Raw genomic sequence first — 55,597 nt, forward strand, 5'->3', positions numbered from 1 at the left:
ACCGCCGCCTGCGTTTCTCTTTCCAGATCAACGATTTCAAAGACCAAGACCGGAAAAACCGGCCCCACTGTTTAGCGCCGGTGAGCGGCGGAGGCGGCGATGTAGTCGCCCCGGTATTCCATGTCAAACACTTATTTATATTAGTGTTTGCAGACGCGGCTCTCGGCCGCCCCCTTCGGAAGAAGCGGGGATGTAGTGACCCGCTCCAAACGTGTCAACCGCCGGATACCGCCAAACGCGAAATGTCCACAGGGATCCTGTCGATCACGGGCGATTGTGTAGCACCCTCTGCAGATTACCCTCTCTTGATGCCGGGATCGGCTCGACCGCGCGTCTCGGCGCTTCGGACTGGCAGGACGAGCTTCGTGTATGGAAGAGCGGACAAGTCCATGTTCAGTGAGCCGGGTGCGTTGCAGTACAGAACCGCCCCGGCAACCGGCGCAAACGCAGCCTTGAAGTGCTGGGTCGATTTGACCACGACCAGTCGCTTGCGGGACAGGTCGATACCCAGAGCCGTAAAGCACTCCGGGGAAAAGACCTGCTGGCGGATGGAGTTGAGCACCACCTCGATCCCTCCGACTCGGACGGCGACGGCAAGGCCCAGCGGCTCGCTCAGCGTTCCGGTCAGCCCTTTCTGGCGCGCGTCGTGACGGACCGCCAGGACTTCCACTTCGGCGTCGATCGGGGCCCCGGACATGGGGCCGACCTTGCCGCCGATGCGAAGGGGCAGGCGTGCGCCGACGCCGGCGTCTGCGGCAATCAATGCAGCCTGAGGGTCCCAGATCATTCCGAGGGCTGCATCGCCGATGCCGCGTTCGATTAGGGCCCTGAGGACGAAGGTGCTGTCGCAGGCAGCACCCCCGCCTGGGTTGTCTGCGCCGTCCGCTATGACCACCGGACCGGTGGACGGATGCAACTGCTCCGCCTCGTCCAGCACCTGGTCGATACCGCGCGTACGGCCCGCCGACATCGCCGCGCTGATCTCGACGAACCTGCCCAGCACATCCTCTGCGGCAGCCACGGCCAGATCAGCACGGGAGCCGTCATGGACCACCAGTGACGCAGTGCCTGTGTCCGCACTGTCCGACCACGGGAAGCCATGCATCATGGAGACGGACAGGATGCCGTCACTACCCTCGCGCTGTGTCAGGCTCTGGACAAACGTACGCATCGGATCTTCCGTCGTGCCGATCGGACCGACGACCGGCCCCCGACGAAAGACGGAACGCGGCGCGATCTCGCCGCGCGCCGTCCGCTCCAGAAGATCATAGAGTTCATCCACCCGCGCCCTGTAATCCGTGTGCGGATACTCCTTGCATCCGATCACGACGGTCGCGCTGTCGATCATCTGTGCCGTCAGATTGCCATGCAGGTCGAGCACGGCCCCGATGGGAATGCCTGGACCGACCAGGGCGCGGGCCCGGGCAAGGATATCTCCCTCGCAGTCGTCATGGTCGTCGGACATCATGGCGCCGTGCAGAACCAGGATGACGAGGTCTACCGCGCCCGCCGCGGACAGGTCAGCCAGCAGTTCGTCGCGTAGCCGTTCATACACTGGGCCCGGCAGCGGGCCGGACGGCTGTGTCCAGGCACACAGACCGGCAATGATCTCGTGTCCACGCGCCCTTCCCGCCTCTATGGCGTCGCCATAGGCGGGAAAGGCCATGGCCTGGGCCAGGGTCGCTGGATCCCCTGCCCTGTGCAACAGATCGGCTTCGAAGGCCCTGAGGCTGGTCGGCAGCGGGGAAAAGCTGTTGGTCTCATGGGACAGGGACCCCACGAACACCCGGAGTGGATGACGGATCATGCGCCGCGCCGGAAGCAAAAGCTGACCCGCGACGACAGGTCAGCCCCCTCTGGCACACGACGACAAAACAATTCCGGCCTGTGTGTCATGCGTCGGCCGGTCTCTGCGCCAGCTTGCCAGCCGTCTGTGCCAGCGGCCCACGCTCGAAGCGAAGACGCCGGGTGCGGCCAGCACTGAAGGCGAAGCCCGCGCCGTCGGGATCAAACTCCAGAAACCCGCCCAGGCCGAAATGCGCCATATCGAGGGACACCACCCGCCAAAGCGGCCCGCCCACATGATCCAGCCGATAGCGGACGCTGTGCCAGCGGCCTTCGAAGGTGAGCAGCGCAGCGTCTTCCGCGACCTCCAGCAAGGCCGTCGTGCCGGTGGCGGCGGAAGAGTATACGCCGTCACGGTCGGTGATGTCGGGCTTGAGGCCCGGCTCCAGGCGCGTCAGCACCTCCCCCTGCCCCCACTGTCGATAGGTCAACTGGTCCGGCTGACTTTCGCCGGCCGGAGCCTCGACCACGGCATCGAAAATCCGGTAGCTGGAGTGCAGTCGGCCTTCAGCGTCGCGCCGGGCTGGGATGGTGGCACCGCCCATGCCGATGAGTTGGCGACCTTCGTGTTCCAGAAGATGCAGGGTCGAGCCTGTCGCCTCAGCATAGTAGAGGCCGCTGACATTGACCCCCGGCAGGTCATCCAGCGGCGGTCCGAGATCAGGAACGCAGGAGTCTATGATCCGGTCCGCCAGGCTCATTGCGTCCACGCCGGCCCGGTTGGCGATGACGATGATGTCCAGGCCGGCTTCCACGGCCTTGATCATCTGGCAGCCGCCCCCCATCACCGTGCCGCCGTGCTCGATGGTGGTCTGGCCGCGGTAGCCGCCAACGGACAGGCCCAGGGCATATCGCGTCGAATAGCCGTTCTCGAGGACATAAGGGGTCTTCATGGCCGCCCAGGTTTCGGGCGTTCCGACCACAGGATGGTCCATGTGGGCCATCCAGCGCAGCATGTCGTCGACGGTGGAAACCATGCCGCCCTCGCCGCTGACCTCCATCCCCAGATAGTCCCGGGTGAAGCTGCCATCCCTTCCCAGCATGTGCAGGGTCGCGCTGTTGGGTACGAAGTCGCTGTCGACCCGACGCAGCAGGGTGTCGTGCATGCCGACAGGCTGGAAGATCCGCTCGCGCAGCACATCCTCGAGCCGCTGTCCCGTCAGCCGCTCGATCGCGACGCTCAGCGCCGTGTATCCTCCGTTGTTATACGACCAGGATGTCCCCGGCGCGAAGTTCACGGTGTCCTGGGCTGCAAACAGATCCAGCGTGTCCGGATGCGACATGAAATGCCCCAGCCCGTTAAGCTGCATGGAGAGGTCCAGCGAACAGCGCAGGCCGCTGGTATGGCTCATCAGCTGGCGCATGGTCACACCGTCGGCGACGGCGGGCGACATCTCCGGAATGTGTCTACGCACGGGATCGTCGAGTGACGCCAGACCGTCCTCGACCAGCAGCATATAGGCCAGGGCTGCGAAATGTTTGGTCGTCGAACCGATCCGCATGCGAATGCCGGGCGACAGCGTCTGGCCCAACTCGATGTTCGCCAGCCCGAAAGCCCTGCGATAGATGGGCCGCCCACCGATCGCGATCCCGACCGCGACCCCAGGCGCATGGCAGGAATCATACGCGGCGAAGAGCGCGTCTATCCTGGCGGCATCGACCGATGGGGTGGCAGCAGTGTCAGGCATCAGGACATTCCAGGGGACTAGAAGCGCTTGGTGACGGTCAGGCCGACGGTCCGGGGCCGCAGGGGTGTAATCTGGATCGGCCCGCCTGCGACGGAGAAGCTGGTCTGGGCGGACAGCTCGCCAAAGGTGTCGAAGAGATTGCGCACATAGAGCTGCGCCCTGAAACCGCTGAAGTCGATACCGGCGCGCAGATCGACGGTCGTATAGTCCGGCAGGGTATGCTGAGGGGTACCGGCGCTCATGTCGAAGCTGGATACGCGGTCATCCACATAGCGCACGGTACCTCCCAGGTCGGCATCGTAGCCACCCAGGGTGAACCCATAATCCGCCGAGACAGCAAGCGTAAGGTCGGGGCTGTCCGGCAGGCTGTCCCCCTTGAGACCGCCAAGATCCGGCGAATCGGCGTCGAGCTGGGCGTCCAGCAGGCTGACAGCGGCGACCAGCGACAGGGCGGCGGTGGGTCTCGTGGTGATGGTGAGCTCCGCCCCCTTGATGGCTGCGGAACTGGCATTGGCCACGACGCCCACACCATTGCGCAGCGCCACGATCTGCAGATCCTGCCAGTCGATATAGTAGACGCCGGCGTCAATGCTGAAGCGGCCGTCGGCGGTGCTGGCCTTGTAGCCCGCCTCGTAGCTGTCCAGGCTGTCGGCTGCGAACGTCGGAGGGGCGAGCGGATCTCCCGTCACCGGGTCGTTGAGCACCATATTGGGCCCGCCGGGACGATAGCCGGTGGCATAGCGCAGATAAGCAATGGACCGGTCCGTCAGACGATAGCGCGCATTGGCCAGATAGGTCGTGACGGTCTCGTCGGAACTGCGCTTCGGGGCGGGCCCACCCAGCAAGCCCGAGGCGTTCTGTTCATAGGTCTGGTCATTGGTCGCGTACCGCAGCCCCCCGGACAGGTCGAGACGGTCGGTCACATGCCATGTCACCGTTCCGAACGCGGCCACTTCCTCATAGAGACTTGGAAGCTCCGCCGTGAGCAGGTTCAGCGGAAAGGGAGCCCCGGTGGGATCCGTCGCGGGCAGGGTCTGCAGCTGGAAACTGTCTTCGCGGGTGTAGAAGCCTCCGACGATCCAGTCGAACGCACCGACGCTGCCCGCCAGTCTGGCTTCCTGAGTGAATTTCTCGGTTTCAACGGCCTTGACCAGAAGCGTTGACCCGAGCGACAGGCCGAACCCGCCCAGCAAAGGCACATAGAGGGCCGAGACATCGGTGACGTAATCGGCATCGCTGGTTTGGTAGCTGGTGACCGAGGTGAGTTGCATGGGTCCGAAATCGTAATCGACCACGGCGCTGGCCAGCCGGAACGACTGGTCGAAAGGTTCGGCAAAGCGCCGCTGGTCGTACTCGCCATCGACAGGTTCGTTTGTCGCACCGACGAAGTCGACCGAGCCAGAGCCATCGCGCCTGATTTCCTGAGCAAAACCCGTCAGGCGGATCGACAGGGCATCCGTAGGATTGAACACGACATCGGCACGTCCGCCGTAGACATCCGACTGGTTGACGTCCTCCTCGCCGGTCTGTCGGTTGTCCACAAAGCCGCCGTCGCGGGTATAGAAGCCGTTCAGCCTTAGGGCTGCCATATCGCCAGCAAACGGCGTGTTCACGGCACCGGCGAGGTCATAGCCAATGCCGCCATGCGCCGTTGTCGAGACCCCTCCCCGCAGCCCGCCGCTGAAACGGCTCGGATCAGGCCGTTGGGTGACGTATTTCAGCAGTCCGCCCATCGTGCTGGCACCGTAGAGGGTACCTTGCGGACCGCGCAGGACCTCCACCCGGTCCAGGTCGAACAGTCCGACATCCAGCGCCAGTTGGGCGGCACCGGCGAAAGAGGTGCTGGAACCGTAGGGCACTTCGTCGACATAAATGCCCACCGTGGACCCGACGTTCAGGCCGGTCGTCACGCCCCGCAGGTTGATTTGGCCCTGCCCTACGCCATTGGTGGTGAAGGACAGGCCAGGCACGGTGGCTGCGAAATCCGCCAACTGGGTTGCGCCGGTCGCTTGCAGGGCCTCTCCCGTCAGGACCGACAGGGACAGGGGGGTTTCGCTGGCCCGCTCCTCCCGTTTCTGCGCCGTGACGATGATGTCTCCCAGAACCGAGACGTCGTCTGGCGGTGGCGCGCTCTGGGCAAGTGCCGGCGCGGCGCACAGCGCCGTCGAGGCCATGAGGGTCGCAAGCCCGATACGCGTGCGATGGATACGACAGGCATTCGTCATGGTGGATCCCCTCGAATATGTCAGACCACAATCAGTCACGTCATTTTTCTGTCAAGAGAAAAAGTCTCTTGCTATAGACGATATTGCTGGTTCAGGATTTGCGAACCTGGACGCGCTCTCCGGCTCTGCCGAAAGCCTGTCTTCTTCTGGGGTACCGGAGCGCAATGGAATACGACTTCATCGTTGTGGGCGCGGGTATGGCCGGTGCTTCGGTCGCCTACGAGCTAGCCGACACCGCGCGAGTCTGCCTGATCGAACGCGAGCCCTTGCCGGGCCATCATGCCACTGGCCGCTCGGCCGCCCTGTTCGCTCCCAGTTATGGAGGGCGTGCCGTCCGTGCCCTGACAAGGGCCAGCCGGAACTTCTTCTCGGCGCCCCCCGGAGGGTTTGCACAAGGCCGCCTGCTCACACCGCGCGGTGCCCTGTACATCGCGCGTACCGATCAACTGGATCTTCTTGAGGCGATGATAGGCGACATTCGCCGCTCTGGCGGCACGATCGGCATGGTCGATGTCACCAGCACCCTGCAGTCCATTCCTCTCCTCAAGCCGGACTATGTGGCCGCAGCGGCACTCGATCAGGATGCCCAGGACATAGACGTCGATGCCCTGCACCAGGGCTTTCTTCGTGGTGCCCGGGCGCGCGGTGCCAGCCTGCTGACCGATGTCGGCGACCCCACGATCCAGCGGACGGGCGGCATGTGGATGGTCGACCTGGGCGCACAGGCCATTACCGCCCCGGTACTGGTCAATGCCGCCGGAGCGTGGGGAGACCTGGTCGGGACCAGTGTGGGTGCGCAGGCCCTGGGCCTTCAGCCGCTGCGTCGCACCGCTGTCCTCGTCGATCCTCCGACCGGAACCGACATCGCCGCCTGGCCCGCCGTGATCGATGTCGAGGAACAGTTTTACTTCAAGCCGGATGCGGGCAAACTCCTGATATCACCGGCTGACGAGACGCTCGTCGAGGCCTGCGATGTCCAGCCCGAAGAGCTCGACATCGCCATAGGCGTGGACCGGGTGCAGTCGGCGCTCGCGCTCGAGGTTGAGCGCGTCAATCACAGCTGGGCAGGCCTGCGCACCTTTGCGCCGGATCGTGAACCCGTCATTGGCTTCGATCCCGAGATCAGCGGCCTGTTCTGGTCGGTTGGCCAAGGCGGCTACGGCATCCAGACCGCCCCGGCGTGGGCGCGCCTGGCCGCCGCCCTGGCGTGCGGGGGCGAGGTTCCAGCCGATATCGCCGCCGAAGGTGTCAGCGCCGCTGATCTGTCCCCCCGCCGCTTTCGCGACACGGCCAAAATGAGAAAGGTCGCTCTGTGAAAATCCACGGCAAACCCCTGATCGGCCCGGGCGGGGCGACGATCCCCCTTTCACCCGCACTCGAGACCGGCGGGCTCGTTTTCGTGTCGGGGCAACTGGCACTGGTCGGTGGCCGGGTCGAGGGAGACATCACGACCCAGACCGAAGTCACCTTCGACGCGATCCAGTCTATTCTGGAAGAGGCCGGCCTGGGGCTCGACCATGTGATCAAGACGACGATCTGGCTGACGGATCCTGCAGACTTCGCCGCCTTCAACGCTGTCTATGCGCAACGCCTTCCGGCCCCGTTCCCCGCCCGCTCGTGCGTGATTTCTCAGCTCGTGCTACCGGATGCTCGCGTGGAGATCGAGGTCGTGGCCAGTCGGGAGCCTCGGCGCGCATGACCCGGCCCGGGGCCGGAAGGGCAGGACATGATGGCGAACGACAGCGGTACCCTGGGCAGCCTCATCAGGATCGTCCGGCAACGCAACGGCTGGACCCTGCGCGAGATGAGTGCGGTCGTCGGCATACCCCTGTCGACCCTGGCCAAGGTCGAGACAGACAAGCTGTCGCTGACCTACGACAAGCTGCAACAGTTTACCGCCAGGCTGGGCCTGACCATGACCGAGTTCCTGGCCCAGGGCGAGCCTGCGGGCGAGACGGCGTCAGCTTCACAGGTCATGGGCCGGCGAAGCCTGACCACGACGGGCAACTCCGTCCACATCGCGACGCCGAACTACGACTACGAATATCTCTGCGCCGATCTTCGCCAGAAGCGGATGGTCCCCATCATGACCCGCGTCCGTACCGGGGACATCGGCACCTTCGGCGACGCGGTGCGGCACAAGGGCGAGGAGTTCGTCTTCGTTCTGGAGGGCGCGATCGAGGTCCATCTGGAGTTTTACACCCCCGTCGTCCTTCAGGCCGGACAGGGCATCTATCTCGATAGCTCCATGAGCCACGCCTACGTCTGCAAGGACTGCGACAGCGCCCTGATCCTGGGGGTTTGCTCCAGCGAGGATCCCGATCTCGCAGGCGAACTGATCAGCCTTGCAGAGGAGGAAGCCAGGCAGGCGACCGAGACCTCATAACCCGCAAAGGGGGCATCTTGACCAGCGCCATCCATCCTGACGTCCCCGTGCCAGACCCCATCGAAGCCACCGCCCCATTCTCGGCCGGGTTCGCCGCGGCCGTCACGGTGGGACTTGCCGCCCAGCTGATCTGGCGCAGTCAGAGCGGGTTCCGCCGCACGGGGACCGAGGTCCAGTCGGTCAGCCCCTCGTTCGTCGCTCACGTTGGCGAGGTCCAGACATGACCGATGCGGCTTCGCAGTCCGTATTTGGCGGGCTGTCACCCCATGAACCGGACGGACTGCTGGCTCTGATTGGAGCCTGCCGGGCCGACGCCCGGCCGCACAAGCTGGATCTCGGCGTCGGGGTCTATCGTGACCAGCACGGGCGAACCCCCGTCTTCGGTGCCGTCAAGGCGGCGGAGAGGCACCTTTTAGAGATGCAGGACACCAAGTCCTACCTCGGTCCCCAGGGAGATGTCGGGTTTCTGGACGCCCTGAAGCCGATCATCTTCGGCTCTCGGGGAACGGCGGGAGTGTTCGGTGCCCAGACCCCGGGAGGCACAGGTGCCCTGCGCCTTGCTGCGGATCTTCTGGCCTCGGGCCGGCCGGGTGCGCGGGTGTTCATCGGCGATCCGACCTGGCCGAACCATCCGCAGATCTTCCAGGCCGCCGGGCTCCGCCTGGAGCGATACGGCTGTTTCGACGCCACGACACAGACCGCAGATTTCGATGCGACGATGGCGGCGCTCGAGACCGCCCGCCCCGGCGATGCGGTTCTGCTGCAGGCTTGCTGCCACAATCCCACCGGGGCCGACCCTAGCCTTGATCAGTGGGCCACTTTGGCCAGGCTGATCGAGAGACGAGGACTAATCCCCCTTATCGACCTGGCCTACCAGGGTCTGGGCAGGGGGCTCGAACCGGATACCGCCGGCATGCGTCGCGTCCTCGAGGCGGCCCCGGAAGCCTTGGTGGCCTACTCCTGCGACAAGAATTTTGGACTTTACCGGGAGCGCACAGGTGCCCTGTTTGTCCTCGCGCGGGATCCCCTTCATCTGGCGAACGCGGCCTCCAACATCCTTGCCCTGGCAGGAGCGAGCTGGGCCATGCCCCCGGATCACGGGGCTGCTGTCGTCCGCGTCATTCTCCAGGATGCAGCCTTGAGCGCCCAATGGGAGGCCGAGCTTGAGACGATGCGCCAGCGTCTGGCTGGCATGCGGAAGGCCCTGGCGAGCCAAGCGACCAACCTCGCCGCGCTCGACGGTCATCACGGCATGTTCGTTTCGCTACCTCTGACTCCGGGTCAGGTGGCACGCCTGCGCGAGACCCATGCGATCTACTGCGCGCCCTCCGGACGCATCAACCTTGCAGGCCTCACACCAGAGACCCTGTCCAATTTCACCCATGCCTATGAGGCTGTTCGACAGGCGAGCTCTGTCGGCACAAACGTTCATGACCGGTGACCACAGCCCGCTCTTCTGAGCCTCAAAGCTACTTCAGGGTTCAGGGCGCTTCGAACTCAAATCGCTCAACCAGCGCCCAAGGTCCTCCCAGATAACGCCAGAGCATCAGGCCTTCAGCGAAGATCTGAAACGGCTCGAACTCGAGCTGCAGCGTCTCGAGCAGCAGGCGAGCCTCGTCGGGTTCTACCTTGTTCTGGACGGTGATGTGCGGTCGGTACGGTGAGCTGTCCTGGCGCGTCAGCCACGGTGAAAAGGATTCGGCCAGCTCTTTGCGCAACCCTTCCAGGTCGGACGATGCAAGCTTGTAGGCCACCCCGCGACCGAGGGACCATGGGCCTCGAACGTCCAGCGGAAAGGCAGATCGCCTTTGGCAGGCCGCCTTGAGAGTCCGGGCTACCTCACGCTCATGTTCGCCGGGTAGAGCGTGAAAGAGGGTCAGGTGGGCGGGCACCTTGTTGCGAAGACGCGGGAAGTGCGACTGGCGCAAGTCCTCAAACCAGGCGAACGCCCCGTCATCCAGGGCCGCAGTAACGATGAGTGGCGGCAGGTCAGACATTCAACATCGGTTCTGCGAGTTGGGGGAGCGGCGGGCGCAGCAAAGATCGGGTGACGACCTACCGGTGCCTCGGCAACTGGCAGGTCTCGCCCGAGCCTCAGTTGAGGGTTGGATCAATGAGAAACTTCTCTCCGGTCGCCTTGCGCTCGTAGGCCTTCACCACCGCCGGATCGAGCGCTTCGGCCAGTCCGATCGTGCGCGTGTAGTGCGTGGCAAACGTGGAGGTCAGCTCGTCGAACACCCGCTTTCTGAGTCGGGCGACGGTCTCTGGACCGGCTTTCTGCAGGAAGGGCGTCAGAAGCCAGCCCGCTACGCTCCATTGGAAGCCGAACTGCAGACGGTCCAGGGTCGTGGGAGAAAGATCGAGAGCTCCATAAATATAAAGCTGCTTGAAGGTGGCGGACCCGTAGGGGCTGTAATCAGTCATCCTCTGGGCGGCCGACTTTTCCATGGCCCGCATGATGTCACTTCCCAGCGATCCGCCTCCGATGGCGTCGAACGCCACCGTCGCGCCGGTCTCGGTGATCGCCTCGATCAATTTGTGGCGGAAGTCGTCATCGCGGCTGTTCAGCACGTGGGTCGCGCCAATATCCCGCATTAGCGCAACCTGTTCCTCAGACCGCACCACATTGACCAGCCCCATACCGTCGCTCGTGCAGATCCGCTGCAGCATCCGACCGAGGCTGGATGCCGCTGCGGTGTGAACGATTGCCGAATGACCCTCTGCGCGTGCGGTCTCTACGAACCCCAGCGCCGTCATCGGGTTGACGGTCAGTGCCGCGCCCTGTGCGGGTGTGACCCCGTCTGGCAGCGCCAGAGCGTCGCGTGTTCTGATCTTTCGCAGGTCAGCGTACATGCCGCCGCCGATCAATCCCACCCGGCGACCGATCCAGTCCTGACCGTCAGAGCCTGCTGCCACAACGGTCCCCGCGCCCTCATTGCCCACAGCCAACGATTTTCCGATGCGGACCGCGAGCCCCGCTCGACGCGGCTCTGGAATATCGAACACCAGTTCCGGGCCGTCGGACTTATCCGCGACGCGCATTGAGCTGACATCGGCCGGTCCGAGCAACAACCCCAGATCGCTGGGATTGATCGGAGCAGCCTCCACCCTGACTACAATTTCGTCCGGCCCGAGATCGCCAATGACCAGCGGCTCCAGCGAAAGCTTCAGAGTGCCGTCTTCCTGAACTGTCGATCGCAGGGCGCGTCCTGTCAGTGCCATCTGGTCTGTTCCTCTTTGTCGCCGGGATGATGATCGCGCTGATAATAGCGTGATGACGGCCGCGTGTCAGAGGCGTTCAACAACTGACGCGCCGGATCAGGCCTCTGCCGATCCTCACATCCTCGGCCTTCGCCTTGGTTCAGCGTGACGTCGTGCCACTTGATGGACCTACCTCGAGAAGGGGGCTGCGCCAGCGACTTTCAATCACCGTCACGGCTCTGCCGCGAATAAGAACTCTGGAGCCCGCAACTTCAGTTTCAATCCTGCCTCCCCGTTCCGGGTAGGCTTGGTAAAACGACAGCCGGGTCCGGCCCAATCGCTCGGCAAACAGAGGCGCCAGAATGCAGTGCGCGGAACCGGTAGCGGGATCCTCATCAATGCCGCATCCCGGCGCGAAGAAGCGGTCGATCACATCAACACCCGGCGTGTCAGACAAGGCACAGACGACCACCTGCCCCGCCTCTTCCGCATGGGCCGTCAGCCTGGAGACGGAATCAATATCCGGGGCCAGTCGCCTGACTGCAACTTCACTATCCAGGATCGCGACGAGATACCGCCCGGCCCAGATCTCGACCGGCTCGACCCCCAGCGCCTCGGCCAGACCTGGGTGAGTCTGCAGGCGTCGCGGCGGATTGGCCGGGAAATCCATCTCGTAGCCGCCCTCGTGACGCCGAACCGTCAGCGCGCCGGACCGGGTAGAAAACGTCACCTGTGCTGCATCCAAGGCCAGCTCGTGCAGCAGAACACTGGCTGCTGCCAGGGTCGCGTGCCCGCAAAGATCCACCTCCATCGAAGGTGTGAACCAGCGGAGATCATAGTGCGATGGCTTGCCGGTCAGGCGCAGAAAGGCGGTCTCGGACTGATTGTTCTCGCGCGCAACGGCCTGGAGCGCGGCATCAGCCGGCCACGCCGCGAGAGGCTCGACGACGCAAGCCGGGTTGCCCAGGAAAACCTGATCGGCGAAGGCGTCGATGGTCCATTGTCGGGTCATGCCGAAGCTCTAGAGAGCGCGGCCGATAGCGTCGAGCACCCGCAGCGTGCCGTCAGCGATTTTCGTCACAGCTATCTTCAAGGTCGGCATATACATCGGCAACCCATGCAGCTTTCTGGGCGCGATTGCGCTAGCTACGCCGCCCACCGACCGAAGAGAGCAGCATGACCCGTCAGACCCCGCAGACGGTAGGGATCGACTTTGGCACGACCAATACCGTGGTCGCCGTCACAGGCGCCGACGGCCACGCGCTCGTTCTCCGGTTTGATGCGCCGACCGGTGAACTGACCGCATTCCGCTCCACCTTGAGCTTTCAGGTCGAACCGGCCGTAGGCGCTGAACCGCCTCGGCGGCTGGTGGAAGCTGGTCCCTGGGCCATTGATGCCTATGTCGAAGAAGCGCTGGAAACCCGGTTTATCCAGTCATTCAAGACCTTCGCCGCGAGCGCTGCGTTTACCGAGACCGTCATCGACAATCGGCGCTACGCATTCGAGGACCTGCTTGCGGCCTTTCTGCTGAGGCTGCGCCTTCATGGCGGAGAGGCCATGGCGGACCTGCCCGCGCGCGTGATCGTCGGTCGACCGGTCACTTTCGCGGGTGGCGCACCCGATGAACAACTGGCGCTGAAACGCTACGAAGCCGCGTTCGCGCGTCTTGGCTTTACGGACATTCGGTATGCCTATGAACCGGTAGGGGCCGCCTTCTTCTTTGCCCGAACGCTCAAGACCGACGCCAATGTGCTGGTCGCAGACTTCGGCGGCGGAACCAGCGACTTCTCGATCATCCGCTTCGAACAGTCCGACCAGGGTCTGCGTTCGAAAGCGCTCGCCCAGTCGGGAGTCGGCGTTGCCGGCGACGCGTTCGACTATCGCATCATCGACCATCTGGTTTCCCCTGAACTCGGCAAGGGCGGGCAGTACCACACGTTCGGAAAGACGCTGCCGATCCCCCAACGCTACTATGCTGCATTCGCACGGTGGGATCAGCTGGCGCTGCTACGCGCCTCAAAGGACATGCGCGATATCCGCGCCCTGGCACGCACCGCGACCGAGCCTGAAAAGCTCGATCGCCTGATCGAGATCCTCGACGACAACCACGGCTACGCGCTTTACCAGTCGGTCTCTGCGCTCAAGATGGCGCTTTCACATGACGACGAGGCGACCTTCCGGTTCAAGGCAGGCTCGGTTCTGATTGAGACCCCCGTGAAGCGGTCGCAGTTCGAACACTGGATTGCGCCCGAACTGGCTGCGATCGAAGTCGCGGTGGATGAAGCGATCGAGAAATCTGGATTGGCTACTGAGCAGATCGACAGGGTCTTTCTGACAGGCGGCACTTCGTTCGTACCTGCGGTCAGAAACATCTTTTACAAACGGTTCGGCACGGATCGGATCGAGACCGGCGGTGAGTTTGAGTCTATTGCTAGCGGCTTGGCTTTGATAGGCCGCGAGAGCGATCTGGACGTCTGGAGCCAGTCAGGTTGACGAGATCGCCAGGGCTGCACGCGATACCGCAGACGATCAGCCGCCGCCGCTAGACCCTGCGCCGTGCCGTCCTGAAAGCCTACCGCCGCCGGCGGTCGATACGGCGACCCTAAGCCTTCAAGCCGGGCCGCCGTGTCGTCGTGGCCCGCTACTGGATCGGCTGGTCCTCGATGGGCAGCCCCAGAGCCTCCAGTTGCGGACGCACGACCGAGGCGTCACCCACGACCACCCAGACGAACTGATCCGGCTTGATGATCTGGCGGGCCTCAGCATCCAGCTGAGCGGCTGTCAGAGCACGAGTACGGCTGGCCAGCGTGGCCTGGTAGTCGTCTGGACGACCGAACAGGGCATTGGACCGCAAGGCCCCCATGATCTGGGCCGAGGTTTCGAAACCACCCGCCAGCGAGCGGGTATTGCCGTTGATCGTCCGCTCCAGCTCCTGTGGCGTGACGCCGTCGGTTTTCAGGAAGCGGTCGTACTGGGCAATCAGAGCGGCGATCGATTCGCCGGTGCGGTTGGCCTGCACCGGCGCATTGATGATGTAGGGTACGCGCTGCTGGAACGGGTTGACACCACCGCGCACCCCGTAGGACCAGCCTTTCGTTTCACGCAGGTCGGCGTTGATGCGCGAGAGGAAGTCTCCGCCCAGCGTCACATTGGCGGCATTGAGCGCCAGCAGATCATCTGTGCCGGATGCAGGCAGCACAGCACCGCCATAGATCAGCGATTGCGGCGACTGCGGACGGTCGATGAGGACGATGCGACTGGTTGTAGCGGGAACGGTGGTGGAAAAGTCTTTGGTGCCTTTGGCCACAGAAGGGGCGCGCCAGTCGCCGAAGGCCGCTTCCAGCTGCGGCGTGACATCCGACAGGGGCAGGTCCGAAACGACGAAGATGGTCGCATTGTCCGGCCGGACCCAGGCCTTGTGCTCGGCGACCAGATCGGCGCGGGTCAGAGCCGTCAGGGTCGCCTCATCACCCGATCCAGTGAACGATCGGCCATAGGGACTGTCCGCGCCATAGATCAGCGGCGGCAGGGCTCGGGCGGCGATGGCCCCGGGGTTGGTGCGTTCGCTGGCAAGGCCCGACAACCGCGAGGCACGAATACGCTCGACTTCTGACGGGGCGAAGGCCGGGTTACGCACGACATCCGACAGAAGGGTCAGCGACGGGGCCAGGTTGGCAGTCACGACCGACAGATCGGCAGAGGTCCGGTCCATGGACGCACCGACATTGATCGAGGCTCCCAGACGTTCTTCTTCCTGAGCCAGTTGGTTGGCATCGCGTGTTGTCGTGCCTTCATCCAGCAGGTCCAGCATCATGGCCTGGGCCCCCAGACGGTCGGCACGGTCGGCGGAATAGCCGGCGTCGAAATCGATGCCCACGCGCGTTACCGGCACAGTGTCTACCTGGGCGTAAACCACCTTCAGGCCATTCGACAGGGTTGTCCGTTCCACGGCCGGGAACTCCAGATCCGGCACCTGGCCGATCGACGGCATCGGATCGCGGGCCACACGCTGGATTTCAGCGGCCGGTACCGGATCGGCACCCGACGGCGCGGCAGCAGCCTCCACATAGGCCTCGCGCTCTCCGGGGGCGATGGTCATGTCGAAGACGGGGCGGGTCAGCCAGCGCTGCATTGCAGCCGTCACCTCGGCCGGCGTCACCGAGGCGTATTCGGCCAGCTCCTTCTTGTAGTCGTCCGGATCCCCGGCATACAGCTGACCTTCGGCCAGAACATTGGCCTTGCCGTTGACCTGCTCCAGGCTCTGGATCCGGCCCGAGACATAGCGAGTGGCGACGCGAGCGACCTCTTCGTCGGTCGGACCATTGGCGATAAAATCGGCGATTATGGCATCCAGGCGGCGTCCGACCTCGGCGGCGTCCTGGCCCGGCTTCACGTCAACCGAGATGTCGAAGATGCCGACACGCTGGAAATCCGACAGAGACGACGACGCCGACACGGCCATCTGCTCGCCGCGCACCAGTTGGTTGTCCAGGCGAGAGGAGGCCAGCCCGCCCAGCACCGAGGCCGCTACCGACAGCGGCACGGCATCATCACTCAGCATGCCAGGCACGGCCCAGCTGCGGGTCAGACGCGTGTTGGCCACCCGGTCCTGCATGGTCGCCACGATCGGTGCGGCCAGGGTTGGGACATCGGCCTGGGCCGGCGTGTTTACGGGGCCCCGCGCGATCGTGCCGAAATAACGCTCCATCAGAGGACGCGCGGTCGCCTCGTCGATATCGCCCGACAGAACGACGACGGCATTGTTCGGTCCGTACTTGTCGCGGAACCAGTTGCGCACAGTCTCCAGGCTGGCGGCGTCCAGATCGGCCATTGAGCCGATGGTGGAGTGGCGGTAGGGGTGCCCCTCGGGGAACAGGGCTTCCAGTTGGGCATATTCGAACAGGCCGTAGGGCTGGTTGTCGCCTTGACGCTTCTCGTTCTGGACGACGCCGCGTTGCAGATCGAGCACCTCCTGTCCCACCTCGCCTAGCAGGTAGCCCATGCGGTCGCTTTCCAGGAACAGGGCCTGCTCCAGCGCGGGCGTCGGGACCGTCTGGAAATAGTTGGTGCGGTCAAACCAGGTGGTGCCATTCAGATTTGATGGGCCCAGATTGCGCATACGGCCCAGATAGCTGCCAGGCGCATTCTCGGATCCGCCGAACATCAGGTGTTCGAACAGGTGAGCGAAGCCGGTCGAACCGGCGGGCTCATCCTTCGAGCCGACATTATACCAGACCGACACTGCGACGACCGGCGCCTTGCGATCCTCGTGCACGATCACGGTCAGGCCGTTGTCCAACTGAAACCGCGACCAGGGGATGTTGACCTCGGAGACCAGTTCGGCGACGGGCGCGGCGCGGAGCTCTGCTGCCTGCGCGGCTGCGACGTTCTCCGACGGCACGGCCGGGGCCTGGGCAAGAGCAACAGCCGGGGAAATGACGGCGAGAATGGCAGCAAGTGAGACGGCGCGAAGTCGCATAGAGACAGTCCTTCAGATCAGCGGTTGGCAGACCTTAGCGAGCCAAACGAAGGACGCAATCGCTTAGAATTTCCTGGCCGGACGATCACCAACAACCGTCCGTCAGACCGCTATCCTCCGCCCAGGGCCACAGCCACCCGGTAGGTCACGAAGGCCGCCAGATAGGCCAGGCCGAACATGTAGACGATCATGATCGCCATCCATTTCCAGGAGTTGGTCTCGCGCTTGACCACGGCCAGGGTCGGTGCGCACTGCGGTGCGAAGACGTACCAGGCCAGGAAGGCCAAGCCCGTCGCCAGCGACCATTGAGCGGCCAACAGGCCCGCCAGGCCACTGCCCACCGCTTCCGCATCGGCCACGGCATAGACAGTACCAAGGGCCGCCACCGCCACCTCGCGCGCGGCCATGCCGGGGACAAGGGCGATGACCATCTGCCAGTTGAAGCCGATAGGGGCGAAGATGGGCTCCAGCGTCTTTCCGATCATGCCGGCGAAACTGTATTCGATGGCTTGGCCGGTCGCGCCTTCGGGCGGATGGGGGAAGGTCGAGGCCACCCAGACCAGCACCATAAGCGGCAGGATGATCTTGCCCGCCCGCGTCAGGAAGATCCTGGCCCGGAGCCACAGGTTGATGAGCACCGACTTGGTGCCCGGCAGCTTGTAGGCCGGCAGCTCCATCATGAACGGCTCGACCTGCCCGCGCCACAAGATGCGACGGATGACGAAGGAGACGGTCAGGGCGCTGACGATGCCCGCCGCATACAGGCCAAACATCACCAGGCCCTGCAGATTGGCGAAACCCCAGACGGTCTCGTTCGGAATGAAGGCCGCGATGATCAGGGTGTAGACCGGTATCCGCGCCGAACAGGTCATCAGCGGCGCGACCATGATGGTCGTCAGGCGGTCGCGTTTGCTGTCGATCACTCGTGTCGCCATCACACCCGGAATGGCGCAGGCGAAGCTGGACAATAGAGGAATGAAGGCGCGACCGTGCAGACCCGCCCCGCCCATGATCCGATCCATCAGGAAGGCCGCGCGGGCCATGTAGCCGAAATCTTCCAGCAGGATGATGAAGGCAAACAGGATCACGATCTGGGGCAGGAAGATGATCACGCTGCCGACGCCGGCGATCAGGCCATCGACGATTAGGCTCTGCAACAGACCGTCCGGAACCACGGTCGCAACCAGTCCACCCAGGCCGATGAAGCCGGCATCGATCAGATCCATGAGAGGCGTGGCCCAGCTGAACACCGCCTGGAACATGACGAATAGCAGGGCCAGCAGGATGACCAATCCGCCGACGGGATGCAGAAGCACGCCGTCGATCCTGCCCGTCAGGGTGTCGGGGCGTTCGGGTGGGCGGACGCAGGCCCGCATGATGCGTTCGGCGTTACGGTGAGCAGCGCGCAGTTCGGCGGCGTCGGGGGCGTGCCATTCGCCCTCGGTCGCGGTTGCTACGTCCGAGGATGTCGCGAGCGTCTCGACCTGAGCGATAAGGTCGTCGATGCCACGCCGCCGCGTCGCCACCGTGGTCACGACCGGCACGCCCAGCTCCCTCGACAGGCCATCCAGGTCGATGCGCAAGCCCTGACGCTGAGCGATGTCGTACATGTTGACGGCCAGGACCATCGGGCGCCCCACCGCCTTCAGCTCCAGGATCAGGCGCAGGACCAACCGCAGATTGGTCGCATCGGCCACGGCCACGATCACATCAGGTGCCGCTTCACCCACCAGTCGGCCCAATACGGCGTCGCGCGTGACCTCCTCGTCAGGGCTACGAGCGCGCAGCGAATAGGTGCCGGGCAGGTCCAGTATGGACAGGGTCCGGCCACTGGTGGCTCGGATCAGGCCTTCCTTGCGCTCGACGGTCACGCCCGCATAGTTGGCCACCTTCTGGTGCGCGCCCGTCAGGGCGTTGAACAGGGCGGTCTTGCCGCTGTTGGGATTACCGACCAGCGCGATCCGCGCCGTACGCAGGGCCATGTCCATCAGGTCGTCGCCGCGTTGTCGAGTTGAATGGTGATGCTGGCGGCCTCGTGCCGGCGCAGGGCCACGCGCATGTCGTCTACCTTCAGGGCGATCGGATCACCCCCGAACAGTCCCTCGTGCAGCAGTTCGATAGCGGCCCCCTCGACGAAGCCCAGTTCCAGCAGGCGCCGTTCCAGCTCCAGCGCGTGATCTTGATGGTGGCAATGGTCGCCGACCTTGAGGATAGAGCCGCGGTCACCGGGACGAGCCTGGCTGAGCTTGGTGGGTTCGGACATAGATACTCTGATCGACGCTGACGCGGATCCGCGCCTTCAGTTGACAGTGATTATCAGGCGCGATGGGTTCACGTCCACCCCGTCGCGGCGTCGCAGGCCGCTTGCCCGCTCGCGCGGTTGCGGTATCACCAACCCATAGCTCCGGAGCCCTGCATGACCCGCGCCCTCATTGTCCTGACGATCACCGGACTGGCCCTGGCGGCCTGTAATCAGGAGGCGAGCCAGGAGCCCGCGCGTCCCGCGCGCCCTGCCCTGACGGCGGAGCAGAAGACGGCCCTGCTGGCCACCCTGCCCGCGCCCTACGACGCCGCCGACCTGGCCAATGGTCAGCGCGTTTTCGCCCGTTGCCGCTCGTGTCACACCATCACCGAGGGCGGGCCGAACATGACGGGGCCAAATCTGTATGGGGTCTTCGGTCGGGCAGCGGGCGCGGCCGAGGGCTACAACTATTCGACCGCAGTGAAACAGGCGGGCTTCGTCTGGGACGCGGATCACCTGAACAACTGGCTGGAGAATCCGCGCACCTTCCTGAAGGGCACGAAGATGAGCTTTGCCGGCATCCCGGACGCCACCGACCGCCGCGACGTCATCGCCTTTCTGAAGGTGGAGACGGGCTATGCGCCCGCCCCCGCCCCAACAACTGCAACTACTCCGCCGGAGCCGGCGGCGCGCCCCTGATCTCTTCCGCCTCCCAGGCCTCGATCTTGCGGGCGGTGTACTCTGGCGATTTGGTGAAACGAGCCAGCACGCCATAGATCACCGGCACGACGAAGAGCGTCAGCAGGGTGGCGAACATGGCACCGGCGAAAATCACAACGCCGATGGTCTGGCGACTACCCGCGCCCGCGCCCTGCCACAGCACCAGAGGCAGGGCCCCGAAGGCGGTGGCAATCGAGGTCATGATGATGGGCCGCAGACGCAGGGTGGACGATTCGATGATCGCCTCCGAAATCGACCGTCCTTGGTCGCGCAGCTGGTTGGCAAACTCCACAATCAGGATGCCGTTCTTGGCGGCCACGCCGATCAGGATGATCAGCCCGATCTGGGAATAGATGTTCAGGCTGGAGCCCGCCATCACCAGACCGAACAGACCGCCTGCCGCCGCGAGGGGCACGGTCAGCATGATCACTGCAGGGGTAATCCAGCTTTCAAACTGTGCCGCCAGCACCAGGAAGACCAGTAACAGGGCCAGGCCGAACGCAGCAGCGACGGCTCCGCCCGCTTCCTGCTGATCCCGCGCCGCGCCACCCCACTGGGTTGCCACTACGCCCTGGGGTTGTTCACGCGACACCTGCTCAAGGAACTCGGTCGCATCGGCGATGGTGGTACCGGGATTGAGGTCGGCCGAGAGGGTGATGGCACGCTGGCGATCCAGGCGACGACGATCAGGCGTGTCGCCACTGGTCTGGGTTGTCACCACGGCCGACAGGGGCACAAGCTGGCCGCTGCCTGTCGCGACATAGAGCGCTTCCAGATCCTCGACCGTGCGCCGGTCATCCCGCTCGGTCTGGAGGATCACATCGTATTCCTGACCGCCGCGTAGGTAAGTCGTGGCACGGCGCGACCCGAACATGGTCTCCAGCGTCCGACCGATCGACTGGGCCGACACACCGAGCGCCGCCGCCTTCTCCGGATCGACATCGACCAGCAGACGGGGCGAATTAGGTTCATAGTTCAAGCGCGGGCGCGAGAAGCCCGGGTTCTCCAGCGACGCCGCCAGTACGGGCTGCAGCCAGTTGAAGATGTCCCGATACTCGGCCCCGGTGACCACCATTTCCACCGAGTTGGAGTTGCCCCCGCCGCGCTGGAAGGCTCCTGGAACGCTCGCGTTGACCTGAGCATCCGTCTGGCTGCGCAGCTTGCCGTTCAATTCCTGCGCGATCTCGTCGGCAGAGCGATCGCGTTCGGCCCAGTCATTCAGCGTCAGCACGGCATTGCCGGAGTTGAAGCTCCCGCCCCCGAAGCCTGGAGCCGAGATCAGATAGCTCTCCGCCTCGCCGTTGGCGCGGTATTCAGCGAGGATAGGCTCCAGCCCCAGCATGATACGGCGCGTATAGTCGAAGCCCGCGCCTTCTGGACCCGACACACGCACGGTCACGCGTCCCCGGTCCTCGCCGGGCACCAGCTCGTTAGGCAGGGTCAGGAACATGGCGGCGGCCCCGGCCCCGACCAGCAGGATCAGGCCCGCGACCCCGACCACGGCGATCCGCTTGCCCAGCAGGGCCTGCAGCGAGTTGCCATAGGAGTTCTTCAGCTTGTCCATACCCCAGTCGACCCGGCGGGCCAGCCAGCCACCTGTCGTAACGGGCCGCAGGATCTTGGATGCCAGCATGGGCGACAAGGTCAGGGCGAGGAAGGCCGAGAAGGCCACCGCCGCCGCAATGGCAGCGGCCAGTTCCACGAACAGCCGTCCGACATAACCCGGCAGGAACAGCAATGGCGCGAACACGGCCAGCAGCACGATCGTCGTGGCCACGACCGCGAAGAACACCTGACGCGCCCCCCGTTCGGCGGCGACCAGAGGCGGCTCGCCGTGGTCCAGACGGCGCTGGATGTTCTCGGTCACCACAATGGCATCATCGACCACCAGACCGATGGCCAGAACCAGCGCCAGCAGGGTCAGCAGATTCAGCGAAAAGCCCAGCGGAGCCAGGACGATAAAGGTCGCCAGCAGACAGATCGGGGCCACCACCGAGGGGATCAGCGCCGCCCTGAGCGAACCCAGGAAGATGAAGTTGACCAGGGCCACCAGCGCCATCGAGATGCCGATGGTGATCCAGACCTCGTCGATGGCGTGCGAGGTGAAGACCGAATTGTCCGAGCCGACGACCAGTTCGGTGCCCTCAGGCAGGCTGGCACGCACGCTGTCCAGCAGGTCGGTCACGCCGTCGGAAATGGCCAGGTCGTTGGACTGGGCCTGCCGGGTGATGGCCAGGCCGATCTGATCCAGCCCGTTGCCACGGAACAGGCGGCGATCTTCCTCGGGCGCTTCCTCGACCCGGGCGATGTCGCCCAGACGGGTGACATAGGCCCCGGGGCCCTGGATGGCGGTCGTCGCACCACTGGGCAGGGCCGTCGAGGCTGCCGCACCGTTGGCTGTGCCTGTCGTTGGCGCACTGGCCGTTGCCGACCCGCGCGTGCCGATCGGCAACTGGCGGAAGTCCTCGGCCAGGGCATAGGTCCGGGCCACGCGGACCGTGTAGTTCTTCTCGCCCGATTCCAACGCCCCGGCCGGCAGTTCGACATTCTGGGCACTGAGGGATGTCTCTACGTCCGTGACCGTCAGGCCGCGAGCGGCCAGGGCTGCGGCGTCCAGCCAGATGCGCATGGAGTAGCGCTGCTCGCCGTAAATCTGGACCTGGGCCACGCCAGGCACGGTCGCCAGCTGGTCGATCAGATAGCGGTCGGCATAGTCCGTGAGCTCCAGCCGGTTCATCGACGTAGAACGCAGGAACAGGATCATGATCGGCTGGCTGTCGGAGTCGGCCTTGGCCACCTCCGGCGGGTCGGCCTGATCCGGAAGGTTGCCGACGACCCGGGATACCCGGTCACGCACGTCATTGGCCGCGTCGTCGATGTTGCGGTCCAGAGCGAATTCAATCGAGACGCTGGAGCGGCCGTCGCGGCTGGTCGAGTTGATGCGCTCGACGCCCTGGATGCCCGCGATCTGCTGCTCGATCGGCTCGGTGATCCGACTCTCGATGACCTCGGCCGAGGCCCCGGCATAGCTGGTGTTGACCGAAACGATGGGCGGATCGACGTCCGGCAGTTCGCGCACCGGCAGGAAGAAGAAGGCCGCTGCCCCGATCACGCACAGCACGATAGCCGCCACCGCCGCGAAGACGGGGCGGCGGACGGCCATGTCGGACAACATCATCGGGCGGCTCCCTGCGGTGAAACCGCCGCACCCTGACGCGCGCTGCCGGCATTTCCACTACCGGCCACGGTAATCGGCGCGTTCGGCTGGATACGGTTCAGACCCGAGGCCACAATGCGGTCGCCCGCATTCAGGCCGGACAGGATTTCGACGAAGCCACCCTCGACGGCCCCCGCCTCGACCTCAACCCGCTGGGCGGTGGAGCCGTTCTCGCCGCGCGCGATGCGATAGACGAAGGCCCCTTCGCCTTCATACTGGACCGCAGCCTCAGGCGCGCCGATCGAGGAGCGCTGCCCCTGCTGAACCGCGACCCGCACGGCCATGCCGGGACGGATGCGACCGCCGGGGTTTGGGATTTCGGCGCGGGCGGTGACCGATCGGGTCTGCTCATTCACGCGTGTGTCGATCAGGGCGATCCGCCCCGTAAATGTCTCATCGCCATAGGCATCGATGTTGGCTGTGATCGCTGCACCGGGCCGCAGTGTGGATAGATACCGTTCAGGTATCGGGAAATCGACGCGGACAATATCGATGTCGTCAAGCGTCGCGATGATGCCGCCCGGATTGACCAACGTACCGGCCGTGACGGTGCTGAGCCCCAGCACACCGGCAAAGGGCGCGCGGATTGTCCGATCACCCTGACGTGCCTGCGCTGCCGTCAATGCCGCCTGGGCCGTCGTGAGTTCCGTCTGGTACTGCTCGACCATCATGGGCGAGGCAAAACCTCGATCGCTAAGGGTCTTGTATCGATTGTACATCGACCGGGCCTGATCGACCCGCGCGCGGGCTTCGCCGACACCAGCGTCTTCCTCGCGAGCCTGCAGCTGGACCAGCGGTGCGCCTGCGGCAACGCGCTGGCCGTCAGTAAACAGAACGCGCGTGATCAGTTCGCTGGTTGAGGAGGTGATGTTCACCGATCGGCGGCCACGCGCCACGCCCAGAACCCTGATCTGATCGCTGAACTCGCGCTGCGCCACCGTCGCCGCTGACACGGCCTGACCCCGCCCCCCAGGACCACCGGGGCCGCCCCGACCGCCCGCCTTTTCGTCGCCCGCAAAGGCCATGCGCAGGACGACGGCCAGTACCATCAGGACAAGCAGCACGCCGGCGGCAATGAGGAAGAAGTGGCGTTTGATCACGCGTCAGGCTCTCCGGCGGTCAGTGGGCATGCCGACTTAGCGGCTTTCGCCGTCGACGCAACTAAAGTGGTTGTAACGCAGACTGTTCCGGTTTCCGTCGCGGCAATGCTGCGTAAATTCGCCGCGTTCAGAACCGACGCCAGATGGCGACCACAGGCCCGGAGGCGGCAGGAGTCTCTCGGCCCAGAACGGACTGTCGCCAGCCTGCCTGCAGGCTCCAGGTGCCCAGATCGCGCACCACCGAAGTCTCGACGGACAGCCATTGCGCCCCGTCATTGTCGGTCTGTCCGCCAAAGGCTTGTGTCAGGACCATCCAGTCCGCGCCGTATCGAGCCCCCGCTGTAGCATCGATGCGGGTTTCGTCTGGCAGGCCCTGCCGCATGCGGCGGGCGACCTGAAGGTCTATGAAGCTACTGCGCGGGCTGAACCGCCGCCCGCTGCTGGTGAACGAACGCCCGACGGAGGCACGAACCTCCCAGTCCTGATCACCCACGCCGGGCGCAGCATAACCGGCGTTGCGGCCCTCACCGCCATCGGCATATCCGCCATAAAGGCTGACGGAGGTCCGGTCATCGTGCCAGACTCTCCAGGTGACGCCAGCTTCCAGCGGGCCCCGTCCTTCGTAGTCAACGAAGGCATCTTCGCCAGACTGCCAATCGCCCTTGAACTGGAACGTCAAATCGTCGGTCAGGCCATATTCGATGAAGGCACTGAGCGAACTGTCTCGTCGGTCCGCAGGCAGAGCGACCCGGTTACCGTCCGGATTGAAGCCCTGATCAGCCCGCATCTGCTCATATTTGACGATGATCTGCCCCTGACCTTTCGGCTGGGTCCATGGTCCCGCCACGCAAGGCCCCGCGACCGCAAGAGCCGCGGCACCTATCCAAAGCCCCCCGGCGTATCTCAAGCGTCGTAGCCCGGCGACTTTCGGTCCAGCATCCGCAAGGCCCCCGGCCAGGCGAGGGATGAGATAAAGCCGATCCCCTTGCCCTGCTCCTTCGTCTCTTCCTGTGCTGCGTCGGGTGCCATCAGCACATGCTCGCGCCCGCCCGACAGGGCTGCGATCTGCTGGGCGCAGGCCCGCTCCAGGAAAAAAATTCCAACCCATGCCGCCGCCGCCGTCTGACCGACCGCGAGCGTGCCATGGTTGCGCAGCAGCATCAGCGGCTTGTCGCCCAGATCGTCCACCAGACGCTCGCGCTCGTCATGGTTCAGGGCCAGGCCCTCATAGCCGTGATAGGCGACCTGATGCTGCAAAAGGCAGGCGTTTTGGCCGATGGGCAGCAGCCCTTCCGCCTGGGCCGCCACACCGACGCCTGCCACGGTATGCAGGTGGATGACGAACTTCGCATCGTCGCGAGCGCCATGGATGGCCGAATGGATCGTGAAGCCGGCCGGATTGATGAAGCTGGTCGTGTCCTGAACGATGTTGCCGTCCAGATCGACCTTGACCAGCGACGAGGCCGTGATCTCCTCGAAATACCAGCCATAGGGGTTGATCAGAAAGTGATGCTCCGGTCCCGGCACCCGCGCCGAAATATGGGTAAAGATCATGTCGTCCCAGCCATGCAGGGCGACCAGACGGTACAGGGCCGCCAGTTCGATCCGGGTTTGCCACTCCTCGGAAGACACACGAGATTTCAGGGATTGGAGAGCAGGTCCATCAGCCACTGGGTCGTTCCTCGTCTGCGTTTCAACTCAGGGTCGCTCTCCTCGATGGCCGCGTCAAGATTCAGCTTCCGTTAACCCTGTCTTAGCTTGGCCGCGATAATCAGGGATAAGCCGACTCGACCGGTGTGCCGGAGACGCCAGTGACCGTCCTCCCCATGATGCGTGCCGCGTCTGACTCTCCCCTGCCCGACCTGCTGGCACTCGCCCGTCATCCCAGCGTCGATGCACGCCAACGCTTGCTCATGGGCGTGCTGACGCTTTGCGAAACGCAGGGAGCCAGCGAAGAGGCGGCCAAGGCTTTCGGCGACATCTTTCTCACCGTCGCTGACCAGATCGAGCGCGACATCCGAAAGGCCCTCGCCATCCGTCTGGCCAAGGCTGACTGGGCCCCGCACGCCGTCGTCGAGGTTCTGATGATGGATGATATCGACATCGCCCGCCCCCTGTTGGCTTCCAGCTCCGTAGTCCAGGACGAGGACATGATGCGGGTGCTGCTGGAGGCCACACTGGAGCATCAGATCGAAGTGGCCCTGCGGCCCAGGCTCAGCGGCCGCGTCTCCGATGCCATCATCGACCGAGGCGAGCCCGCGACCCTGACAGCCCTGGCCTCCAACCGCAGCGCCCAGATCAGCGGCGAAGGGTTGCGTCGCCTTGTCGAGCATTCGCGCCGGATTGCCGCCCTTCGCCTGCCCCTGACGCGCCACCCTGGCCTGACGGAATCGCTCGCAGAGCAGATGTATCAGTGGGTCGGTGTGGCCCTGCGCCAATCCATCGCCGTGCGGTTCGAGATCGACGAGGAACGCCTGGCCGGTCTGGTCGACCAGGCCACCGCTGATGCCATGGCCCCGACCGATACCTCGCCTGACAGTCCGCATCGCGACGAGATGGAACGCCGCCTGATCGACAAGCTGCACGCGGCGGGTCAACTGAAGGCCGGCTATCTGGTCCGCGCCATCCGCGAGAGGCGACTTGGCCTTTTCCTGCATGGACTTGCCGCGCTCAGCGGGTTGCCTGCTGCGGATATCCGCAAGGCCTTGGCCGACAACAGTGCCGAGGCTCTTTATTATGCTTGCGCCGCGATCGGCATGGATCGAGCTGTTTTCCCCGCCATCCTCGCCGAGGTCCGGCACCTGAACGAAGGCATGCCCGCCGGGGATGGGGGATCGGTCTGGCAACGGGGACAGTTGTCGCCCTCGTCCGCGCTGCGCTCGTTCCGCGTCCTGATCCCGGCCTGAGTATGAGCGTTTGACACGACCGGCCCGCTCCGCTTGCGTAGCGCCGTGAGCCAGTCAGACCTTCAGATCGCCTTCACGGCATCCGACCGCCCGGAAGCCCAGGCCGCCTGCGAGCGGCTGAAAGGGCTATATGGCGGCGTAGATCCCGCCGTGGCCGACGTCATCGTGGCTTTGGGCGGCGACGGCTTCATGCTGGAGACTCTGCACACCAATCTGGAGCGCCGTACGCCTGTCTTCGGCATGAACCGGGGCTCGGTCGGCTTCCTGATGAACGATTACGAGGAATCGGGCCTGCGCGAACGACTGGCCATGGCGGGGCGCGCCGTCATCCATCCGCTGCAGATGGACGCCTGGACCGAAGCCGGTCAGGTGCACAGCGGCCTGGCCATCAACGAGGTCTCCCTGCTGCGCCAGACCCGTCAGAGTGCCAAGCTGCGCATCAGCGTGGATGGCCGCGTGCGCCTGGACGAACTGGCCTGCGATGGCTGCATGGTGGCCACAGCGGCGGGGTCGACCGCATACAATCTGTCGGCCCACGGCCCGATCATTCCTCTGGACGCACCAATACTCGCCTTGACACCTATCAGCGCGTTTCGCCCACGGCGCTGGCGCGGCGCTCTTCTGCCCCATACCGCCAAGGTACGCTTCGAAGTTCTTGAGCCTGACAAGCGCCCGGTCAGCGCAACCGCCGACAGTTTCGAAGTCCGGCGTGTGGCTGCCGTGGAGGTGCGCGAACGCCGCGACATCGCTCTGACCATGCTGTTTGACGCCGGTCGGTCCTTCGAGGAGCGGGTTCTGGCCGAGCAATTCACGGCCTGAAACTGCCGTGCACCGGTTCTTAAACCTGTCAGGCGAAACTGAAACATCCTCCCAGGAGTTTTGACGTGTCCAATCCGGCCCAGCTTTTTACCCCTCCCAACACGCTGCGCATGAAAGTCGGCGGTGGATTTGGCGGCATCGACGCCGGGGCCATCGCCAAGGCCGAAGAGGCGCTGAAGGCCATGTCAGCCCAGTTCGGCCAATGGCTGCAGGACGAAATCACCAAGCTGGACGCGGCCCAGACCGCGATCCGCACGCAGGGCCTGACCCAGGAAACTGCCGAGGGGCTTTATTTCCGCGCCCACGACCTGAAGGGTCTGGGCTCGACCTATCAGTATCCGATCGTGACCCGCATGGCCGGCTCGCTGTGCAAGCTACTGGACGATCCGGCAAAGCGGACCGAGGCTCCGATCGTCCTGCTGGATGCCCACATCGACGCCATCAAGGCCGTGGTCCGCGACGAAATCCAGACCGACGAGCATCCTGTCGGACGTGAACTGGCGGAAACGCTGGAAACGCGGGTCGCCGAGCTTCAGGGCTAACGGAAACCGACCTAAGCTGCCGCCACGTCGTTGGCTTGCTGCGTCGTGGCCGTCTGATCCAGCCGCTCCAGCAGATAGGCCATGTCCTCGCGAGGAGCATGCGGGCGCTGGGTCAGATAGCGCTCCAGCATTTGCTGGCGGAACAGGTCACCGGAGGTGTCGATCCCTTCGGCCTGCAAGGTGCGCCAGGTGTCGACGCCGGCCCGGAAAGCCTGAAACAGGCGCGGCGGCAGACCCGCCCGGTCATAGATGGCCTTGAGCCCCAGCGGCCCCGCATCGTGGATCATCAACGCCGCACGTGAATGCGGCGCACCGGCCAGCTCGGCAATCCCATGCTCGAACAGGGCCATCTGACCCCGCGCCAGGGCCCGCAAAAGCAGTGATGCCGTCAGGACCCGTCGCGCATTCAGCCCGGCGACGAAGCCGCCCAGGTCGGTCTGGCCCATGGCCTGATCGACCAGATCGATCGTCGCCCGCTCGCGCGCGAAGTTCGCCAGACGGATCGCCGTCTCCGGGGCCACGGCATGGCGAGCGATCAGGTGCTCGCGCACGGCGTCCGACGCCAGATCGACCAGACGCTCCGTGACACTCAACGGCAGCACCTGACGATAGGCCAGGGCCGTAACGATCTCGGACGAACCGCTGAACCGATCTACGCAGCGACCCAGCGCCGCCTCGGCGATGTCGGCATTGTCGTTGGACGCGAGCGCCCGCACGGCCTGTTCGCTGCCGAGCTCGGCCATCACCGACGCCACGTCGCGTCCGACGCGAGGGCGAGAGGCCACGGCGACCTGACGTACCGACGATCCGGCCGTCACGATCTCGATCAGGTCCTCGTCGGTAAAGGCAGGCGAAAAGTGGATAACCGGCAACGCAACACTGTCCACATCCGCCGCCAGCCGTCTTGCCACGTCGCGCGGGATGAGGTCCGACGCCTTCAGCGTCACCGCCATGGCACGGCGCACCAGTTCGGCGGCATCCTCGGCCAGCAGCCGCAGTATCTTCTGGGCCGCCGCGCGGCCTTCGTCGTCCAGTTCGGCCTTGTCCATGCTGCGGCACAGCTTGTGCGCGGCCGCGGCGCGCTCGTCCTCGTCCGTCGCCTTGATCAGGCGGCGAATGTCGATCTCGGTCAGGCGGGCGCGATAGGCGGTCATGCGAGTGCGCTTTGCATGCAGGCGTTCGCGGCCAGCATCAACCCGTTATGGTTAAGGCTGAGTTTACCATCGCCGGATTCGCGATCAGCTGCGCGAGCTTTCCGGGCTGAAGGCCCCGCCGAAGCCTGTGCTGGCCCCGCCCTGGCCGTCCTGACCCAGCAGCAGGGCCAGCAGGCTTTGATCCTGTTTCAACCGATCCAGCCGCGCCGCCAGCATCTGATCGCGTTCGGACAGGTCGGGAACTTTCTGCGTCTGAGCACCCGAACCCGCATCGGCGGCGGGCGCACCGGATCCGGCAGAGCGTTGCAGATTGGCATGCACCTCGGCCACCGTCGTCGGTCGACCACCGCGATAGAACAGCGACCGATTGGCGGCGGCGGCCTGCGGAAAGATCGAGGCTGCGCTGGCTCCCGGACGCGTGCTCATAGCCTCCATCAGCTGGGCCGCGCCTGCGGGCCCGAGGAAGTGGGCGGCGTACAGATCACCCGCCCCCGGCTCACGCCCCGTGCGCCCACGCAGATAGGCCGCGTTCTGGGCCGTCAGCTCGCCCGCCATGGTCGAAGCGGCCTGGGGGTCGAAACGCAGGTCCAGCACGACGTTGCGCGCCGACCCCTGCACCTTCCAACGGCCGTCGTTGCCGCGATAGATCAGGTCGGCATACTGGCCATAGCCGTGCTTGGCTCCATGCTGCTTCACCGTGGCCAACCAGGTCTGCTCGATGAACTGAAACAGGCCGGACGCCGTCGAGGTCGGTGCCCGCGCGGAAGGGTTCATGGAGCTTTCGCGCCGCGCCGTGCGCAGCAGAAAGTCCGCATCCACGCCGGTCGCGCTGGAGGCACGGCGAATGGCCGCCTCCACACCGCCGGATGAGGGAATCGCTCCTACCGTCATGGGTATCAGGCTGGGGTTTCGTGGTTAATCAAACCCTAATGTGTCGCCCGCGCTCCACAGGCGAACAATGTTCGAGGCCAGGCGATCTTCGCCGTAAACTTGCCGCAAGGTCAGCGCTGCATTCGCTCATGGGTTGCTGTGGGGACGGCGATAGACAGGGAGTTACGGCCATGATGATCAGAACCGCGGGCGGCCCACACGGTGTCAGCCCCCTCGACTTCAACGAACGACGCAAGCCGGGTCTATCCCGGACCAGCTGGATGGTGATCGGCGTCGTCGCCCTGGCCCACATCGGGGTCGGTGTCGCGCTCTACAACCAGCGCTTCGAGCTGCAACTGGCACCGCTGGAAGACGGTCCGCTGACCATCGTCACCATGGAGCCGATGCCGAAGCCCAAGCCGATCGAGCCGGTCGAGCGCGAACCGACACCCGCCGCGCCCAATCCACGCGTGAACGAGACGCCTCTGCCGACACAGCCGACCGACGTAATCAATGTGCCTCGAACCGATGCGCCGCCCAGCGACAGCACGACCATCACCATCAACCGCCCTGTCGAAGAGCCGGTCCCGGATCAGCCCCCGGTCGCTCAACCTGAACCACCGGCGCTGATCACCCGCGCCAACTGGATACGTCAGCCGACGCCGGAACAGATGGACCGCGCCTACCCGGACCGCGCCATTCAGCGCGGCGTGTCGGGATCGGCCTCGCTGAACTGTTTTGTCGAGGCCAGCGGTCGGGTGACCGACTGCCGCGTCACGAATGAAACGCCGGGTGGCTATGGCTTCGGACGGGCGGCGCAAAGCGTGTCGCGCTATTTCCAGATCAGCCCGCAGACTGTGAACGGCGCGGCACAGGGGTCTCGCGTCGCCATGACCATCCGCTTCGCCGCGCCTGACTAGTCGAACCGGGCGGGGTCGAGGGCGGCGGCATCAGGCACAGGTGCTGCCCCCTCGATCCCATCGGCCACCACCCGCGCCACCAGCGGCCCGAGCAGCCAGCCGTTGCGGCGCGGAGCCAGAGCCAGATGCAGACCCTCCGCCTGCGTCGGCCCGGCCAGAGGCAGACCGTCCGATGTCGCGCCGCGTATGCCCACGCGCACAACCCCTTCGCGGTGGTCCAGCCCCAGAAGGCCGAGGCCCCGCGAAGTCTGATCGTTTGCAGCATCAGGGTCGGGGGTCAGATCCCGATCACCGGCCTGCATGGTCGCGCCGATCACAACGCCGCCATCTGAGGGCGCGACATAAGCCCCCTGTGTGCGAATGACAGCTGACGTCGCCAGACCCGCGAAATAGCTCAGCTGGCCCTTGATGGGCTGGATCGCCGCGATGCGACCGGCGACCGCAGGAGGCAGCCCCTCGACAGCCGCCGCAGCACCGGTTGCGACGACCAAGGAGGGCGTGAACCAGACCCGGCCATCGCCAGCCTCGACCCGCCAACGCCGGGTATCACCGCTCAACCGCTGGACCGTCGCCCGCACGACCGACACCCCCGGCACACGCGCCAAAGCCGCCAGCCCAGGTCCGACATCGACCCGCCAGTCCTCGGAGGTGCGCACACCGTCGTCGATAGCCTCCACCTCGAAGCCCAGCGCGCTCAGACGATCCATGGCCGCCCCGGCATCATCACCCCGCCACTCGGCCCCCTCGCGCCGCAGCTTCAGCCCGTGGGTTTCGGCAAAGGCGGGCCACAGATCGCGGGCGCGGCGCAGCAAGGCCGCGCGCTCGGGCGTCGTCTCTTCCAGAAGAGATTCCATGGCCGGAGCGATCATGCCCGCCGCCACCGCGCTGGCATTGGCACCGCCGGGATCGACCACCGTCACCGCATGCCCGCGCGCAGCCAGCTCCGCCGCCGAGCAGAGGCCCAGCACGCCGGCACCGATCACGATCACATCAGGGGAGGACGCCACCCGAACCAGATCGACCGGTCGCCATCCTTTTGCAAGAGCGAAGGCCTATTCCGCCGCGATAGCCGCCGCCCGGTTCTGCTCGATGCGCGTCGTCAGGGCCTCGTGCTGCTGCCAGAGGGCCTGGGGCAGACGATCGCCGAACTGGGCGTAGAATTCGGGGATCAGAGCCGCTTCCTCGGCCCAGACCTCGGCATCGACATCCAGCAGGGTCGACAGATCGGCCTCGGTCAGGTCCAGACCCGACAGATCCAGGCTGGCGCGCGTCGGCACCCGCCCGACCGGCGTATCGACCGCCTCGGCCTCGCCATCCAGCCGCTCGGCAATCCACTTCAGGACACGCGCATTGTCGCCGAAGCCGGGCCAGACGAACCGGCCCTCGTCGTCCTTGCGGAACCAGTTGACGAAATACAGGCGCGGCAGCTTGCCCGCCTCGGTCTTGCCGCCCATGGCCAGCCAGTGCGCGAAATAGTCGCCCATGTTGTAGCCGCAGAACGGCAGCATGGCGAAGGGATCGCGGCGCAGGGTGCCGATGGCGTTTTCCGCCGCTGCCGTGCCTTCCGACGCCACGGTCGAGCCCATGAAGACCCCGTGCTCCCAGTCAAAGGCCTCGGTCACCAGCGGCACGGCACTGGCCCGGCGGCCACCGAACAGGATGGCATCGATCGGCACGCCTTTCGGGTCTTCCCACTCCGGCGCGATGGTCGGGCACTGGCTGGCCGGGGCGGCGAAACGGGCATTGGGATGTGCCGCAGGCTCGCCGGACGCGGGGTCGTGCGGCACACCCTTCCAGTTGGTCAGACCCTCGGGCGCAGGCTTGGACAGACCTTCCCACCAGACGTCGTTGTCATGCGTCAGCGCCGTATTGGTGAAGACGGTGTTGGTCGCCATGGTCGCCAGGGCGTTGCCGTTGGTGTTGCGACTGGTCCCCGGCGCGACGCCGAAGAATCCGGCCTCGGGGTTCACGGCGTACAGGCGGCCATCGTCACCGAAGCGCATCCAGGCGATGTCGTCGCCGATCGTCTCGGCGGTCCAGCCGGGAATGGCCGGCTGCAGCATGGCCAGATTGGTCTTGCCACAGGCGCTGGGGAAGGCGGCGGCGACATATTTGGCGCGGCCCTTCGGGTCCGTCAGCTTGAGGATCAGCATATGTTCGGCCAGCCAGCCCTCGTCGCGGGCCATCACCGACGCGATGCGCAGGGCATAGCATTTCTTGCCCAGCAGGGCGTTTCCGCCATAGCCAGACCCATAGGACCAGATCTCGCGCGTTTCCGGATAGTGGACGATCCACTTGTCGTCGTTGCAGGGCCAGGCGACGTCGGCCTGCCCCTCGGCCAGGGGCGCGCCCAAGGTGTGCACGGCGGGCACGAAGACGCCATCGCTACCCAGCACGTCCAGCGCAGGCTGGCCCATGCGGGTCATGATGCCCATGGAGACGGCGACATAGCCGCTATCGGTGATCTCGACGCCCAGGGCCGAGATGTGCGAGCCCAGCGGCCCCATGGAGAAGGGCACCACATACATGGTGCGCCCGGCCATGCAGCCGTCGAACAGCCCCTGCATCCGCGCCCGCATCTCGACCGGATCGGCCCAGTTGTTGGTCGGCCCGGCATCGACCTGATCCGCCGAGCAGATGAAGGTCCGGCTCTCGACCCGCGCGACATCCTTGGGGTCCGAGGCGGCATAGTAGCAGCCAGGTCGTTTCGTCTGATCCAGTTCGCGCAGCGTGCCCTTGCCGATTAGGTCGGCGATGATTTCCGCCTTCTCGGCCTCCGAACCATCGCACCAGTGGACCCGGTCCGGCCTGGTCAGGGCGGCTATTTGCTCGACCCAGGCGGTCAGCCCGGCGTGCGCGGTCGGGGCCGGGTGCAGCCCGGGGATGGCGGATGGGGTCATGCTACTCTCCTGAACGTCCTTGGCCCCGCGATCTGACGTCGCCGTGGCCCCTCCCGATGCGTCTACGATCACGCATTGTTACGCGCGGAATGACACCTCCGGTGCCGCTCCGTCAACTGACGCAAAAATCATTCGTCAATGAGCGATGACAGGGCTCGCCTCGGCATCTTTCCGGTCGCGGTTCGAGGCCGGGCAGGCTATCGGAGCGGCCATGCAGACGATGGACACGATCACCACCCTGCCCGACGGGGCCGCCGCCTCGCCCGCCGTGGCGCGGAATACCGGGCCGATCCTGGAGGTACTGCGGGCCCATCTGCCCGCGCAGGGTCGTGTGCTGGAAGTCGCCGCAGGCTCCGGCGAGCACGCCGTGGCCTTCGCCCGCGCCCTGCCCGGCCTGACCTGGACGCCCAGCGACCCCTCGCCTGAGGCCCGCACCAGCATCGCCGCCTGGGCAGGGGCCGCGGCTCTGCCCAATCTGTCCGTCCCGCTGGCGCTCGACGTGCTGGATCCGGCGACCTGGCCGACCGAAGCCGTCCAGGCAGTGGTCTGCATCAACATGGTCCACATCAGCCCTTGGTCAGCGACGATGGGCCTGATGCGTCTGGCCGGTCAGACCCTCATCCAGCCCGGCGGACTGCTGGTCCTCTATGGCCCGTTCCTTGAGGCCGAAGTGCCTCTGGCCCCCTCCAACGCCGCCTTCGACGACAGCCTCAAGGCCCGCAATCCCGACTGGGGCCTGCGCGACCTGAACGAGGTCTTGGTGGCGGCGCGGTCCGAGGGTCTCCGCCTCACCCTTCGTCGAGATATGCCGGCCAACAACCTGATGCTGCTGTTCCGGCGGGTGTCATGAGCTTTTCGCGCACCTATGACGGCACCGAGCCCGTCCGCATCAACAAGTGGCTGGGCCAGACGGGTGTCTGCTCTCGGCGAGAGGCCGACGCTCTGATCGCCGACGGGCTGGTGTCGATCGACGGTGCGGTCGTCACAGATGCGGGCCGCAAGCTTGAGCCCGGCCAGACCCTGACCCTGAACGACCGGGCCACCGCTACCCTGGCCGAGGGCATCACCATCGTCATGCATAAGCCGCTTGGCTTCGTCTCGGGCCAGCCTGAGCCGGACAAGATCCCGGCCGTCCGCCTGCTGACCGCCGAAAACCTGGTCGGACCGGGCGAAGCCCCTCCCGAGGACATGTCCCTGCCCCCCATCGGCCGGCTAGACGAGGATTCGCGCGGCCTTCTGCTGCTGTCGTCCGACGGGGTAGTGGCCAAGGCGGTGATCGGGCCGCAGTCCGATCTCGACAAGGAATATCTGGTCCGCGTCCGGGGCGATGTGACCGAAAACAAGCTGAAACTGCTGCGGTATGGCCTGCGCCTGGACGGGCGTCAGCTGAAGCCCGCACGGGTCAGCCGCATGGACACCTTCCGCCTGAAGTTCGTCCTGCGCGAAGGCCGCAACCGCCAGATACGGCGCATGTGCGACATGCTGGAACTTGAGGTCGTTGACCTGATCCGTATCCGCATCGGCCCGTTACGGCTCGACAATCTGCCGGAGGGCCGCTGGCGCATGCTGACGCCCGAAGAGCGGGCCGCCCTGGTCGGCTGAGCCCGCGTCTTCAGGCTGGCTTCAACCCACCTTGCCGGCGGCAGCGGCAACGGCGGCCATGTCTTCCAGTGGCAGGATCGTCTGACCGGTGACCATGATCGCCGGAGCATCCGCCAGGTCTTCGCTCGCCCGATCCAGCGCGCGCAGCGTTGCCGCCACGCCTTCACCGAACGCCAGGATGGGCATGCCCTTGGCACTGGCACGCATGATGGCGTCGTTCAGAGCGGCAGCGGCCTCGGGGTCGGCCGATCCCGCCGGGACGATGAGGGCCTTCAACGCCCCGCTGTCGATGTCTGATACCTGGGCGGTGGCCAGTACGCTGGTGCCGCCGACATTCATGCCTGCCTCGCCCACCGACATGGGGGCCAGCGACAGGCCGTTGGCTCTCAGGACGGCTTCGGCGTCCGGCATGGGGCCGAATGTCATGGCCCGGCGCATGGCCAGACCGACACGGGCACGGATGGGTGCGGGCCGATAGCCATAGCGCGAACCGGGGTTGGAACGGGGAGTAAACGGGGCTTTGCGTTGAGCGAACAAGGCGTCTCCTGGGTTGGTCCTCGGGTTACGACATCGGCGGCCAAATAGACGACGACAACCCGTCGAGGAGGCGGGCGGCGGTAAGGCTGGATGTCTGGGAGCGCTGGAGATGGGCACTTCCTCCAATGATTTCAAGGCCTGGCGCGTCGGATCACTCGCAGACATGACAAGGCTTCCCTCTGAACCCGCCTTGGCTAAGGTGACCGCGGGAGGGCCGCACATGAACGCCATGAAGATCCTGCAGTCGGTGGAGGAACTGCTCTACGAGGTCATCTCGTGGTTGCTGTTCTATCCGCGCACCCTGGCGATGACGCTGCGCCATCCCCTGCGGACCATGCACTATTCGGACGCCGAACAGCGCGACAAGCCCGAGAAACAGTATCTGGAAACCCTCAGCCCGCCGCTGTTCCTGGTGCTCAGCATTCTGCTGGCCCACGGGCTGGAATTGCTGTTCGGCGTGCCCGTCACCGACGAGCCCAATCCGGTCAGCCGCTTGATCACCGCCAGCGAGCAGAATCTGCTGGCCTTCCGCGCCCTGATGTTCAGCCTGCATCCTCTGGTCTTTGCCTGGGCCTTCCTGAAACTGTCGAAGCACAAGGTCGATCGTGACAGCCTGCGCACCCCCTTTTTCGCCCAGTGCTATCTGGCGGGCGCGACCTCCATCCTGGTTAGTGTCGGCAGCCTGGGCGTGAACGATCCACTGATCTGGACGACCCTGACGGGCATGGCGATCGTGGTGGCCATCACCGTCTGGTATATCGCCATCCAGCGGCTGTGGCTGATGGCGATCCCCGGCATGGTCCAGTGGAAAGCCTGGGCCTGGGCCTTCGGTCTGTATCTGATGACCACCAGTCTTGTGGTCGCGGCCAATGCCCTGATCGAATAGCCGGGCCTATTTGTCGCGATAGGTTTCGCCGCCCTTCATCACGAACACCACCCGCTCCAGTTCGGTGACATCGCTCAGGGGATCGCCCCCGACTGCGATCAGGTCTGCCGGCATGCCCACAGCAATGCGCCCGGCCTGATCACTGATTCTCAAGTGCTCTGCAGCGCCCACCGTCGCCGACTGCACGGCCTCCAGCGGCGTCAGGCCTGCCCGCACCAGCAGGGCGAACTCCTGGGCATTGTCACCGTGGGCCGAGACGCCGCTGTCCGTGCCGAAGGCGATCCGCACACCACCGTCATGCGCTCGCGTGACCATGTCCAGCATCTTTGGCCCGGCCTCCAGTGCCTTGGCCGTCTGGGCGGGGGTGAAAAAGTTGTCCGGCCCCGAGGCGATGCGCGCCACATAGTCCCCGGCCAGCAGCGTCGGCACCAGCCAGACCCCCTCACGCCCCATCAGCCGGATCGACTCGGCGTCCAGATAGGTGCCGTGTTCGATGGAGTCGCCGCCCGCACGCAGGAAGCTGTTGATGCCGTCCGCGCCGTGGGCATGGGCGGTTACCTGCCGCCCCATCCGGTGACCCGCCGCGACAATGGCGGCCAATTCCTCGTCCGAGAACTGCTGGCCCAGACCCGCCGCGGTGTTGGACAGGACACCGCCCGTCGCCGTGATCTTGATGATGTCAGCACCCGAACGCACTTGCGTCCGCACCGCCCGCTGGCAGTCCTCGACGCCGGAACACACGCTTTCCGGCGACAGGATGTGCATTACGTCCTCGCGGTAGCCATTGATGTCTCCGTGACCGCCATGGATCGACACGGACGAGCCTGAGGCGATCACGCGCGGCCCAGGCACGTCGCCGCGGCGGATCGCGTCGCGCAGGGCAAACACGGCCTCGTTCGATCCGCCCAGATCGGCGACTGTCGTGAAGCCCGCCATCAGGGTGCGCCGGGCGTAGCGCGCGCCGACGAAGGCCTGTTCGGCATTGGACTGGGTCACCTCTTCCAGCCGCCCGTTGGGGTTCTGCTGGCCGGTCAGATGCACATGGCTGTCGATCAGGCCGGGCAGCACGAATGAGTCGCGCAGATCAATGATCTGACCGTCTCCAACGAAGCCGTCGCGGATTTCGGCGACTTGGTTCCCTCTGATCACGATAGTTTTATCGCGCTGCACAACGCCGTTCGATGGATCGGCCAAGAGCCGACCAACTTGAACGAACGTAGTCAGATCATCCCCGGATACGGGTGTGGTCGCCGGACTTTGCGCCGCAACGCTTGTGCCGACGGCCAGAACGACCGCCTTTATCACCGATGCCAGAACCCGCATGAAACCCCTCCCAAGGACAGCGGCTACCATAACCTGCGCTCGCTAATCGCCAAGGCCGAGGTTGAAACCGGCGTCACACTTTGAAACAAACCCTCCCTTCGATGAAACCGCACGAAGGGCGTCGTATGCGGCTGGCGAGACGAGGATTCATTCTGGGCGGTGCCGCCCTGCTGTCGGGATGCGCAACAGCGGGCGCTGTGCAGCAGCCCCAACTGGCGACCACACCCGGCATCATTCCGCCACAGCCGGCGGCCCAGCCCATCGTCGTCGCGGCCAGTCAGGTCGCCCCGCCCCTCGACCCCCGCAGCATCGTCCGCAAGGACCTGATGGACCGCGCCATGGCGGCGCTGGACATCCATCACCACAAGGTGCCGCTGCGCGACCGGATGTATCTGGTCGACTTCCAGAAGTTCTCGGGTGAAGAGCGGCTGTACGAGGTCGATCTGGTCGCTGGAAACGTCACGCCCCTGCGCACCAGCCACGGTCGCGGCTCAGACCCGACGCACACCGGCTATGCCCGCCGCTTCTCCAACGAGCCCGACAGCCACATGTCCTCGCTCGGGGCCTATGCCACCGCCGGGGCCAGCTATGGCTCCCAGCAGGGGCCGAACGTGCTGCTGGACGGGCTGGAGTATTCCAACAACCTGGCCCGAGACCGCGCCATCATCATCCACGGTGCCGACTACGCCGATCCGCGCTTCCTGGCGCGCGAGGGCAAGCTGGGGCGGTCATATGGTTGCTTCTCCGTCGCCCACGCCGACCTGCCGGCCCTTCGCGAGCGCATGGGCACTGGCCGCCTGCTGTTCGCCTACACCTGAGGCTGGCGAAGTAACCTAATCCCGCTCCACCGCCCGCCAGCCAATATCGGTGCGGTGAAAACCACCGGGCCAGTCGATCTTGCGCACCGCCGCATAGGCCCGCTCGCGCGCCTCGACGATGTCGCGCCCCCTCGCACAGACGTTCAGCACGCGCCCGCCGGCCGCTGCCAGTTGGCCGTCGTCACGGCGCTTGGTGCCCGCGTGAAACACCTGCACATGCGGGCCAAAATCCTGTTCTGCGCCCCGGATGATCGATCCTTCCAGCGGGCTGTCAGGATAGCCCTTGGCCGCCAGAACCACACAGATCACCGTGTCGGTAGAGAACGTCGGCAGACGCGCCTGGGTCAGGTCACCCTTGGCGCATGCCAGCAGCAAGGGCACGATGTCCCCGTCCATCCGCATCATCAGGACCTGGCATTCCGGGTCGCCGAAGCGGGCGTTGAACTCCACCACCTTCGGGCCCTCTTCGGTCGCCATAAGTCCGGCGTACAGCACCCCGCGATACGGGGCACCCTCCGCCGCCATGGCCGCAACCACCGGCTGCACGATCAGCCGCTCGGCCGCCTCTACCAGTTCGGGCGTGAAGACCGGTGCCGGCGAATAGCTGCCCATGCCGCCCGTGTTGGGACCCAGATCCCCGTCGAAGGCGCGCTTGTGATCCTGCGCCCCGCCCAGCAGCAAAGCGCTCTGCCCGTCGCAGACGGCAAACAGCGAGCCCTCCTCGCCGTTCATGAACTCCTCGATGACGACGCGGGCTCCGGCGGTGCCGAAGCGGCCGCCCAGCATCCGCTCTATCTCGGCCTCGGCATCGCGTTTGTCGGGGCTGATCGCCACGCCCTTGCCGGCGGCCAGACCGTCGGCCTTGATCACATAGGGTGGCTTGAACACCGTCAGCGCCTGCCGCGCCTCGTGCAGTCGCTCATAGACGCCATAGCCGGCCGTCGGGATTTCGTGGCGTTCCATGAAGGCTTTGGAAAACGCCTTGGAGGTCTCCAGCCGCGCCGCCTTGGCACTGGGTCCGAAGCACGGAATGCCCGCCGCGGCCAGCCGGTCCGCCAGACCGGCCTCCAGAGCCGTCTCCGGCCCCACGACGACCAGATCGGCCCGCATCTCGCGCGCCAGGACCGTCAGTGCGTCCGCATCGGTGACCTTCAGATCGACCCGCTCGCCCAGCGCATCCATGCCGGGATTACCCGGCGCGATCACCAGCCGACGCACCAGCGGCGACTGGGCGATCTTCCAGGCCAGGGCGTGCTCGCGCCCTCCCGATCCGACGAGCAGAATATTCATGCCCGCGACATGACCGCACCTGCGAACACGGTCAAGTCACAGGCGCGGTTAGCGAGGTCTTATCGTTCGTTCAGCGGGCGGGCGGCGTCCAGCGCGGCAGGGCCGCCAGCTGCGCCGCCGTCAGGTCGGTCATCAGGTCGCGGTCGTCCGATCCATTGGTCGGGACCGGCGCGGCCCGCACGTCACCGACCGGCACCACGACCTTCACATCGCCCGGTCCTTCCAGCTCGACGACCAACTGCGTCAGCTGGCCACCGGCGTCCAGAACCAGCGTCTCGACATCGCCCAGGTCCGTGCCGTCCGCCGCGTGCAGGTCGGCGTCCTCCAGCTGATCGCGGCTCATGTCGAAGGCGATGGCGGCGCGCGCCGTCGCCGTATCGGCGGCCTGTTCCGTCACGGGCGCTGGCGCGGCACCGGGTGCGGGCGGCTGGACGACGTCATCGGTGCTGTCGGAACAGGCCGAAATCGTGATGGCCCCGAGGGTGGCGACGGCGGCGATGGCAAAACGGTTCATGATGTCTCCTGGGGTCAAAGCATGGCGGACAGGACATAGACCCCGACGCCGATCAGCAAGATCACACCGACCACCAGCCACAGGCTGACGGCAGGCGCAGCGCTGCGGCGACCCAGCTCCCGCTCGCTGGGGTTCTGGTCGACGGGATCGGTATCCTGGGGGTCTGCGGGCATGGTGACGCTAACGACCTGTGCCGAAAGCCGTTCCCGCTTCTGTCAGGTGATGAAAACGTCTATACGTCGTCCATACCCGGAGACCGCCATGGCCAAAGAATCCGTCTTCACCCTCAAGCTCGAGCCCGAGCTGCGAGACGCCTTCATGGCCGAGGCCGAGGCCACTCACCGCCCTGCCTCTCAGGTTGTGCGTGAGTTGATGCGTGAGTTCGTCCAGAAACAGCAGGAAAGCCGGTCATATGAAGCGTTCGTGGCTTCCAAGGTCGCGGAGGGACTTGCATCGGTACGCAGGGGCGAGGGTATTTCTAATGAGGTCGTCGAGGCTGAGTTCACCGAGCGACGCCGCCGCGCTCGCGGCGAATGAGATTAATCTGGACACCGCCAGCGCTCGCTGACCGCGAGGATATCTGGCTTCATATTGCGCAAGATAATCCGGATGCCGCCGCCCGCATGGATGATCGGTTCAGCGCTGCCGCTGACAGGCTTTGCGCGTTTCCAAATGCTGGCAAGCTGAGCGCGACGCCTGGCACTCGAGAAGTCGTTCCTCACCGAAACTACCGCCTCATTTACACGATGGACGCAGACACGATCTGGATCGTCGCCCTGATCCATGTAGCGCGACAGTGGCCGCCTGTGCGAATGGACGACGCATGACCGACGACTACGTCTTTGGCGGACCGCCCGAGGCCGCCGCCCCGCCGCGTGACAACAACCCACCGCAGTCGGTGTCGGAGCTGTCGTTCGCGTTGAAGCGGACGCTGGAGGACCGGTTCGGCCACGTCCGCCTGCGCGGCGAGGTGTCCAAGGTCAATCACCACGCCTCGGGCCACGTCTATCTGACGCTCAAGGACGACAAGGCCGCCATCGACGGCGTGATCTGGAAGGGCTCGGTCCGCGGCCTGGGCGTCCGGCCCGAGACGGGGCTGGAAGTCATCGTCACCGGCAAGATCACCTCCTATCCGGCCCGCTCCTCCTACCAGATCGTGATCGAAAGCATGGAGGCCGCGGGTGCCGGCGCGCTCTTGGCCCTGCTGGAGCGGCTGAAGGTCAGGCTGCAGGGAGAGGGCCTGTTCGATCCGGCCCGCAAGAAGGCCATCCCCGCCTTCCCCGCCACCATCGGCGTGATCACCAGCCCGACGGGCGCCGTCATCCGCGACATCCTGCACCGCATCGCCGAGCGCTGGCCCTGCCGCGTCATCGTCTGGCCCTGCGTGGTCCAGGGGGATGCTGCCGCCGCCCAGGTCGCGAACGCCGTGCGCGGTTTCGATGCCCTGGGTGCCGATGGCATCATTCCCCGCCCCGACCTGCTGATCGTGGCCCGGGGCGGTGGCTCGGTCGAGGATTTGTGGGCCTTCAACGACGAGACTCTCGCCCGCGCCGTCGCCTCGGCGTCCATCCCGATCATCTCGGCCGTGGGGCATGAGACCGACACCACCCTGATCGACTTCGTCTCCGACCGCCGGGCCCCGACCCCGACCGGGGCGGCCGAGATCGCCACGCCCGTCCTGGCCGACCTGCGCTTCGCCGTGGCCGATCTGGAGCGACGTCTGGACCGCGCGGGCGGCCGTCTGATCGAGGAACGCCGCACCCGGCTGCGCGCCGCCGCACGCGGCTTGCCGACCCGGCCCGAAGACCTTCTGGCCCTGCCCCAGCAGCGCCTCGACCTGGCCAGCAACCGTCTCAGCTCGGGCCTGCAGCGCAATGTCTCGATCCATGGCCAGCAGCTGGTCTCCGCCTCGGCGCGTCTCGGGCTGCATCTGCTGCACCAGCGCCTGACCCGTGCGGACGAACGGCTGGTGGTGGCCGACCGACGCCTGCAGGGCGGTCTCTCGGCCAATGTCGCCGCGCATCACCATCGCCTGCTGAAGGTCTCGGCCCGCCTGTCCCCCGACCCGCTGCACCGCCGCCTCGATCAACGCGCCTCGCGCCTGTCTGCCGCCTCGGACCGCCTGACACCCACCCTGCCCCGCCGTCTGGACCGCGACGAGGCCCGCCTGGCGGCCCTGTCCCGCGCGCTGCTCAGCCTCGACCCCAAACGCCCCAAGCCCGGCTTTGCCCGCGTCGAAAACAGCGACGGCACCATGATCGCCAGCGCCGCCGCCCTGACCGCCGGGCAAGCCGTCAGCCTGGTCTTCGCCGATGGGTCGCGCGGGGCCCACATCGATGCCGACGACAGCACCCCCGCGCCGCGCAATAAACCCGCCCCCGCGGCCGCCAAGCCCAGACCGCCGGTGGCCCAGGGCGATCTTTTCTGAACCGACAGCTTTGCCGTTCTCAGCACATCGGAGCTATACGAGGCCATGACCCAGACCGCACCCGGACAGGCCACCCTGCATTACGGCGACGGCGAGTTCGCCGTCCTCAAGCCCGGCCGCTACGTCACCTGCGCCGTCTCTGGCCGAGGCATCCCGCTGGAAATCCTGCGCTACTGGTCGGTCAGCCTGCAAGAGGCCTATGCCGGTCCGGACGAAGCCTTCAAACGCCTGGCCCAGGCCGACTGATCAAACCGTCATACGCCTGTCGAATGTGGACGATGGACGGCGATTCCGTTCCCGCCTAGGTATTGGTCCATTCCGATGCCCGGTGATTCAAGCCTTCGATGTCCTCGTACAAATCCGTCAAAATCCTGCTGGTCGATGATAATCAGCATATGAGGGCCATCACCTCCGCCGTGCTGCAGTCCGCTGGCGTGCGCGACGTGCATGAGGCCGGCGACGGCCCCCTGGCGCTGGAAATCCTGAAGAGCCACGACATCGACGTCGCCATCGTCGACTTCAACATGTCGCCCATGGACGGCGTGGAGTTCACCCGCCTGGTCCGCAACAGTCCAGGCAGCGCCAATCCCTATCTGCCCATCATCATGATGACCGGCCACTCGGAAAAGAGCCGGGTGTTCGAGGCCCGCGACGCCGGCGTGACCGAGTTCGTGACCAAGCCGCTGACCGCCAAGGCTCTGCTGGACCGGCTTCACGCCGTGATCTTCCGGCCCCGGCCCTATGTGAAGACCGACAGCTATTTCGGTCCCGACCGCCGTCGCCGCAACGATGCCAATTACAACGGCGAAAAGCGCCGCGTCGCGGATCATCAAATCGCCTGATCGGTCTCCGTCAGCGTCGCATAGACCCGGTCTGGCCAACGTTTGTGCACCCAGAACCAGTCCACGGGATGCTCGCGCACACGGTCTTCGATGAAGCGAGTGATCGCCTGTACGCCACGCGCAATATCGGCTGATCGATTACCGGTCTTCTCCAGCGCGATCGGGTCATGGACGGTCAGGCGAAATCGAACACCAGGCAGCCGCGTGACCGACAAGGGCTGCAACACAGTTCCAAACTTAAGGGCGAGGCGGCTGGGTCCCGGTGCCGCATTCACCGGCTGGCCGAAGAATGTCACCTCGGGCCCTTCCGAGAATTTCTGATCGTTCATCAGGGCGACCGACTCGCCCCGCGCCATCCCGGCCAGTAGCTCCCGCGCCCCGTCCCCGCCCTTGGGCGCGAACAGGGTGATGCCGTAACGCGCTCTGGCGGCGATGATCTGGGCGTCGACATAGGGATTGTTGGCCGCGCGATAGGTGATCTGGCACGGCACACCCGCGCCGATGATGGTTGCCGCCAGCGTTTCGATATTGGCGAAATGCCCGCCGACGAAGACCACCGGCCGGCCGCTGTCGCGGATGGCATGCAGACGCTCCAGCCCCACGACCTCTATCCGGTCCTGGGCCACGATCTGGTCCATCAGCGCCGTCTCGGCAAAGGCCCGGCCTGTCTGCTCCCACTGGTCCAGCGCCAGCCGCTCGCGCTCGGCCGGCGGCATGTCCGGAAAGGCGATCCGCAGGTTACGCATCACCGTCTTCTGTGTACCCGTTTTCGGTCCCAGGGTTCGCAACAACCAGCCGCCCAGCCCTGACGCCCGCTGCACCCCCAGCAACCGCATCAGCCCGATGAAGGCCGCGAACCCCATGGCCTCCAGCCGCCAGCTCAGATCCTGGCGAAAGCCGACCTTCCGTGTGCCCTCACCAGGCAATCGTCAGCCCGCCATCGACCACCAGAGTCTGGCCGTTCACATAGGACCCGGCCTTCGAGCATAGATAGACCGCCGTTCCCGCGATCTCGTCCGGCTGGCCGATGCGTTTCATGGGATTGGGCTCGACCGTCACCTTCAGCACCTCCTCGTTCTCCCACAGATAGCGGGCGAAGTCGGTCTGGATCAGGCCCGGCGCGATACAGTTGACCCGCACATTCGACGGCCCCCACTCCACCGCCAGATTGCGCGCCAGCTGCATGTCCGCCGCCTTGGAGACATTGTACGCCCCGATCAGGGCATTGCCCCGCAGGCCGCCGATGGACGAGATGATCACGATCGCCCCGTCCTTGCGCTCGATCATCTGCGGCGCGACCATCTGGGTCAGCCAGTGATTGGCCAGTACATTGTTGTGGAAAATCTTCTCGAACTGCTCGTCGGCAATCCCCGCCATCGGACCGGCATAGGGGTTGGACGCGGCATTGCAGACCAGGATGTCGATCTGGCCGAATGCGACAATGGTCTCGTCGACCAGTCGTTGCAGGTCGTCCTTGGAGGCGATGTTGGCCGGGATGGCGATGGCCGTGCCCTCGCCGTGCTTTTCGTTGATCGCCGTGGCGACTTCATCGCACGGCCCGGCCTTGCGCGAGGAGATGACCACCTTGGCTCCGTGCTCCGCCATCCGCTCTGCGATCGCCTTGCCGATGCCCTTGGACGAGCCCGTGATGATGGCGACCTTGCCGGTCAGATCGAACAATTCCATGCATATCCCCGTATTCTGTGCGTTTGGCCTATAGGCGTGCGTCTCTGATACCCTGATACTCCAGCGATTCCATCCGGGAAGGCGGAACAACCGTTTCCATGCGTGCACTGACCCAGGGCTTTCTGTTCTTCAGCTATCTGTTCGTGGCCATGACCCTGGGCACATGGTTGTGGAGTGCCAACCTGGGTCTGGGATCGGCGGTGGCCGGTTTCGTGGGGGCTGCGGGCCTTCTGGTCGCCATCCATGTCCTCATTGCCGCCCGCGCCGACAAAGCCGCCCTGCGCAAGGAGATCGACACCGTCCGCCAGGCGCATCGCCTGCTCGCCGATGCGATGGAATCGACCCAATCCGCCCTGACCGACCTGGCCGGGGCGATCGAGGCCGGCTCCCTGACCTCGACCGAAAGCCTGACCGGCGAGGTCCGCATGCTGGAGAGCCTGATCCAGCAGATGAGCGAATCAATCGACCAGCGCATGGCCACCCAGGCCCCCGCCTCCGGCCCCTTCGAGGCCCGTTGGCAGCAGCAGTCAAACGTCCTGCTGCACACCATCCATGATGCCCTGACCGAAAACCGCGTCGACCTGTACCTGCAGCCCGTCGTTTCCCTGCCCCAGCGCCGGACCCTTTTCTACGAAAGCTTCACCCGCCTGCGGGCCGCCGACGATCGGGTCATGATGCCTGCCGAATACCTGTCGATCGCCGAAGGCGAGGGTCTGGTGCCCGCCATCGACAACCTGCTGCTGTTTCGCTGCGCCCAGATCGTGCGGCGACTGGCACGCCAGGACCGCAAGGTCGGTGTCTTCTGCAATGTCGCCCTGACGTCCCTGGCCGACGAGGCCTTCTTCCCGCAGTTCCTCGATTTCCTCAGTGAGAACCGCGACCTGAACCAGGCCCTGATCTTCGAACTGGGCCAGGCCACTTTCGACGCGCGCGGTGCGGTCGAGGCCCGCAACATGGCCAAGCTGGCTGACCTCGGCTTCCGTTTCTCCATCGACAAGGTCCAGACGCTGGACCTCGACTTCGCCGACCTTCAGCGATCCGACGTCAAGTTCATGAAGGTCTCGGCCGAGCTGCTGATCGAACAGCTACTCGACCTCGACATTGCCTCGCCCCTGCCCGGTCGCCCGGACATCTCGGCCGTCGATTTCGCCGACCTGACCCGCCGCTACGGCATCGAGCTGATCGCCGAGAAGTGCGAGACCGAGCGCCAGATCGTCGACATCCTCGAACTCGACATCGGCATGGCCCAGGGCCACCTGTTCGGCGAGCCCCGCGCCATCAAGGAAGCGGTCCTGGCCGAAACCGACCCACCCGCCGAGTTCCTGCGCAACACCCTGCGCAGCGCCGATCAGCGCCGCCGAGTGCACTAGAAGTCAATACCGGCGGTAACCATCGCGCCGATACTCGTCCTGCCAGTAGATGCGCTCGCGGCCGTAGCGATAGTCGCGGTTGTAGCCGCCGAAGCCATAGCCGCAGGGATCGTCTTCAGCTGACAACTGATTACCCAGCAGCGCCCCGGCCACGGCACCGATGGCCGCTCCGGCTTCGCGGTCGCCGCGCCCGGCGACGGCTGCCCCGACCGCCGCGCCCAGCGCCGCACCTGACGCCGTCGCAAACTCGCGATTGCGCGCGTAATCCCGCTCGCACGCCGAGGCATAGCCATCCGTCGTCGCACAGGACGCTGCGATCAACCCGCAGGCCCCCACTGCCGCCATCGTCAACATCGTTCTCATGAACCCTCTCCCTCGTATATCTGAAGCAGCAACGTGCGGTGCGCAGCGCCAGTTCCTTGGACGCGCGGGCTGTTGCCCTTCTCCCCGCTCCCAGAACCCGCTATCTGCCGCCTATGACCCTGCCCCACGCGCCCTCCGGCCTCGGCGAGATCGCCGGCAACTACGACATCCTGCTCTGCGACGTCTGGGGCGTCATCCACAACGGACGCGAAAGCTGGCCTGAGGCCTGCGAGGCACTGATCCGCTTCAACCGCGACCACGGGGCGGTTGTGCTGATTTCCAACTCCCCACGCCCGGCCCACGACGTTGTCGCCCAGCTCGATGCTCTGGGCGTGCCGCGTGCCGCGTGGAAAGCCTTTGTCACATCGGGCGATGCCACTCGCGCCGAGCTGTCGAAACGTGCACCCGGTCCGGCCTGGATCATCGGTCCTGATCGTGACTGGCCCCTGTACGACGGGCTCGGACTCGACATTGCCGAGGGTGCCGCCGATGCCGCCTTCATTTCCGTCACCGGCCCGGTCGATGACAATGTCGAGACCCCCGAGGACTACCGCGAGCGTCTTGCCGAAGGCGCGGCCAGGAACCTGGAACTGATCTGCGCCAACCCGGATCGCGTGGTCCAGCGCGGCGACAAGCTTATCTATTGCGGCGGGTCGCTCGCCGACCTGTACGAGGAACTCGGCGGCCGCGTAATCATGGCCGGCAAGCCCTTCTCGCCCATCTATGGCCTGGCGCTGAAGGAAGCCGAGGCGCTACTGGGTCACTCTGTCGATCGCTCGCGCGTCCTGTGCATCGGGGATGGCGTCGTCACCGACGTGCTGGGAGCGGACCGCCAGGCCCTTGACTGTCTGTTCATCGCGCAGGGCATCCATGGCGATGCTGCCCGTGGGCCCGACGGTCTGATCGACCCGGCCCGTGCCGCAGATCTCCTGAAGGCCGAGACCACCCACGCCCGCTATGCGATGCTCGATCTGACGTGGTGACATGCGACAATTCAGTCTAAGGCCCGTTCATGGTTGATCTGGTCACAGCGCACGCCTCGGGCGGCTACATCCTCGACGAGCTTCACGTCGGCATGGCCGCCGAAAAGAGCATCTTCGTCACCGAGCAGCGTATCCAGCAGTTCGCCGAGGCGTCGGATGACTTCAACCCGGTCCATCTGGACGAGGCCTTCGCATCGAAGACGGCCTATCGCGGCCGCATCGCCCACGGCCTGCTGTCGGCCTCGTTCGGCTCTGCCGTGGTCGGCACCATCCTTCCGGGTGCCGGCGCCATCTATATTTCACAGACGCTCCAGTTCCACTTCCCGGTCCGCATCGGCGACACGGTCCTGATCCGCATCACCGTCCTGTCGGTCGATCAGGAGACGGCGCGGGCCGAACTGAACTGCGAGGGCTTTGTCGACGACAAGTTGATCATGGACGGCATCGCCATGGTCCGCGTTCCCCGCCGTCGGCGCCCCGGCAAGGCCTGATCTTGGTCCAGGTCGTCACAGACTGGCGCGACCTGCCTGAGGATCTGCGCGGAGCCGCCGTCGCCATCGGTGCCTTCGACGGTGTCCACCGCGGACATCAGGCCGTCATCGTCGCCGCGCGTCAGGCCGCCGAACGGCTCGGTGCCCCTCTCGCCGTGGTCAGCTTTGAGCCCCATCCCCGCCGCTGGTTCCAGCCCGAGGCTGCTCCCTTCCGCCTGATGACCACCGACCAGATGGCCCGCGCCCTGGTCCCCCTGGGTGTCGAACGCCTGTATCTACTGCCCTTCGACGTCGACATGGCCGCCATGACGGATGAGCAGTTTGCTGTTGAAGTTCTCGGTTCTGGCCTGGGCATCCGCCACGCCGCCGTCGGTTTCGACTTCACATACGGCAAGGGCCGCAGCGGTTCGCCCGAGGGTCTGCGCCGCCACGGCAAACAGCTGGGCTTCACGGTCAGCGTCATCGATCGACTGGACGATCCCGACGGGCTGAAGCTGTCGTCTTCCGCTGTGCGCGAGGCGCTGAAGGCCGGCGACATGGCCCGCGCCGCCACCATCCTGGGCCGCCCCTTCGCCATCCAGGGCGAGGTCGTGCACGGCGAAAAGCGTGGCCGCACCATCGGCGTGCCCACCGCCAACGTCCGCTTGGGCGAATACATGCGACCGGCATACGGCGTCTATGCCACCCGCACGCGCATGGCCGATGGTCGTATCGTCGGCGGTGTCGCCAACCTGGGCATCCGTCCCATGTTCGAGATCGAGGAGCCGCTGCTGGAGGTCTGGTTGCTGGACTTTTCAGGCGACCTTTATGGCCAGATCATCGAGACCGAACTGGTCGCCCTGCTGCGCGGCGAGATGAATTTCGACAGCCTGCACGCCCTGAAGGCCCAGATCGACGCCGACGCCGCCGCCGCGCGCGCCGTCCTGTCCGCCTAGCCTCCCGCGCACCGCCCTGCTAGACCGATCCCATCATGACCGTCCGCCTGTTTCGCCCGATTTCGATTAGCCGCCCGGCGTAGCGCCAACGGGCTCAAGCTCCGTGCTCGCCGGGATCGAAACATCACCGCGAACGATCACCCAAAGATACGCCTGGACGACTGATATGGCCGACGCCACACCCGACACCCCTACCGGCCGCGATTACCGCGAAACCGTCTTCCTGCCGGAGACTCCGTTCCCGATGCGCGGCGGCCTGCCGCAGAAAGAGCCGCTGATTCTGGAACAGTGGGGCGACCTGTATTCGACGCTGCGCAAGACCCGCCAGGCCCAGGGTGCACCGCTGTACGTTCTTCACGACGGCCCGCCCTATGCGAATGGCAACATCCACATCGGTCATGCGCTGAACAAGACGCTGAAGGACTTCGTGGTCCGGTCGCGGTTCCTGCTGGGCTATGACGTCGACTACGTCCCCGGCTGGGACTGCCACGGCCTGCCGATCGAATGGAAGATCGAGGAACAGTACCGCGCCAAGGGCCGCCGCAAGGACGAGGTGTCCAAGGCCGAGTTCCGGGCCGCCTGCCGCGAATACGCCGCTGGCTGGATCGACGTGCAGCGCGATCAGTTCAAGCGGCTGGGCATCACCGGCGACTTCGACAACCGCTATGCGACCATGGACTTCACGACCGAGGCCGCCATCGTCGCCGAGTTCCACAAGTTCAAGAACTCCGGCCAGCTGTATCGCGGCTCCAAGCCCGTCATGTGGTCGCCGGTCGAGCGTACCGCCCTGGCCGACGCCGAGATCGAATACCACGATCACGTCAGCCCCACGATCTGGGTGAAGTTCCCGGTCGTCGGCACGTCGGACAGCCATCCGGACGACCTGCTGGCCTTCCGCACCCAGACACCGTCGGTCGTGATCTGGACCACCACACCCTGGACCATCCCGGCCAACCGGGCGATCTCTTATGGCCCCGACACCGCCTATGGCCTGTACGAGGTTACGGCTCTGGAGACCGGGCTGGAGTTCGAGCCCTGGGCCAAGCCGGGCGACCGCTTCATCATCGCCGACAAGCTGGTCGAGGATGTCTTCAAGGCGGCGAAGATCGCGACCTGGACCCGCGTCTATGACATCGACCCGTCGGGTCTGGAGTGCGCCCATCCCCTGGCCGCGCTGGATAGCGGCTATGGCTTTTCCGTGCCCCTGCTGTCGGGCGACCATGTCACCGACGACGCGGGAACCGGCTTTGTCCACACCGCGCCCGGCCACGGCGCGGACGACTATGAGGTCTGGAAGGCGCACGGCCACAAGGAGGTGCCCGACACGGTCGACCCGGACGGGGCCTACTATCCTCACGTACCCCTGTTCGCGGGCCTGAAGGTGCTGGAGACCGAGGGCAAGAAGACCGGCAAGTTCGGCTCGGCCAACCCTGCCGTGATGGAAAAGCTGATCGAGGCAGGCACCCTGCTGGCGCGCGGGCGGCTGGAGCATTCCTATCCGCACAGCTGGCGCTCCAAGGCCCCGATCATCTTCCGCAACACGCCCCAGTGGTTCATCCGCATGGACGAGCCGCTCAAGGACGGCGACACCCTGCGCGACAAGGCCCTGACGGCCATCGACACCACGGCCTTCCATCCGGCGGCAGGCAAGAACCGCATCCGCACCATGGTCGAGAGCCGGCCTGACTGGCTGATCAGCCGCCAGCGCGCCTGGGGCACGCCTCTGGCCATGTTCGTCGACAAGCACACCGGCCATCCGCTGCATGATTCAGAAGTCGATGCCCGCATCCTGAAGGCCATCGCCGAGGGCGGGGCCGATGCCTGGTACGACCGGCCCGACGCCGACTTCCTGGGAGCGCACGATCCGTCACGCTACGAGAAGATCACCGACATCCTGGACGTCTGGTTCGACAGCGGCTGCACCCACGCCTTCACGCTGGAGGCACGCGATCCGGCTCACGGCTATACCGGCGACCGCCCCTCGCACTGGCCGGCCGACCTCTATCTCGAAGGCTCGGACCAGCATCGCGGCTGGTTCCAGTCCAACCTTCTCGAAGGCTCCGGCACCCGCGGCCGCGCCCCCTATGACGCCGTCCTGACCCACGGCTTCACCCAGGACGAGAACGGGGAGAAGATGTCCAAGTCCAAGGGCAACACGACCGACCCCGCCGTCATCATCAAGGAGTCTGGTGCCGACATCCTGCGCCTGTGGGTGTCGCTGGTGGACTATGCCGAGGACCAGCGGATCGGAAAGCAGATCCTCCAGACCACGGTCGATGCCTATCGCAAGCTGAGGAACACCGTCCGCTATCTGCTGGGCGCACTGGACGGTTTCGACGAGGCCGAGCGCCTGACCGACTATGCGCAGATGCCGCCGCTGGAGAAGTTTATACTGCATCGCCTGCACGAACTGGATGGCCAGGTGCGTCACGCCTATGCCGAATACCGCTTCCAGGACGTGGTCCGGCCGGTGCTGGAGTTCTGCTCCGGCGACCTGTCGGCCCTGTACTTCGACATCCGCAAGGACAGCCTCTACTGCGACCGCCCCGATGCGGTCCGCAGGCGGGCGGCCCGCACGGTGATGGACGAAGTCTTCATGCGCCTGACCGCCTGGCTGGCCCCGCTGACCCCCTTCACGATGGAAGAAGCCTGGGGGACGCGGTTCCCGGACGGCGGCTCGAACTGCGCGCGGGTGATCCCGGAGACGCCGGGGGAATGGCGGAATGACGATGAGGCGGCGCGGTGGGCGAAGGTCAAAGCAATCGTCGAAACCGTAATGATCGCGCTTGAAGACGAACGAAAAAACAAGGTGATCGGAGGGGCCCTCGACGCCAAAGTGACGCTTGTACATTGTCGTCGAACCGGAGCCTTCACTGCGGGCCGTACTGAAGTTGGTTCGTTGTTCACCGCCTTCGACGGTCTTGATGCAGCGGAGATTTTCAGAACCAGCGAGGCCCATCTCGTTTTGACCGAGTACCCGCTCAGCGACGAAATCATCGCCTACAGACACGGGTTCGAGATTAACAACGAAGCGATAAAGATTGCCGTCGACAAGGCCGCGTATCCCAAATGCGCCCGCTCGTGGCGGCGTGTCCCCGACGTCGGCTCCGACCCCGACTACCCCGACCTCAGCGCCCGTGATGCGGATGCCGTCCGGGCCTGGGACGCGGCGCGAGCCTGACAGCCATGATGGGCATGGAGACATCGGAACCGGCTCTGACGGCGCTCGCCGCCTGGGCCCTGGTTCCGATGGTTCTGCATGTCGGCCTGGTCGTCGGCCTCTATGTCGTCCTGACCTGGACACGTCTGATCGTCGTCAAACGGGGACAGGCCACCAAGGCCGACTTCGCGCGTGCCGACGGCGACCCGCGTCTGTCCGCCCGCATCCAACGCAATCTGGCCAATCAGTTCGAGGCGCCTGTGTTTGCCTGGATCGGCCTCGGCCTGCTGATCCTGACCGGACAGATCAATACGCTCGACGTCGCCGCCGCCTGGCTGTTCCTGATCGGGCGTGTGATCCACAGCGCGGTTCAGTGCACCAGCGACAATGTCGCCCTGCGCGGCCAGGTTTTCACAATCAACTTCGTGGCCATCCTCTGGCTGATGGCGCACGCGACCTGGGTCGTTGTGCTCAGCCTCTAGGCCTCAGCTGAAGCTGTACCCCGTCTTCGTCTGGGTGAAGAAATCCGCCGCCGCAAAGCCCTGCTCGCGCGGGCCATAGCTGGACTTCTTCGTGCCGCCGAACGGCACATGATAGTCCACGCCCGCCGTCGGCAGATTGACCATGACCATCCCCGCCCTGGCCCGCCGCTGGAAATCCCGCGCATGCTTCAGCGAGGTCGTGACGATGCCCGCCGACAGGCCGAACTCGACGCCGTTGGCGATCTCCAGCGCCTGTTCGTAATCGCTGACCCGGATCACCGAGGCCACCGGGCCGAATACCTCCTCGGTATTGATCCGCATGTCCGGGACCGTATCGACGATAAGGGTCGGATCGACGTACCAGCCGGGCGTCTCCAGCGTCAGACGCCGCCCGCCCTGCGCCACCCGCCCGCCCTCGCCGGTCGCAATGTCGATATAGCGATAGGACGTCTCCATCTGCGCCTCGCTGACCGCCGGGCCGATATTGGTCGCCGGGTCCAGGGCATGGCCGACCTTCAGCGCCGCCAGCCGCTCCGTCAGCACCGCCACGAAGCGGTCGTGAATACCGTCCTGCACGATCAACCGGCTGGACGCCGTACAGCGCTGGCCGGTCGCATAGAAACAGCCGTCCAGGGCCACAGCCACCGCCCGCTCCAGATCGGCGTCGTCCAGCACGATCAGCGGGTTCTTGCCGCCCATCTCCAGTTGGACGCGCGCCTGACGCTTTGCTGCCCCCATGGCCACGCCTGCCCCGACACCCTGCGAACCGGTGAAGCTGATCCCGTCCACTTCGGCGTGATCCACGATCGCTTGGCCTACCCCGCCGCGCCCGATGACCAGGTTCAGCACGCCCTTGGGCAGCCCCGCCTCGTGCAGAATGGCGACCAGCGCCTCGGCCGTCGCCGGCGTCGGTCCCGCCGCCTTCATCACGACGGTATTGCCGAACGCGAGGGCGGGTGCCGCCTTCCACGCCGGTATGGCGATGGGGAAATTCCACGGCGTGATCAGGCCGAACACCCCGACCGGCTGCCGCCAGGTCTGCACCTCTACGCCCTGCCGTACCGACGCCAGGGTCTGGCCGTGCAGCCGCAGCGCCTCGCCCGCGAAATACTTCAGGATGCGCGCCGCCCGTGCCGTCTCGCCGATCCCCTCGGCCAAGGTCTTGCCCTCTTCGCGCGACAGCAGCCGCCCGATCGTTTCGCGGCGCTCCATCAGAAAGGTACCGGCCCGGTCCAGCACATCGGACCGCACCTCCGGCGACGCCTCGGCCCAGGCCGGGAAGGCCCGGCGCGCGGCATCCACCGCCGCCTCCACCTCGGCCACGCCGCCGTCCGGCGTCCGCGCCACGATCTCGCGCGTGTCCGACGGGTTCAGCCCCTCGGCGGGCCGTTCAGCCTCGACCTTTCGGCCATCGATCCAGTGAGAGAGAGCCAGAATGTCTGCCATGGCGATGGTCTAGCCGAGATCATCCGTCGTTGAAACGGCCAGCCGGGCTCGATTTCGGACAGCAAAAAGCCCCGCTGGCGAGCCATGCGGGGCTTTGGGGTTGTTTGGGTGCGGGAGCAGGATTTGAACCTGCGACCTTCAGGTTATGAGCCTGACGAGCTACCGGGCTGCTCCATCCCGCGGCAAACGGTAGTGCAAAGGAAGAAGGGTTCGAGAGAACGGGCCCA

At 65.5% G+C, this 55,597-nt stretch carries 52 protein-coding genes and 1 tRNA gene; 26 read left to right on the forward strand and 27 right to left on the reverse strand.

All coding sequences use genetic code 11. From position 1 onward, the window contains the following. Positions 1–295: 295 nt before the first annotated feature. From WC585_RS16160 to WC585_RS16170, 3 genes are all read right to left on the reverse strand, one after another. Positions 296–1,807 (reverse strand): M81 family metallopeptidase, encoded by a 1,512-nt coding sequence (locus tag WC585_RS16160; RefSeq protein WP_373258921.1) that lies wholly within the window; start codon positions 1,805–1,807, stop codon positions 296–298. An 85-nt stretch (positions 1,808–1,892) separates the two neighbouring features. After that, complete coding sequence (locus WC585_RS16165) at positions 1,893–3,533, reverse strand: serine hydrolase domain-containing protein (RefSeq protein ID WP_373258923.1); 1,641 nt, start codon at positions 3,531–3,533, stop codon at positions 1,893–1,895. 17 nt (positions 3,534–3,550) lie between these two features. Then, positions 3,551–5,758, reverse strand: a complete 2,208-nt coding sequence (locus WC585_RS16170) for a TonB-dependent receptor (protein WP_373258926.1) — start codon at positions 5,756–5,758, stop codon at positions 3,551–3,553. A gap of 164 nt (positions 5,759–5,922) precedes the next feature. Between WC585_RS16170 and WC585_RS16175 the strand changes: the two genes are divergently transcribed. Genes WC585_RS16175 through WC585_RS16195 form a run of 5 tightly spaced genes read left to right on the forward strand, consistent with a single transcriptional unit; the run spans position 5,923 to position 9,585 of the window. Then, complete coding sequence (locus tag WC585_RS16175; RefSeq protein ID WP_373258928.1) at positions 5,923–7,074, forward strand: NAD(P)/FAD-dependent oxidoreductase; 1,152 nt, start codon at positions 5,923–5,925, stop codon at positions 7,072–7,074. Then, entirely contained in the window at positions 7,071–7,457 is a 387-nt protein-coding gene (locus WC585_RS16180) for a RidA family protein (protein WP_373258929.1), read from the forward strand. The genes WC585_RS16175 and WC585_RS16180 overlap by 4 nt, the downstream gene beginning before the upstream one ends. A 27-nt stretch (positions 7,458–7,484) precedes the next feature. Continuing rightward, complete coding sequence (locus WC585_RS16185) at positions 7,485–8,144, forward strand: helix-turn-helix domain-containing protein (RefSeq protein WP_373258930.1); 660 nt, start codon at positions 7,485–7,487, stop codon at positions 8,142–8,144. A gap of 17 nt (positions 8,145–8,161) precedes the next feature. Then, positions 8,162–8,368 carry a hypothetical protein gene (locus WC585_RS16190; RefSeq protein ID WP_373258932.1) on the forward strand — a complete coding sequence of 69 codons (207 nt, stop codon included), beginning with the start codon at positions 8,162–8,164 and terminating at the stop codon, positions 8,366–8,368. Next, positions 8,365–9,585, forward strand: coding sequence for an aromatic amino acid transaminase (locus WC585_RS16195; protein WP_373258933.1), 1,221 nt, complete (start codon positions 8,365–8,367; stop codon positions 9,583–9,585). Before WC585_RS16190 ends, WC585_RS16195 begins: the two co-directional genes overlap by 4 nt. Before the next feature lie 40 nt (positions 9,586–9,625). On the opposite strand, the gene WC585_RS16200 is transcribed toward WC585_RS16195, so the two are convergent. The 3 genes from WC585_RS16200 to WC585_RS16210 form a co-directional block, all read right to left on the reverse strand. Then, positions 9,626–10,141 (reverse strand): 2'-5' RNA ligase family protein, encoded by a 516-nt coding sequence (locus tag WC585_RS16200; protein WP_373258935.1) that lies wholly within the window; start codon positions 10,139–10,141, stop codon positions 9,626–9,628. Between the two features lie 97 nt (positions 10,142–10,238). Further along, positions 10,239–11,366, reverse strand: coding sequence for a zinc-binding dehydrogenase (locus tag WC585_RS16205; RefSeq protein WP_373258936.1), 1,128 nt, complete (start codon positions 11,364–11,366; stop codon positions 10,239–10,241). Between the two features lie 139 nt (positions 11,367–11,505). Beyond that, a complete protein-coding gene (locus WC585_RS16210; protein WP_373258937.1) occupies positions 11,506–12,357 on the reverse strand; it encodes a PhzF family phenazine biosynthesis protein in 852 nt (283 codons plus the stop codon). 164 nt (positions 12,358–12,521) lie between these two features. On the opposite strand from WC585_RS16210, the gene WC585_RS16215 reads away from it, so the two are divergent. Continuing rightward, positions 12,522–13,838: an Hsp70 family protein gene (locus tag WC585_RS16215; RefSeq protein WP_373258938.1), complete on the forward strand. Its 1,317-nt coding sequence runs from the start codon at positions 12,522–12,524 to the stop codon at positions 13,836–13,838. Between the two features lie 148 nt (positions 13,839–13,986). On the opposite strand, the gene WC585_RS16220 is transcribed toward WC585_RS16215, so the two are convergent. The 3 genes from WC585_RS16220 to WC585_RS16230 form a co-directional block, all read right to left on the reverse strand. Then, on the reverse strand, positions 13,987–16,824 hold the full coding sequence (locus tag WC585_RS16220; RefSeq protein ID WP_373258940.1) for a M16 family metallopeptidase: 2,838 nt from the start codon (positions 16,822–16,824) through the stop codon (positions 13,987–13,989). A gap of 110 nt (positions 16,825–16,934) precedes the next feature. Beyond that, positions 16,935–18,812, reverse strand: a complete 1,878-nt coding sequence (locus WC585_RS16225) for a ferrous iron transporter B (RefSeq protein WP_373258942.1) — start codon at positions 18,810–18,812, stop codon at positions 16,935–16,937. After that, positions 18,812–19,087, reverse strand: coding sequence for a ferrous iron transport protein A (locus tag WC585_RS16230; protein ID WP_373258945.1), 276 nt, complete (start codon positions 19,085–19,087; stop codon positions 18,812–18,814). The genes WC585_RS16225 and WC585_RS16230 overlap by 1 nt, the downstream gene beginning before the upstream one ends. 153 nt (positions 19,088–19,240) lie before the next feature. Here WC585_RS16230 and WC585_RS16235 point away from each other — a divergent pair, with 153 nt between their 5' ends. After that, positions 19,241–19,765, forward strand: a complete 525-nt coding sequence (locus WC585_RS16235; RefSeq protein ID WP_373258947.1) for a cytochrome c family protein — start codon at positions 19,241–19,243, stop codon at positions 19,763–19,765. Here the strand turns inward: WC585_RS16235 and WC585_RS16240 are convergent. From WC585_RS16240 to WC585_RS16255, 4 genes are all read right to left on the reverse strand, one after another. Then, complete coding sequence (locus WC585_RS16240; protein ID WP_373259010.1) at positions 19,734–22,961, reverse strand: efflux RND transporter permease subunit; 3,228 nt, start codon at positions 22,959–22,961, stop codon at positions 19,734–19,736. The genes WC585_RS16235 and WC585_RS16240 overlap by 32 nt on opposite strands. After that, the gene (locus WC585_RS16245; RefSeq protein ID WP_373258949.1) at positions 22,961–24,103 is read right to left on the reverse strand and encodes an efflux RND transporter periplasmic adaptor subunit; all 1,143 of its coding nucleotides are present in this window, start codon (positions 24,101–24,103) and stop codon (positions 22,961–22,963) included. The genes WC585_RS16240 and WC585_RS16245 overlap by 1 nt, the downstream gene beginning before the upstream one ends. Positions 24,104–24,230: 127 nt before the next feature. Further along, positions 24,231–24,950 (reverse strand): hypothetical protein, encoded by a 720-nt coding sequence (locus WC585_RS16250; RefSeq protein ID WP_373258952.1) that lies wholly within the window; start codon positions 24,948–24,950, stop codon positions 24,231–24,233. 56 nt (positions 24,951–25,006) lie between these two features. Beyond that, the gene (locus tag WC585_RS16255) at positions 25,007–25,774 is read right to left on the reverse strand and encodes a class II aldolase/adducin family protein (protein WP_373258954.1); all 768 of its coding nucleotides are present in this window, start codon (positions 25,772–25,774) and stop codon (positions 25,007–25,009) included. Positions 25,775–25,914: 140 nt separating this feature from the next. Between WC585_RS16255 and WC585_RS16260 the strand changes: the two genes are divergently transcribed. From WC585_RS16260 to WC585_RS16270, 3 genes are all read left to right on the forward strand, one after another. After that, positions 25,915–27,009 carry a DUF2336 domain-containing protein gene (locus WC585_RS16260; protein ID WP_373258956.1) on the forward strand — a complete coding sequence of 365 codons (1,095 nt, stop codon included), beginning with the start codon at positions 25,915–25,917 and terminating at the stop codon, positions 27,007–27,009. A gap of 45 nt (positions 27,010–27,054) precedes the next feature. After that, positions 27,055–27,828: an NAD kinase gene (locus WC585_RS16265; protein ID WP_373258958.1), complete on the forward strand. Its 774-nt coding sequence runs from the start codon at positions 27,055–27,057 to the stop codon at positions 27,826–27,828. A gap of 110 nt (positions 27,829–27,938) precedes the next feature. Then, entirely contained in the window at positions 27,939–28,370 is a 432-nt protein-coding gene (locus WC585_RS16270) for an Hpt domain-containing protein (protein WP_373259012.1), read from the forward strand. A gap of 11 nt (positions 28,371–28,381) precedes the next feature. On the opposite strand, the gene WC585_RS16275 is transcribed toward WC585_RS16270, so the two are convergent. Both WC585_RS16275 and WC585_RS16280 read right to left on the reverse strand, forming a co-directional pair. Then, on the reverse strand, positions 28,382–29,524 hold the full coding sequence (locus WC585_RS16275; RefSeq protein WP_373258961.1) for a DUF2336 domain-containing protein: 1,143 nt from the start codon (positions 29,522–29,524) through the stop codon (positions 28,382–28,384). Positions 29,525–29,608: 84 nt separating this feature from the next. Continuing rightward, the gene (locus tag WC585_RS16280) at positions 29,609–30,415 is read right to left on the reverse strand and encodes a transglycosylase SLT domain-containing protein (RefSeq protein ID WP_373258963.1); all 807 of its coding nucleotides are present in this window, start codon (positions 30,413–30,415) and stop codon (positions 29,609–29,611) included. Positions 30,416–30,585: 170 nt separating this feature from the next. Here WC585_RS16280 and WC585_RS16285 point away from each other — a divergent pair, with 170 nt between their 5' ends. Continuing rightward, a complete protein-coding gene (locus WC585_RS16285) occupies positions 30,586–31,314 on the forward strand; it encodes a TonB family protein (protein WP_373258965.1) in 729 nt (242 codons plus the stop codon). Here the strand turns inward: WC585_RS16285 and WC585_RS16290 are convergent. Next, the gene (locus tag WC585_RS16290) at positions 31,311–32,321 is read right to left on the reverse strand and encodes an NAD(P)/FAD-dependent oxidoreductase (protein WP_373258967.1); all 1,011 of its coding nucleotides are present in this window, start codon (positions 32,319–32,321) and stop codon (positions 31,311–31,313) included. The genes WC585_RS16285 and WC585_RS16290 overlap by 4 nt on opposite strands. 45 nt (positions 32,322–32,366) lie before the next feature. After that, complete coding sequence (locus WC585_RS16295) at positions 32,367–34,214, reverse strand: phosphoenolpyruvate carboxykinase (GTP) (protein WP_373258970.1); 1,848 nt, start codon at positions 34,212–34,214, stop codon at positions 32,367–32,369. Positions 34,215–34,425: 211 nt separating this feature from the next. On the opposite strand from WC585_RS16295, the gene WC585_RS16300 reads away from it, so the two are divergent. Then, positions 34,426–35,064, forward strand: coding sequence for a DUF938 domain-containing protein (locus tag WC585_RS16300; protein WP_373258972.1), 639 nt, complete (start codon positions 34,426–34,428; stop codon positions 35,062–35,064). Next, complete coding sequence (locus WC585_RS16305) at positions 35,061–35,816, forward strand: pseudouridine synthase (RefSeq protein ID WP_373258975.1); 756 nt, start codon at positions 35,061–35,063, stop codon at positions 35,814–35,816. The genes WC585_RS16300 and WC585_RS16305 overlap by 4 nt, the downstream gene beginning before the upstream one ends. A 21-nt stretch (positions 35,817–35,837) precedes the next feature. Here WC585_RS16305 and WC585_RS16310 read toward each other — a convergent pair whose 3' ends face one another. Continuing rightward, on the reverse strand, positions 35,838–36,353 hold the full coding sequence (locus WC585_RS16310; RefSeq protein WP_373258977.1) for a hypothetical protein: 516 nt from the start codon (positions 36,351–36,353) through the stop codon (positions 35,838–35,840). A 220-nt stretch (positions 36,354–36,573) separates the two neighbouring features. Here WC585_RS16310 and WC585_RS16315 point away from each other — a divergent pair, with 220 nt between their 5' ends. Further along, positions 36,574–37,239 (forward strand): hypothetical protein, encoded by a 666-nt coding sequence (locus WC585_RS16315; protein WP_373258979.1) that lies wholly within the window; start codon positions 36,574–36,576, stop codon positions 37,237–37,239. A 6-nt stretch (positions 37,240–37,245) separates the two neighbouring features. Here the strand turns inward: WC585_RS16315 and WC585_RS16320 are convergent, their stop codons facing one another. Continuing rightward, the gene (locus WC585_RS16320; protein ID WP_373258982.1) at positions 37,246–38,562 is read right to left on the reverse strand and encodes an amidohydrolase family protein; all 1,317 of its coding nucleotides are present in this window, start codon (positions 38,560–38,562) and stop codon (positions 37,246–37,248) included. Positions 38,563–38,687: 125 nt separating this feature from the next. Here WC585_RS16320 and WC585_RS16325 point away from each other — a divergent pair, with 125 nt between their 5' ends. Next, positions 38,688–39,380 (forward strand): murein L,D-transpeptidase catalytic domain-containing protein, encoded by a 693-nt coding sequence (locus WC585_RS16325; protein WP_373258984.1) that lies wholly within the window; start codon positions 38,688–38,690, stop codon positions 39,378–39,380. A gap of 15 nt (positions 39,381–39,395) precedes the next feature. On the opposite strand, the gene purD is transcribed toward WC585_RS16325, so the two are convergent. From purD to WC585_RS16340, 3 genes are all read right to left on the reverse strand, one after another. After that, positions 39,396–40,670: a phosphoribosylamine--glycine ligase gene (gene purD / locus WC585_RS16330; RefSeq protein WP_373258985.1), complete on the reverse strand. Its 1,275-nt coding sequence runs from the start codon at positions 40,668–40,670 to the stop codon at positions 39,396–39,398. Between the two features lie 70 nt (positions 40,671–40,740). Further along, on the reverse strand, positions 40,741–41,184 hold the full coding sequence (locus tag WC585_RS16335) for a hypothetical protein (RefSeq protein WP_373258987.1): 444 nt from the start codon (positions 41,182–41,184) through the stop codon (positions 40,741–40,743). A gap of 14 nt (positions 41,185–41,198) precedes the next feature. Further along, positions 41,199–41,357 carry a hypothetical protein gene (locus WC585_RS16340; protein ID WP_292173997.1) on the reverse strand — a complete coding sequence of 53 codons (159 nt, stop codon included), beginning with the start codon at positions 41,355–41,357 and terminating at the stop codon, positions 41,199–41,201. A gap of 88 nt (positions 41,358–41,445) precedes the next feature. On the opposite strand from WC585_RS16340, the gene WC585_RS16345 reads away from it, so the two are divergent. The 5 genes from WC585_RS16345 (at position 41,446) to WC585_RS16365 (ending at position 44,454) form a co-directional block, all read left to right on the forward strand. Beyond that, positions 41,446–41,721 carry an antitoxin of toxin-antitoxin stability system gene (locus WC585_RS16345; protein WP_373258990.1) on the forward strand — a complete coding sequence of 92 codons (276 nt, stop codon included), beginning with the start codon at positions 41,446–41,448 and terminating at the stop codon, positions 41,719–41,721. Further along, positions 41,718–42,011 (forward strand): type II toxin-antitoxin system RelE/ParE family toxin, encoded by a 294-nt coding sequence (locus tag WC585_RS16350; protein WP_373258992.1) that lies wholly within the window; start codon positions 41,718–41,720, stop codon positions 42,009–42,011. The genes WC585_RS16345 and WC585_RS16350 overlap by 4 nt, the downstream gene beginning before the upstream one ends. Beyond that, complete coding sequence (gene xseA, locus WC585_RS16355) at positions 42,008–43,612, forward strand: exodeoxyribonuclease VII large subunit (protein ID WP_373258993.1); 1,605 nt, start codon at positions 42,008–42,010, stop codon at positions 43,610–43,612. The genes WC585_RS16350 and xseA overlap by 4 nt, the downstream gene beginning before the upstream one ends. A gap of 45 nt (positions 43,613–43,657) precedes the next feature. Further along, positions 43,658–43,858, forward strand: a complete 201-nt coding sequence (locus WC585_RS16360; RefSeq protein ID WP_292174003.1) for a DUF2093 domain-containing protein — start codon at positions 43,658–43,660, stop codon at positions 43,856–43,858. A 98-nt stretch (positions 43,859–43,956) separates the two neighbouring features. Continuing rightward, positions 43,957–44,454 carry a response regulator gene (locus WC585_RS16365; protein WP_373258995.1) on the forward strand — a complete coding sequence of 166 codons (498 nt, stop codon included), beginning with the start codon at positions 43,957–43,959 and terminating at the stop codon, positions 44,452–44,454. On the opposite strand, the gene WC585_RS16370 is transcribed toward WC585_RS16365, so the two are convergent. Continuing rightward, positions 44,442–45,317: a lysophospholipid acyltransferase family protein gene (locus WC585_RS16370; protein WP_373259014.1), complete on the reverse strand. Its 876-nt coding sequence runs from the start codon at positions 45,315–45,317 to the stop codon at positions 44,442–44,444. The genes WC585_RS16365 and WC585_RS16370 overlap by 13 nt on opposite strands. Positions 45,318–45,369: 52 nt before the next feature. Continuing rightward, complete coding sequence (locus WC585_RS16375) at positions 45,370–46,140, reverse strand: SDR family NAD(P)-dependent oxidoreductase (RefSeq protein ID WP_373258997.1); 771 nt, start codon at positions 46,138–46,140, stop codon at positions 45,370–45,372. Between the two features lie 98 nt (positions 46,141–46,238). Here WC585_RS16375 and WC585_RS16380 point away from each other — a divergent pair, with 98 nt between their 5' ends. Further along, on the forward strand, positions 46,239–47,510 hold the full coding sequence (locus WC585_RS16380) for an EAL domain-containing protein (RefSeq protein WP_373258998.1): 1,272 nt from the start codon (positions 46,239–46,241) through the stop codon (positions 47,508–47,510). Positions 47,511–47,513: 3 nt separating this feature from the next. Here WC585_RS16380 and WC585_RS16385 read toward each other — a convergent pair whose 3' ends face one another. Next, entirely contained in the window at positions 47,514–47,873 is a 360-nt protein-coding gene (locus tag WC585_RS16385) for a glycine zipper 2TM domain-containing protein (RefSeq protein WP_373258999.1), read from the reverse strand. A gap of 113 nt (positions 47,874–47,986) precedes the next feature. Here WC585_RS16385 and WC585_RS16390 point away from each other — a divergent pair, with 113 nt between their 5' ends. The 5 genes from WC585_RS16390 to WC585_RS16410 all read left to right on the forward strand — a co-directional run bounded on the left by WC585_RS16390 (position 47,987) and on the right by WC585_RS16410 (position 53,924). Continuing rightward, the gene (locus tag WC585_RS16390) at positions 47,987–48,856 is read left to right on the forward strand and encodes a TIGR01459 family HAD-type hydrolase (RefSeq protein WP_373259000.1); all 870 of its coding nucleotides are present in this window, start codon (positions 47,987–47,989) and stop codon (positions 48,854–48,856) included. A gap of 29 nt (positions 48,857–48,885) precedes the next feature. Beyond that, positions 48,886–49,347 carry a MaoC family dehydratase gene (locus WC585_RS16395; protein WP_373259001.1) on the forward strand — a complete coding sequence of 154 codons (462 nt, stop codon included), beginning with the start codon at positions 48,886–48,888 and terminating at the stop codon, positions 49,345–49,347. Positions 49,348–49,349: 2 nt separating this feature from the next. Then, positions 49,350–50,282 carry a bifunctional riboflavin kinase/FAD synthetase gene (locus WC585_RS16400; RefSeq protein WP_373259002.1) on the forward strand — a complete coding sequence of 311 codons (933 nt, stop codon included), beginning with the start codon at positions 49,350–49,352 and terminating at the stop codon, positions 50,280–50,282. A 166-nt stretch (positions 50,283–50,448) separates the two neighbouring features. After that, positions 50,449–53,463 (forward strand): isoleucine--tRNA ligase, encoded by a 3,015-nt coding sequence (gene ileS, locus WC585_RS16405; protein ID WP_373259004.1) that lies wholly within the window; start codon positions 50,449–50,451, stop codon positions 53,461–53,463. Positions 53,464–53,477: 14 nt separating this feature from the next. After that, entirely contained in the window at positions 53,478–53,924 is a 447-nt protein-coding gene (locus tag WC585_RS16410; protein ID WP_373259006.1) for an MAPEG family protein, read from the forward strand. Between the two features lie 3 nt (positions 53,925–53,927). Here the strand turns inward: WC585_RS16410 and WC585_RS16415 are convergent, their stop codons facing one another. Continuing rightward, complete coding sequence (locus tag WC585_RS16415) at positions 53,928–55,370, reverse strand: aldehyde dehydrogenase family protein (RefSeq protein WP_373259008.1); 1,443 nt, start codon at positions 55,368–55,370, stop codon at positions 53,928–53,930. Positions 55,371–55,475: 105 nt separating this feature from the next. Then, a tRNA-Met gene (locus tag WC585_RS16420) sits at positions 55,476–55,552 on the reverse strand. Positions 55,553–55,597 lie beyond the last annotated feature (45 nt).

It is taken from the genome of Brevundimonas sp. (assembly GCF_041648055.1).
Taxonomy (GTDB): Bacteria; Pseudomonadota; Alphaproteobacteria; order Caulobacterales; family Caulobacteraceae; genus Brevundimonas.

What these genes read in the sequence shown, in the direction of transcription:
- WC585_RS16160 (WP_373258921.1), bottom strand. Translation starts at nt 1,807, where the DNA reads ATGATCCGTCATCCACTCCGGGTGTTCGTGGGGTCCCTGTCCCATGAG.
- WC585_RS16165 (WP_373258923.1), bottom strand. Translation starts at nt 3,533, where the DNA reads ATGCCTGACACTGCTGCCACCCCATCGGTCGATGCCGCCAGGATAGAC.
- WC585_RS16170 (WP_373258926.1), bottom strand. Translation starts at nt 5,758, where the DNA reads ATGACGAATGCCTGTCGTATCCATCGCACGCGTATCGGGCTTGCGACC.
- WC585_RS16175 (WP_373258928.1), top strand. Translation starts at nt 5,923, where the DNA reads ATGGAATACGACTTCATCGTTGTGGGCGCGGGTATGGCCGGTGCTTCG.
- WC585_RS16185 (WP_373258930.1), top strand. Translation starts at nt 7,485, where the DNA reads ATGATGGCGAACGACAGCGGTACCCTGGGCAGCCTCATCAGGATCGTC.
- WC585_RS16195 (WP_373258933.1), top strand. Translation starts at nt 8,365, where the DNA reads ATGACCGATGCGGCTTCGCAGTCCGTATTTGGCGGGCTGTCACCCCAT.
- WC585_RS16200 (WP_373258935.1), bottom strand. Translation starts at nt 10,141, where the DNA reads ATGTCTGACCTGCCGCCACTCATCGTTACTGCGGCCCTGGATGACGGG.
- WC585_RS16205 (WP_373258936.1), bottom strand. Translation starts at nt 11,366, where the DNA reads ATGGCACTGACAGGACGCGCCCTGCGATCGACAGTTCAGGAAGACGGC.
- WC585_RS16210 (WP_373258937.1), bottom strand. Translation starts at nt 12,357, where the DNA reads ATGACCCGACAATGGACCATCGACGCCTTCGCCGATCAGGTTTTCCTG.
- WC585_RS16215 (WP_373258938.1), top strand. Translation starts at nt 12,522, where the DNA reads ATGACCCGTCAGACCCCGCAGACGGTAGGGATCGACTTTGGCACGACC.
- WC585_RS16220 (WP_373258940.1), bottom strand. Translation starts at nt 16,824, where the DNA reads ATGCGACTTCGCGCCGTCTCACTTGCTGCCATTCTCGCCGTCATTTCC.
- WC585_RS16225 (WP_373258942.1), bottom strand. Translation starts at nt 18,812, where the DNA reads ATGGACATGGCCCTGCGTACGGCGCGGATCGCGCTGGTCGGTAATCCC.
- WC585_RS16230 (WP_373258945.1), bottom strand. Translation starts at nt 19,087, where the DNA reads ATGTCCGAACCCACCAAGCTCAGCCAGGCTCGTCCCGGTGACCGCGGC.
- WC585_RS16235 (WP_373258947.1), top strand. Translation starts at nt 19,241, where the DNA reads ATGACCCGCGCCCTCATTGTCCTGACGATCACCGGACTGGCCCTGGCG.
- WC585_RS16240 (WP_373259010.1), bottom strand. Translation starts at nt 22,961, where the DNA reads ATGTTGTCCGACATGGCCGTCCGCCGCCCCGTCTTCGCGGCGGTGGCG.
- WC585_RS16270 (WP_373259012.1), top strand. Translation starts at nt 27,939, where the DNA reads ATGAAAGTCGGCGGTGGATTTGGCGGCATCGACGCCGGGGCCATCGCC.
- WC585_RS16275 (WP_373258961.1), bottom strand. Translation starts at nt 29,524, where the DNA reads ATGACCGCCTATCGCGCCCGCCTGACCGAGATCGACATTCGCCGCCTG.
- WC585_RS16280 (WP_373258963.1), bottom strand. Translation starts at nt 30,415, where the DNA reads ATGACGGTAGGAGCGATTCCCTCATCCGGCGGTGTGGAGGCGGCCATT.
- WC585_RS16285 (WP_373258965.1), top strand. Translation starts at nt 30,586, where the DNA reads ATGATGATCAGAACCGCGGGCGGCCCACACGGTGTCAGCCCCCTCGAC.
- WC585_RS16295 (WP_373258970.1), bottom strand. Translation starts at nt 34,214, where the DNA reads ATGACCCCATCCGCCATCCCCGGGCTGCACCCGGCCCCGACCGCGCAC.
- WC585_RS16300 (WP_373258972.1), top strand. Translation starts at nt 34,426, where the DNA reads ATGCAGACGATGGACACGATCACCACCCTGCCCGACGGGGCCGCCGCC.
- WC585_RS16305 (WP_373258975.1), top strand. Translation starts at nt 35,061, where the DNA reads ATGAGCTTTTCGCGCACCTATGACGGCACCGAGCCCGTCCGCATCAAC.
- WC585_RS16315 (WP_373258979.1), top strand. Translation starts at nt 36,574, where the DNA reads ATGAACGCCATGAAGATCCTGCAGTCGGTGGAGGAACTGCTCTACGAG.
- WC585_RS16320 (WP_373258982.1), bottom strand. Translation starts at nt 38,562, where the DNA reads ATGCGGGTTCTGGCATCGGTGATAAAGGCGGTCGTTCTGGCCGTCGGC.
- WC585_RS16325 (WP_373258984.1), top strand. Translation starts at nt 38,688, where the DNA reads ATGCGGCTGGCGAGACGAGGATTCATTCTGGGCGGTGCCGCCCTGCTG.
- purD (WP_373258985.1), bottom strand. Translation starts at nt 40,670, where the DNA reads ATGAATATTCTGCTCGTCGGATCGGGAGGGCGCGAGCACGCCCTGGCC.
- WC585_RS16335 (WP_373258987.1), bottom strand. Translation starts at nt 41,184, where the DNA reads ATGAACCGTTTTGCCATCGCCGCCGTCGCCACCCTCGGGGCCATCACG.
- WC585_RS16340 (WP_292173997.1), bottom strand. Translation starts at nt 41,357, where the DNA reads ATGCCCGCAGACCCCCAGGATACCGATCCCGTCGACCAGAACCCCAGC.
- WC585_RS16345 (WP_373258990.1), top strand. Translation starts at nt 41,446, where the DNA reads ATGGCCAAAGAATCCGTCTTCACCCTCAAGCTCGAGCCCGAGCTGCGA.
- WC585_RS16350 (WP_373258992.1), top strand. Translation starts at nt 41,718, where the DNA reads ATGAGATTAATCTGGACACCGCCAGCGCTCGCTGACCGCGAGGATATC.
- xseA (WP_373258993.1), top strand. Translation starts at nt 42,008, where the DNA reads ATGACCGACGACTACGTCTTTGGCGGACCGCCCGAGGCCGCCGCCCCG.
- WC585_RS16360 (WP_292174003.1), top strand. Translation starts at nt 43,658, where the DNA reads ATGACCCAGACCGCACCCGGACAGGCCACCCTGCATTACGGCGACGGC.
- WC585_RS16365 (WP_373258995.1), top strand. Translation starts at nt 43,957, where the DNA reads ATGTCCTCGTACAAATCCGTCAAAATCCTGCTGGTCGATGATAATCAG.
- WC585_RS16370 (WP_373259014.1), bottom strand. Translation starts at nt 45,317, where the DNA reads ATGGGGTTCGCGGCCTTCATCGGGCTGATGCGGTTGCTGGGGGTGCAG.
- WC585_RS16375 (WP_373258997.1), bottom strand. Translation starts at nt 46,140, where the DNA reads ATGGAATTGTTCGATCTGACCGGCAAGGTCGCCATCATCACGGGCTCG.
- WC585_RS16380 (WP_373258998.1), top strand. Translation starts at nt 46,239, where the DNA reads ATGCGTGCACTGACCCAGGGCTTTCTGTTCTTCAGCTATCTGTTCGTG.
- WC585_RS16385 (WP_373258999.1), bottom strand. Translation starts at nt 47,873, where the DNA reads ATGAGAACGATGTTGACGATGGCGGCAGTGGGGGCCTGCGGGTTGATC.
- WC585_RS16390 (WP_373259000.1), top strand. Translation starts at nt 47,987, where the DNA reads ATGACCCTGCCCCACGCGCCCTCCGGCCTCGGCGAGATCGCCGGCAAC.
- WC585_RS16395 (WP_373259001.1), top strand. Translation starts at nt 48,886, where the DNA reads ATGGTTGATCTGGTCACAGCGCACGCCTCGGGCGGCTACATCCTCGAC.
- ileS (WP_373259004.1), top strand. Translation starts at nt 50,449, where the DNA reads ATGGCCGACGCCACACCCGACACCCCTACCGGCCGCGATTACCGCGAA.
- WC585_RS16410 (WP_373259006.1), top strand. Translation starts at nt 53,478, where the DNA reads ATGGAGACATCGGAACCGGCTCTGACGGCGCTCGCCGCCTGGGCCCTG.
- WC585_RS16415 (WP_373259008.1), bottom strand. Translation starts at nt 55,370, where the DNA reads ATGGCAGACATTCTGGCTCTCTCTCACTGGATCGATGGCCGAAAGGTC.